The sequence below is a fragment of the Nocardia sp. NRRL S-836 genome (assembly GCF_001279525.1).
Classification (GTDB): Bacteria; Actinomycetota; Actinomycetes; order Mycobacteriales; family Pseudonocardiaceae; genus Lentzea.
The window spans coordinates 57,672-110,075 of sequence record NZ_LGDY01000097.1; the positions used below are offsets into that span (position 1 = coordinate 57,672).

Annotated in this window: 8 protein-coding genes (1 of these 8 cut by a window edge); 1 reads left to right on the forward strand and 7 read right to left on the reverse strand. The window is 71.1% G+C overall.

Annotated elements, in window-relative coordinates; translation table 11 throughout:
• The 3 genes from ADL03_RS18905 to ADL03_RS18915 form a co-directional block, all read right to left on the reverse strand.
• Positions 1 to 14,567, reverse strand: partial view of a protein-glutamine glutaminase family protein gene (locus ADL03_RS18905; protein ID WP_053734810.1) — the 5' portion only. The gene continues 2,596 nt to the left of window position 1, outside the view; 14,567 of the gene's 17,163 nt are visible here — the first part of the coding sequence; its start codon is at positions 14,565 to 14,567; its stop codon lies off the left edge, out of view.
• Positions 14,568 to 14,721: 154 nt separating this feature from the next.
• The gene (locus tag ADL03_RS18910; RefSeq protein WP_053734811.1) at positions 14,722 to 15,204 is read right to left on the reverse strand and encodes a hypothetical protein; all 483 of its coding nucleotides are present in this window, start codon (positions 15,202 to 15,204) and stop codon (positions 14,722 to 14,724) included.
• Between the two features lie 5 nt (positions 15,205 to 15,209).
• Positions 15,210 to 15,623, reverse strand: a complete 414-nt coding sequence (locus ADL03_RS18915) for a YbaB/EbfC family nucleoid-associated protein (protein ID WP_053734812.1) — start codon at positions 15,621 to 15,623, stop codon at positions 15,210 to 15,212.
• A gap of 561 nt (positions 15,624 to 16,184) precedes the next feature.
• Between ADL03_RS18915 and ADL03_RS18920 the strand changes: the two genes are divergently transcribed.
• Positions 16,185 to 16,766: a response regulator transcription factor gene (locus ADL03_RS18920; RefSeq protein ID WP_197288451.1), complete on the forward strand. Its 582-nt coding sequence runs from the start codon at positions 16,185 to 16,187 to the stop codon at positions 16,764 to 16,766.
• A 69-nt stretch (positions 16,767 to 16,835) separates the two neighbouring features.
• On the opposite strand, the gene ADL03_RS18925 is transcribed toward ADL03_RS18920, so the two are convergent.
• The 4 genes from ADL03_RS18925 to ADL03_RS18940 all read right to left on the reverse strand — a co-directional run bounded on the left by ADL03_RS18925 (position 16,836) and on the right by ADL03_RS18940 (position 51,973).
• Entirely contained in the window at positions 16,836 to 17,342 is a 507-nt protein-coding gene (locus ADL03_RS18925; RefSeq protein WP_157528934.1) for a hypothetical protein, read from the reverse strand.
• A 414-nt stretch (positions 17,343 to 17,756) separates the two neighbouring features.
• On the reverse strand, positions 17,757 to 18,359 hold the full coding sequence (locus ADL03_RS18930; RefSeq protein ID WP_053734814.1) for a type VII secretion system-associated protein: 603 nt from the start codon (positions 18,357 to 18,359) through the stop codon (positions 17,757 to 17,759).
• On the reverse strand, positions 18,356 to 19,054 hold the full coding sequence (locus ADL03_RS18935) for a type VII secretion system-associated protein (RefSeq protein WP_053734815.1): 699 nt from the start codon (positions 19,052 to 19,054) through the stop codon (positions 18,356 to 18,358). The genes ADL03_RS18930 and ADL03_RS18935 overlap by 4 nt, the downstream gene beginning before the upstream one ends.
• A gap of 192 nt (positions 19,055 to 19,246) precedes the next feature.
• Entirely contained in the window at positions 19,247 to 51,973 is a 32,727-nt protein-coding gene (locus ADL03_RS18940; protein ID WP_157528938.1) for a hypothetical protein, read from the reverse strand.
• Positions 51,974 to 52,404: the final 431 nt, after the last annotated feature.

Below are 52,404 nucleotides of genomic sequence, written 5' to 3' on the forward strand. Positions count from 1 at the left end.
GCGGCGGTGGGGCGGGGGCGCTGCCCGTCGGCCACCTCGACCACCGTGCGCAGAGCCTCGTCGTTGGCCAGCCGCGACGTGGGTGCGCTCTCGTCCCACTCGGGCAGGACGTCGCCAAGCCCCATGCCGAAGAGCTCGCCGTTCGCCCGGTACAGCGGCTTCCACTCCAGGTCGTCCGGCCGCACGGCGGACACCCGCGTGAACCCCAGGTCGCGCGCCTCGATCTCGCGGACCGGCACCGCCGCCCGGTGCACGGCCGCCTCGACCCGCCGGTACGGCCCGTCCCCGCGCAGCGCCTCGGCGAACCTGCGCGCCGCGTGCAGTGCCGCCCGTGGGTCGGCCGGGTCGAAGGCGACCAGCCGGACGGGCCCCGGCAACTGGCTGGCCCGCGCGTAGCGCTGGAAAGCCGCCGTGTCGCGCACGTGCGCGGCGAGCCGTTCCCCGTCCAGCAACTCACCACCGACGACGAACCTGCCGTCGCGCATGGTGGCGAAGACGTAGAACGGGTTCTTGTGCGCCCACGGTGACGTGAATCCGCGGTGCAGCCGTTCCCACCGCTCCTCCTGCTCCGCGCCTGCGACGAAGCTGACACCGCCGGCGCTCGACGACGACGCGGCGTGCTCGGTGACCACGGGCCGCGCGGACGTCACGTCCACCGGACCACCGCCGGTGGCGCCGAAGTCCATCCCCGGCCCGATTCCCAGCCCGATCCCCAGCCCGCCCACGGAGGTTTCCGAGACCGCGTCCGAGACCAGGCCGGGCTGGCCGACCACTCCGAGCCCAGCCGCCATCGGGGTGGAAGGCCGCCGGTCACCACGGTCTCGGTTCGTCACCGGACCTTCCGCCGCCCAGGCCGGGAACGCGGCGGGGCCGGAGCGGAGGCTTCGGCCTGTCGGCAGGGCGCGGGGCGAGCGTGCCGATGGCGTCCGGCTGGAGGGGAAGAACCACCCCGCCGGGCCCCCCGCGGCCCGCGGCACCGGCACCCGCCGGACACCGGGGTGCGTCATGGAGCTTTCCTCGTCGGAACCGTCGGAGCCGTCCGAGTCGGCCGCCGGTTCGCCCCAGGGCAGCAGCGACTGCGAGACCTTCGCCTCCCAGTCCGACGCCCAGTCGATGAGCTCCGCCGCCGTCAGCACCGACGGATGACTCCTCATCGGGTCGTTCAGCACGAACACCCGGCGTCCGTCCACCACACCCGCCTGCAGGTGGACCGCGTGATCCGGTGTCATGACCACGTGACCGGCCGACGAAGCGAGCCGGCTCCAGAACTCCGCCCGCTGTCCGGGAGCGGCCAGGTTCGCCGCCAACGGCACACCCGAGGTCGTCGCCGGTTCCGCGCCGAAACGGGTGGCGTCCGGTTCCAGTGCGAGCGAGGACTGGAACTTGGCCGCGTACCGGGGCAACTTGACATCGGCGAGCCGGCGATGGCCTCGATCCACCAGTGCCGGTGCGGCCAGCAGCGCGCTGGTCCACCAGTGCCCCTCGACGACCTTCCTCGTCAGGACCGGCACGACCTCGTGGCCCAGGTCGGCCGCGGCGAGCTTCTGCATGGTCCTGCCCCAGCGCGCCGTCAGCGAGCGCCACTCGCGGCGGACATCCAGATCGCCCTGGTCGGCGGCCACCAGGTCCAGGGCCCGGCGCTCGATCGCGTCGAACTCGGATCGCGACGCTGCGACCCGTCCGCGCGCCATCTCCTCCAGAGAACGGCCGAACGGGCGGTCCGCGGCCGACCGGACCTCTGCGGCGGTCCTGCCGGTGAGCCACTCCACGGAGTCCGCGGCGGAACGGCCGAGGTGCAGCAGTGCGGAGATGCCGGGAACGCGGGTGCGCAGGGCCGTGTTCACCGCGGCTGCGACACACGTCGTGATGAAGTGCTGCTCCTCGTGGCCCGCACCCGCGAAGAGCGACTCGGTCAGCGCGGAGGGGTTGTCGCGCAACGCGGCGAACAGCGGAGAAGCGACGACCGCGGTCCTGGCTCCCACGCTGAGGTTCACGAGTCCGAGCGTGGCGAGGCGGACCGGCAACGCCGTTCCCGCCCGCAGGTGGATCCCCCGCAGCGACGACCTCACGGCGGTGAAGGGGTTCGCGCCGCGGGACACCACCTGGGTGAGGTCGTCCAGCACGGCGGTCAACCGGTCCGAGGTGATCGGCCTGATCTCCCTGCGGTCGGTGACGTGGCCGCGGTCGGTGAGCCCGGGCCGGAGCGGAACCTCCCGCGTCGGCACCAGCGACGCGGCGAGCAACGCCTCGGTGACGAACGCGCGGACCTGGTCCAGCACAGCGGGCTCGTCCAGGACGGCCAGCGCGTCGTCCAGCGAGACGAGTCGCTCACGGGTGCCGGGCGGCAGTGCCAGGTGTTCCAGCCTCCCGCCGGCCGCGAGCGCGGAGTACTCGGCGGTCACGGCACGCACCTCGGCCCGCGGCACCCGCAGCGTGGTCAGGCCGTGTGCGGCCCGGTCGTACTCGCCCTCGGTCCGCTGTTGTGCGGTCCGCGGGTCGTCGTAGCCGATCTCGACGGTGGCCTGCCGCATCTCCTCCGCGGGAACGCCGCTGCCGGGCGCTCCGACCTCGGTCACGAGGCGGACCTCGACAGCGGCGGCGGAGGCCCGCGCGTCCTCTCCGCGCAGGACGACGAGTTCGCGCTCCACCGCCGCGACGAACTCGGTCCGCACGAGTTCCGCCCGCGCTCGTGCCGCCGAGGTGGGCACAGGCAGGCCGAAGGGTCCCGACCGGCCGTTGCCACGGCCCGTGATCGTCGCCGTGGGAAGTGCCAGGCCGTGCTCCGCGCGGAGCAGCGCCGCTCGGGCGACCTGGCGTGCGACCGCTCGCACCCCGGCGAGGTCGTCCGCCGACGCGGTGCGCGTCCCCTCGTCGAACCGCACGGACGCCGGAGACGGCGGCTGCGCGCCTCCCAGCACGACGACGGTGAGCTCGCCCTCCGGCCGCTGTTCGTGGAAGGACTCCCCCGGCCTCCTGCTGTACATGCGGAAGTGCCAGCGCGGCGCCCCCGGCGAGCCGCCCAGCTCCGCCGCCATCGCCTGCCACGCGGTCCGGCGGGCAGCGGTCCCGGCGGCGTCGTACCCCGTCGGCTCGATGGCGGCGAGAGCACGGGACAGGGCGAGCTCGCGGTGCAGCCGCTCGGCTTCCACGTCGTCGCGTGCCTGCTCCAGCCGGACGGCGAGGTCAGCGGAGAGCTGGTCGAGACGACCGCCGTGGGCGTCCAGGTTCCGGGAGATCGCGTCGCGGACAGCCGCGTCGAGCTCTCCCCCACGCACGTGGTTCTCCAGGGTGATCTGGCTCTGGCCGTCCGCGCTCTCGGCGACGACCACGGCGAAGTGGTGGCCGAGGTCCCGGCTGTCCGCGTGGCCGTTCGCGACGTGCCCAGGACTGCCGTCGCCGGGCACGGTCACGCTGACGTAAGCCTGTCCGGGCCGCGCCCACGCGTACCGGTTCACGCCCACCCTGCGCGCGAGGTCGTCCATCCGCCCGGCCGGCTCCGGCGCGTGACCGGTGAGCCCCGGTGCCGCGGCATAGCGGCGGCCCGGCAACGGACCTCCGGCAACACCGCCGGTCGGCCGCGGACCGCGGCCGACGAACGACGCCGCCGTCCGTCCGTCCACATCGGACACCTCACCGGACTCCGCGCTCACCGCGAGCCCGTCCGCCAGGTGCAGCAGTCCGGTGATCTCCAGACCGTCGCCGGCGTTGACCGGCGCCGTCGTCGTGGTGCCGTCCGCTCCGGTGAAGAGCACCGTGTCGAAGCCGGCGCCGTGGACCACTCCCGCGAAGTCACGGCTGACGTCGACGGTGTCCGGCGGAACGAGCGGAACGACGCGGTGCAGGACCTGTTCGCGGCCGGGACCGCCCAGCGCGAGCGTCGTGGCCGAGACGTCCAGCGTCACGCCACTGCCGAGTCCGCGCAGCACCTCCCGGGCGCGGTCGAGCACGTCGGTGGTGGCGAAGAACTCGCGAGCGTGGTCGACCTCGGCGAAGCGCCCGGACGACCGCACGCCGTTGATCGCGAGGGTGCGGTCTCCCGCCACCCGCAGGACCGGTGGCTCGGACAGGGGACCGTTCCTCGACGTGACGAGGTGGGAGCCGGACGGTTCCGGTGACGCGCCGTCCAGGCCGGGCCGAACTGCCTGGACGCTGCCGCCCCCGTCCGGCCGGCGGCCGACGACATGGCCGGTCGTGCGCACACCGTCCGGTCCGACGCGGTGGAACGTGCCGGAGTCCAGCACCCTCACCGTGCCGTCGTCGCGGACCTCCACCCGTGTGTCGGCGCCGATCACACCGCCGCGGAAACCGTTGCCGCGCAACAGCTCGGCGATCCGGCCCAGGCCGTCACCCAGCGCGGGGTCCGCGATCCGGCAGCTGAGCAGCACCAGGTCGGACGACCGGCTCAGCCCGGTGCCGTGCAGCAGCTCGACGGCGGCCAGCAGCCTCGTCACGCCGGCCTCGTCGACGCGCACCTCCGGACCGTCCTGGCGCCGCCTCAGCGAGAAACCCGGTCCGCCGCGGTGCAGCACGACCGAGAACGTGCCGGGACGCCCCGCGCCCCGCAGGAAAGCCCGCCGCACGACGGCGTCCGTCTTCTCCCCCGGTCCGGGGAAGAAGACACCCCTCACCGCACCGTCTCCGCCGACCAGCACCGTGTGGTCCACTTCGGACAGACCAGGTGTGCCGGTGGCGGCGGGGTCCGCGGCGGTGTCCAGGACGAGACCGGCCACCGGCCGGAGGTGGGCGGGTCCCGCGTCGAGTGAGGTGCGGGCGGGTGCCGCCGAGCCGTCCCCGCCGAGCGAGGTGCGGGCGGGTGCCGCCGGACCGTCCCCGCCGAGCGAGGCGGTGGGCGAGGCCGGGTCGTCCTCGTCCGGCGCCAGTTCCCGCACCAGCGGCGCGCGCAGGCCGGCCTGCGCGGCATCCGCCGTGTTCCGCTCCACCGGGACCGTCAGGCCGAGTACCTCCGCGCCCTGTTCGTCCACGCGGAACCAGACCTCGCCGGGGAACACCGGCCACGTCTGCCGCGTGCCGTCGCGGGCCTCCACCTCCACCGTCACCGCCAGCTTCGCCCTGACGGGGTGGGCGGCGCGCCGGCCCGTGCCGACGACCTCGGCCGCACCACCGGTCTCGGACTGGCGCTCGCTCTCGGTCTTCGCCTCCACTGCGGCTTCCCCGAGGAAGTGCGCGGCGAGGCCGCTGAGGAGCGATCCGCGCACCGCGGCGCCACGGGTTACGGTCCGCAGTGCGCGTGTGCTCGTCGTGGTCGTGGTCTCCACCTCCCCGCCGGGGATCCGCGCGAACAGCTCGCGGTCGAGGAGATCGGCCTTGAACGTCACCGAGGTGATCTCGCCCCCGATGTCGAGCCGGTGTCCTTCGGGCGTGAGCATCTCGGGGAGATGGGGTGCCAGCTGGTCCACGTCGGAGCCCATCAGCAGCTGCGCGGCCCTGCGGGCGTTCAGGTCGTGGAAGGCGAGCTCGCGCAACCGGGCGAAGAGCTCGGGCGCGGTGAAGGGCCACGCCTGGAGGTTCGCGTCCGCGGGCACACCGGACCGGCCCTCCCGGTCCCACAGCTCCCGCAGCGACCCGGTGGCCGACGACAGGACGTCGAGGTCCGCCAGGAACGTCGGCGAGCTCAGCCGCACGGCGTCCGGCAGCGCGAAGGAGTCGGCGTGGTGCACGCCTTGGACGCGTTCGTTCCGCAACCCCGGCAGGTGCCTGACGTAGTCGCCGTCGCGTTTCCACGGCACGATCGTCACGGTCACGCGCAGCGGGTTGCTGCTGCGCTCGGCGGGGCCTTCCCAGGTGAAGACGGCCGACCGTTCCGCCGTCGCGGCCGGGACGGGTCTGCCCGTGCGGTGTGCCGTGGCCGCGGCCTGGGGTTTCACCAGGTCGTTGACCACACCGGAGAGCGCGGTGCCCGCCTGCTCCGCCACGAGCTGTCCGGCCGTGCCCGGCAACGACAGCTTCGGCACGGTGATGTCCGCGCCCACACCGAGGTTGACACCGGCGGTCACCTCCGACACGGCACCGGCCGCCACCTCACTCCTCGTCACGACCTCGGTGCTGGAGCGGTGACCGGGCCTGCGGTCGAGCGGGGTGCCGTCACCGACCTCGAAGTCCACGACGAGCAGCAGCTGGAGCTTGCCGTTGCCGTGGGCGCGTTCGCCGAAGAGCACGAGCCCGCTGCGCGGACCGTCGCGGCGCTGGGCCGCCACCGCGAACTTCGGCAGCATCTCCTCGAAGAGCAGGCGGTAGGAGCCGATGGTCTCCTCACCGGCGCTCGCGGGCACCTTCGTGGTGATCCACTGCCGGAAGGCCGCGCCGACGTGGTCGGTGAGCGCCGCCAACGTCCGCGGTGACATCGGGTCGTGGTCCACCAGGCCGGGGTGCACGCCCTGGTGCCACCGGTCGTGCTGCGGCGGCGTCACGACCACCGCAGGCGCGGAACCGGACACGGCGGCGCGGTAGGCGGCGCCGTCCTCCGGCTCCAGGTTGGTCTCGACGTCGTGCTCGCTGAGCCCCGGCACGCCCGGCAGCTGGCTCGCCGGTACCCAGGCGGTGAGCGCGTTCGCGGTCCACTTCTCCCGCGTGCGCCTGGTCGCCGGGCCGACGTGCGTCCCGCCCAGCGGACCGGTCCGCTCCGCGTGGACCGACGTGTCCAGCGTGTGCTTCACCTGGAAGCGCACCAGGTAGCCGCGTTCCTCCCAGGTCACCGTCTGCGTCCTGGCCACCGTGCCGGCGTCGGCGTCGCGGTGGCCGCGGGTGTACGCCGCCGACACGTCCTGGTTGGTCTTCACGATCCCGGCGACGGGCACCGACGTGCGTGCGGCCAGCGCCGCCTGCCACGTCCGCTCCCCGGCACGGGGCACGCTGACCTCGGTGTGCGCCTTCCTGGTGAACGTGTGCCCGGGATCCACCTCCACGACGACGGGGTTGTAGTACTCCGCCCCCAGCTTCGCCCACCCGACCAGCGCCTCGCTGCCGGGCATCAGGACGCTGCCGGAGTTGGCGCTCTCGACGTGGAGGACGTCGGCGCCGCGGGCGGTGAGCTCGACGTTGTCCTGACGCCGCCGCCTGCTCGCCCAGTCCTCCAGGGCGTCGCGGGACACCGCGTGGTCGTCCTCGTCCTGCGTCTGACCACCCAGCCGGGCGGGGACCGGGCCCCGCACGACCCACTTGACCGCGGCGACGGCCCTGTCGCGGAAGCCTCCGGCGACGCCGCCGCCGAGCGACAGCATGTCCTTGACGACCATCGCCAGCAGCCGTTCGGGAGGCATCGCCTCGACCTCGACGTCGGGCGGCAGCGCCGAGCTCCGCAGGCCCTTGGGCACGACCTCGCCGACGACGCGCCAGTGCTCGTCGACCGCCGGTGCCGGAGACGGGTCGGGGGTCACACCCGCACCCGGTCGTTCGGGAGCGACCACCTCGAAGCGCACGCCGGCCAGGTCCGGGAACCGCACGGTGCTGTCCCGCTCGCCGCGGGCGTCACCGAGCCACGCGGTCAACCGGCCGCTGAACTCGAAGTTGTGCGAGGTGCCCGCTCCGGACCAGCTGTGCTCGACGCTGATCGTCTGGCGGATGTCGTTCGCGCGCTCCACACCGCGGGTGAGGCCCGCGTCCGCGCCGACCTTGACCGGCCCCGTGTCGACGTCCGCGGTGACGCGGAAGCCGTGCGTGCGCCTGCGCGACGACGGCAGGGTCCCGGTGCGGCCGGACGAGGACCGGTCGCTGAGCTCGCGCCACGGCAGGGGCTTCACGTAGTGGCCGCTGCCGCTCTCGGGAACCAGGGACAGGAAGAGGCTGCGCCCGCCCGGCCGCACGGTGAACCGGTGCGCCTCGCCGCCGTTGACGAGCTCGGAGAGGTTGTTCTGCAGGAACGCCGTGAGGTCCTGTGCGACGAGGGCGATGTTCTCGGCGGAGACGACGTCCTGGGCGGCGAGCGCGTGCACGATCGCCCCGACGACCGGCGCCACCTCGTCGTCCCGCAGCACGTACTGCGCGTGGACGTGGTGCAGTGCCTCGTCGGGGTGCATGCCGGACGGCGGACGCGGATCGCCGCCCGTCACCTCCCGGAGGCTGGACGGCTTCGAGTCCATGGCGCCCGGTGGGGCCGCCAGCAGCCAGACGGCGCCCGGCACGCCTCCCACCCTGAGCTCGCGGCCGACCTCGCCGGTCCAGAAGAGCAGCCTCGTGCTCAGCTCGAACCTCGACAGCTCGCCGACGTCGGCGTGGACGCTCTGCCGGCTGAACCGGCGCTCGTCACCGACCGAGTCCACCGCCTGCCTGAGGAAGGTCACCTCGGCGCCGAGCCCGACACCGAGCACCTCGGCGAGGTTCTGCCCGGTCGACACCTTGACGGTGACACCGTGTTCGCGGGTTTTGCCGTGCGTCGTGCTGTGTTCGTTGCTGACCGTCCGGCGGTGGGTGATCCGGGTGGTGCCGTCCTTGTAGCGCAGCACCGCACCCGGCACCTGCTGCAGGTTCACGACGACCTTCGCGTCGCGCCGGCCCCCGCGGGCGAGCTTGAACACGCCGTGGACGTTCTGCCCGAAGACGAGCATCGCGCGCGTGGTCCTGCCGTCGAACGACCTGAGCCACTCCCGCATCCTGATGACCTCGGGGTGGTCGGTGGCCAGCCCGTAGTGCCGGCGGACCAGTTCGGCGACGTCCCGCGGGTCTTCCCCGCCCATCTCGTCGTCCGGGCCGATGAGCCCCGACTCGAACCCGGCGAGCTTGATCATGGCGTCCAGCCGGCGACGCCGTTCGACCAGGACCGCCGCCTGGTCCTTGGCGGAGACCGCGGCGTTCAGGCGGGGCAGCTGGATCGCCCTGGACAGCGAGGCCTGCTGTGCCGCCCGCTGCCGGCGGTGCACCGAGCGCGGCCAGTCCAGTGTCATCGGGACCTCGACGGTCACCGGTGCGGGCTGTGGGGAGAGGTCGGCGGACCGCACCCCGAGGCTGAACCGGCGCGGCTTCGGGTCCACGCCCACCAGGAACCGCACGCGGTGACCGGACCTCCGCACCGGCCGTTGCGACACGACCTCGCTGGAGAGGTCCTCCTCGTGGTTCGTGAGCTGGGACGTCGACGACTTGGGCGTGAGGCCGTGGACCTCGACGCTGCCCGACACGGGCACCGGGCCCAGCGCGGGAACGGTGAACGCCAGGGCGGCCCCGGACCGCTGCTGTTCCTGGGCCGCCCGCCGGATGTCCTGCCGAGAACCGTAGGTCCGCACGACCGAGGCATAGGTGTCGACCGGGTCGGCCGCGTCGCCGTAGGCGTCCACCCGCACCCAGTAGGAGGTCCCGTCGACCTGCTCGCGCAGCTCTCCCCCCGGCCGCGCCGCCAGCTCCCGCAACCGGTCGTCGGAGAACGCGGTGCCGACCCACTCCGCGCCGGGCGTCCCGGCCAGGTCGGTGACGGCCTGCCGGACGCCCACCCAGTCCGGATCGCCGAAGACCACGGGTCCCACGGGCCGGGAACGGCGCCTGGAGACGACGAGCGGGTGCTCTTCCTCCCTGCGCTCCGTCCCGGGCGATCCCGGCGCTCGCGGGACGACGGTGTGCGGCGGCAGGTCGGCCACGTGGCCGTCGGGGAACACCGTGACGTGGTCGTCCAGCGGCACGTCGCCGATGAACAGGTCCAGCACCTCGGTGAACCGCCGCGGCATGCGCAGGCCGTCCGCGGGCACCGCGTCGGGGCTCCACCGCCCCATCAACGTTCCGCTGACGTCGAGCCCGCCGCCCTGGACCGTGGACTCGTCGACGAGGCCCAGCATGTGGCCGAACTCGTGCGCGCTGTGCTCCCGCGACTGACCGGGGTGCCAGTTCGTCTGGTCGATCAGGCGGCCGGGGTCCATCGACACCACGTGGTGCACCACGGACGTCCCGTCCGCGGGCAGGAGGCGGAACCACAACGGCTCGCCGTCCGGCCTGCGCAGCGGACCCCCGTCGCGCCCGCTGTTGAAGTAGCGGTCCACACCGGCCTGGGCGCTGCGCAGCAACGCCTCCCGCGTCGCCTCGCCGTGACGCCCCTCGGGGTCGAGTGCGACGCGGACGGTGACCTCGGTGACCGGCCCGTCCTCGGTCGCGAACCGGCGCACCTCGAACGCCGACCGCTCGACCGCCTCGTGACCGGGCAACGCACGAACCCGGCCGCGCTGCACCACGCCCGTGCGCTCCACCTCCGGCTGCGCCCCGGCCTCGTGCGTTCCGCCGGGCGTCACCGCGTCCTCGATCGCGTCGACGTGGCCGGGCAGGAGGTGGAGCAGTCGTAGCAACGGCTCGGGTTCCCGGCTGAACAGGCCGTCCACGCCGACGGGTTCCCGTTCCGCGAGGGTGGACAGGGCGCCGCACACGAGGTCGATCGACACGCCGGCACCGGAGGCGGCCGCCAGTTCGACGCGTGCGACGACATCGGCGAGTGCGCGGTCCACACGTCGTTCCGCGGCAACGACGTAGTACTCGCGCATGTCGACGATCGCGGACCGGGACCGCTCGTCAGCGTTCTCCCACGACGTGTCGTGCGGGCGGGTCAGCTCGGAGAAGCCGTACACGCGTGGCTCGGTGAGCACCAGCACCGGCACGTCGACGGGAAACCCGTCGTCCCACCTCTCCGGGAAGTCCCGCTGGTCGTCCGTCAACCGGTGGCGCACCGACTCTGCGGTGCCCTCGAACCGCCGGAACTCCTCGGCCCCCACGGCATGAGCCCAGTCGTCGACGCTCAACGGCCGCTCGGCGTCCACGGACGGGTCGAACACGACCCAATCGAGCCGGGCCGGCGTCAGCACGGCCACCGCGACGGCGACGTGGAAGTCCCACTCGACCTCGTCCGTGCCCAGCCCCGCTCCCGCGATGACGATCTTGCGCGGGTCGGCCCCCCGTTGCTGGAGCGCGACCGCCATCCGGTGGGCCCGGTAGGCACAGCCGTCGTCCGGGTAGTCGAACGGCACCCGCCGCTCACCGAAGAGGTGGTCGTCGAAGGTCAGCTCGCGCATCTGCGCGAACCACGCGTCCGCCTGCTCCCGCGACACGGGATCCGTGATCACCTCACCCAGCAGGTGGTCCACGTAGGCGGACTCGTCCGGCCGCAGCCGGCGCAGCTCGGTGGCGAGGTCCCGGCTGAACTCGTCCCAGTAGGCGTCCTCGACCGCCCTGACCGCCTCGGCGTCCCTGCCCAGACCACCCAGCAACGTCACCGCACCCTCGAAGTCGCGGCGCCGGACGCGGGCACCGACCTCGCTCGCCAGCTCCTGCACCGACGGCAGCTCGGCCGGGTCGCCGTCCGGCGGCACCGCGATGGAGCCGACCGGCCGCTCGTCGCCGGGATCGGCGGGGAACGTGGTGACCCGTCCCATGACCTGCAGCGCGCGCTCGTAGTTGGCGTCCGACAGACGTCCGTCCTCGTGCGCGGCGGACAGCGCCTGTGCCAGCTGGTAGGACCGCGCCTGCGCGTCCGGAACCGACGTGAGCCGGTGCAGTCCGATCAGCAACCGCCTGCCGTCGACGGCGGGCTGCGCCAGCGTGGCGACGACGGACCGGTGCGCGATGTCAGTGGCGCGCTCCGGTGCCATGGGCGTCTGGGCGCGCACGACCTGGCTGACGTCTTCTGGGGCCTGTCCCGGGGCCCGTGGCACCTGTGTGCCTGCGGGGAGCGGTGGGGTGACGCCTTGCGGTGCCGGGCGGCGCACCGGCTGCGTCTCGTGCGTCTCGCGGGTGTCGGCGGTGTCTTGGTCGGTCGGTGGTGCGGCGGCCGCGTCAGTCGGCGGCACGGCGGCCACGTTGACCGATGCCGGTGCCACGGCGGCTGGCGATGCTGCGGCCAGGTCGGTTGGCGCCACGGCGGCCACGTTGATCGGCGGCACGGCTGTTGCAAGGGAGCCGGGCAGCTCGTGACCGGTCATCCTTACCTCGTCGGCCACGGGCGCCGGTTCGGGCGCCGGTTGCGGCACGGGTGGCGGCCCCTGCGGTGACTCGCGGGGCGGGGTGCGTTCCGGAACGTTCGACGACGGCGTCCGCTGCCGTTCCGATCTCCGCCCCGGCGTGCCTGCGGGCGAGGGCTTGGGCGCCTCCAGCAGCTTCGCACCCGGCGGTGGTGCGGCGGTGACGTCGCGGTCGTTGCCGTGCGGGATGGCGTCGACCGGCTGCGGATCCCGCGGTTCGACGTCCGGCTCGCTCTCCGTGTCGCTGTCGACGTCCTTCCCGGACATCACGTCGAACACGGAGTCCACGTCCGAGTCCACCAAGTCGTCGGCCGCAACCAAGTCCGCTTCCCGCGCGACGGACTCCGGCGCCACGACCTCCGTCCCAGGCACTTCCGCACCGCCGGTCCACCGGCCGGAGTCAGCACCTCCCACGACGTCGTGGGCCGACGACACGGGCTGCGGGCCGTTCGTGGCCGGCGGGTGGCCCGCGGAGGGCGCCGGAGTCAGCTGCCCGGACGCCGGAGAGGCGGCGAACCCGTGCTGCGCGCGCAGCTCGGGCACCTGGCCGCCGGTGACCGGCGGTGTGGGGGCGGCCGATGACTGTGCGGGCAGGTCCTGCGACGAGGACGGGACTCCAGGCAGCGGCCCGTGCCCCTGCAACGCCTCGACCGGCGCGGGCCCAGGCTGTCCGGCGTCCGCACGCGGCACACCAGCGCCGGAACTCGACTGCCCAGAATCCACGCGCGGCACACCGGCGTCAGAACCCGGCAGGCCAGCATCCACGCGCGGCACACCGGCGTCAGGACCACGCTCACCGCCCTCCGCGCTCGGGACGTCATCGCCAGAACTCGGCTGCCCGGCATCAGCGCGCGGCACGCCGGCGTCAGGACCCGGCTCACCAGCCTCCGCACGTGGCAGGCCAGCACCAGGACCCGGCAGGCCGCCGTCAAGGTGCGGCGCGCTGGCAACAGAACCTGGGAGGCCCGCGTCGGCACGCGGCTGCGCGGGCGGCGGGACGTCCTGCTCGCCGGTGACCGGTTCCGTCTGCGACTGGTGCTGCCAGGCAGGCGACGTCTGCGGCGAAGCCGGCCCAGCCTGGGGGTCCACAGTGGACGGCCCAACCGCCGGAGGCACCACGGGCGCCGGGTGCGATACCGGCGACGGCACCACCGGGCCGGGCTGGACGTCAGCCCGGGCCCCGGTTCCAGTCCGGTCAGCCGGGTTCTCCCCGCCGCCCGGGACAGGCGCCCTGGATTCCGAGGCCTGGTGCTGTTCAACGGCGAGGTCAACACCGCCGACGCCGGGCACCGGGGAACCAGCCGTTGCCGGTGGGGGAACCTCCCGTCCAGGCTCCTGAACCTCGCCCACCGCCGGAGAGGAACCGGTGGTGGATCCGGCCTGCGGCACGTCGCCGGTTCCCCGCTCGGCGGGAACACCACCGTTGCCAACACCCGGCAAGGCATCCACCACTGCGGGAACACCGCCTCGCACCGGCACCACCCGCCCGGCGAGCGGTACGTCGCCACCACCGTTCCGCGAAGGGACGGCGTCTCCGGCAACCGTCCCACCCCGCCCGCTCCCCCGGCCTGACGGAACCTCGCCGCGGGCCGGACCACCTCCACCCGCCAGCGTCCCCGCCGAACCGGTCTCCGGTGATTTCCCACGCCCCGCAACAGGAGTTCCTCCACCCACCCCCGTTTCCACGGCCGGCGCCGTAGCGGCACCCTCCCCACCAGCGACCGGAACCCGCTCCCCTCCGGGCTCCCCGATCGCGCCCACCACAGGCATCTTCACCGCACCGCCGTTGACCACCCGGTCGATCGCGTCCCCGGCGTCGTGCGCCTTCTTCTCGACGGCACCGCTGAAGGCACCACCCACGGCACCGGCCCACAGGTCGTTCATGCCGCCACCGAGGATGCCCGCGGCGCCCGCCCCCACCACGACGTCGGCGACCGCCTCGGTCGCGCCGTGGAACGCCGCCGTGTCCTCCAGGTGCGGCTTCCACCTGCCCACGCCCAGGTGCATGCCGCCGGCGAGGCCCTCCGCCGCCCCACCGGCCACGAAGCTGATCAGGGAGCTGTTGCCGTCCCAGCTGAGCCGGTTGCCCTCGATGACCTGGGCGATCTGTGCGATCGCGTCCTGCACGACCTCCTCGACGCCGCCCTCCAGGGCCTCGGCGATCAGCCTGATGACCCAGTGCAGCCGTTGCGAGATCTGCTGCACGGCGATGCGCGCCGAGGTGATGAACGCCGGGACGAGCGGCGCGGTGAAAGGGCTCGACAGCGCCCACAGGATCGACGCGGCGAAGAAGGCGATCTCCACCATCATCGCGTAGATCGAGTGTTCGACGTTCAACGCCAGGTCGAGCAGGCTGCTCGACTGCGCTTCGGTGATCAGCGCGATCCGGGGGACCTGTCCGAGCACGTGGGTGACCTGGTCGCGGAACGCGCGCCCGGCCTGGCCACCGACGGCCTGCCCGACCGACCCGACCAGCTGCGCGACGTCGTTCGCCATGTCCAGCAGCGTCCGGCCGCTCTCCAGCCAGTTCTGCGCGAGCGCGCGCACGGCCGCCACATCGACCTTCGGTGCCTGCCCGGCCACCAGGACCCAGAGCCAGTCGAACGACGGGTCGAAGTCGAGACTCACCGGACGCCTCGGTGTGGAGTCGTGCGGGCCCGCGGCAGAGCACGACCGCGGGCCCGCACGACTCCGGTGGCGGGGTTCACGAAGTTCCTCAACAGGTGTGCGCGCTGTTCAACGACCTGCGGCGTTGCTCGCGAGATCGTCGCAGCGGCGGGGTTCAGCGGCGGCCGTGGTGCTCGCTGTCGTCCTCCGGCCACTGGCCGGGGATGTTGCCGGGTTCAGGCGCGCCGTTGAGGTTCAGCGCGTTCTTGGCGACGTGGGTGTTGTTCTCCTCCGTGGCCACGCAGTAGGCCGCGAACTGCTTCACGCTTTGGCCGAGCATGTCGATGCCCTTCGCCAGGGCGCCGATACCGCCCAGGTACTCCGCCCCGCGCTTGTAGTACTTGGGTGCGAACGTGCTCCAGCTGTCGTCGCCCTCAGGGGAGTTCAACGGCGCGTAGGAGGCGAGCTCCTGGTTGCCGGTCATGTAGTGGTAGAACCGGGAGCTCGCCGACTGGAAGAGCGCCGCGGCCTTCATCAGCGCGTCGGTGTCGATCGAGACCCGCCCCGAGCCGAGGCCGAAGTTCATCATGGGGGCCGGGCCGCTCTTGTGCTCGTCGCCGCCGGGAACGTCCTCGCCCGGGCCATCTGGCTTGATCATCGCATTCAGTCCCTGATGTTCATGACGTCACGGGTGGTGGGGCGCAGCTCGGGTTCGGCGGGCAGCAGCGACTGCAGGTCCACGTCACCGGAGAAGAGCTTGCGGGCGTCGACTCCGGGAGGGAGCGTCGGCGCGATCACGTCGGCGGCCTCGTCCGCCACCTGCTGCTGGGCGTCCATGATGGTCTTCAGGACGGCGGCTTCCAGCTCTGCCGGCGTCATGCGCTTGTAGGCGCCGCTCGGGAACTTCACGTCCTTCACCACGCCGCCGTGCCCGACGGTCACCGCCACGACCCGCCGGGGAGCGCTGACCGTGCACGACAACTCGCTGAGCCGCTGCTGCGTCTCGCGCAGCTGGGCGAACTGCTGCTGGTACTGGCTCTTCAGCTGCTCGATCTGTTCGGACTGCGGATAGGACACCGCACGCCTCCCTCGGCCTGCTCGCCGTGACCCGACATCAGCAGTAAACGGTCAAAAGCGCAGTGTCTGACCCGAACGACCCCGTTCCGAACCTGAAAGGAACCGCATGGTGCCCTAACGCACCCGATGTCGCGGAACCGATTGAGACACGTTCCGCGAACGGGCAGAGTTCGACGCGGAAGGCGCCGCACAGGCGAAACGAACAGATTCCCTGGGCGTGACCGGGCAGCCCGCTGCCGGACGGCTCCGTCCACCGCGTGGCCGCCACCGCCGGGACAGCTCGTCTTCTCGCCGGTCGCCGCAAGTGGAATGGGTCCGAACAGCCGCGTTCGGACCTCGCGGCACCGGTGTAGATTCGGACATCCGGCAGACGCATTCGGGCAGGTGCGGTGTACCGGCGGCAGACAGGCAGCTTTGTCGTTTCGCAAACCTGCCCCCCGTTCTGACTGGCCTTCCGCGAGGCTCGCACGGTCTCCTGAGAGCATGACTTCGCAGACCGCCTGGCCGGACGGCCGGCGCCCCCTGGCCGCAGGGCACGCAAGCCGCACGACCATCCGGGTCTTGGTTCACGCGTCGGACCCGCTGATCGCATCGGGCCTGCTCGCGATGCTGCGGCCGACACCCGGCATCGAGATCGTCACGGAACCGCAGCAGGCCGACGTCACCGTGGCCGTGGCGGACGCCTGCCTGCACGAGGTGCTGCAGCCCGGCACGTCCCGTCTGGTCCTCATCGCGGACGAGCTCCGCCAGGCGGAGCTGTGGACGGCCATCGAACACGGGCTGGTCGTGCTGGTGCCGCGTGCGGAGGCCACGACCAGGACGCGGCTGCTGCGCGCCATCGCCGACGCACGCGAGGGCCGGGGTGACCTGCCCGCCGAGCAGCTGGGCAGCGTCCTGCGCGGGCTCAAGCAGCTGCAGGAGACGACGCTCGGGCCGCGCGACCTCACCCTCGCGGGTCTGTCCCTGCGCGAGACCGAGGTGATCAGGCTCCTCGCGGACGGGCTCGACACCGCCGAGATCGCCGAGCGGCTCATCTACTCCGAGCGCACGGTCAAGAACGTCCTGCACAACCTGCTGAGCAGGCTCAACCTGCGCAACCGCGCCCACGCGGTCGCCTACGCCTTGCGCCACGGTCTGATCTGAGACGGTCTCAGCTGAGACCCCGCCCCGCCTGGTCCCGTGCCGCGGACGGTCTCGCACCGTCCGCGGGGGTCACAACGCCGTGGCTCCGACCAGGAGGGGTCCCAGCAACGACTCCAGCCACGTCTGGGCGCTCGTGGGCCCGTACTCGGCGTCGCAGCAGTCGTCGCGCGGGTGGAGAGCGGCGAGCACGTCGCCGATCACGCGGCACCAGGCGTCGACGTCCCGGGCGGTCTCGAGCAGCACCGCGGTTCCGGACGGCGGCAGCGTGCCGAGCACTCGCCGCGCCGCCGCAGCGGTCTCCGGCAGGTACACCGGCGCCCACCACGAGATCTCCCAGTCGGCGGCACCGGCGGGAACGTGCTCGCGCACGATCGCGGCGATGCGCTCGTCGTTCACCGGTTCGTCGGCGAACAGCCGGCCCGATCCGGGGGTGCCGCCGTCCACCCACCGGCACCCGGCCAGCCACCGCTCCGCGAGCAGGACGAGGCCGTCCGAGTAGGACCGCAGCGATTCGACCTCGTCCTCGGACAGCACACCGATCATGCCTTCGTCGCCACATCGGTCCCAACGGTTCACCGCTTCGTCTCCTCGCAGCGCGTGATCTCGGCCTCTCCGCGTCCACCACGTGAGCGGACCAGGTCTTCCGGGGTGCGGAGAGATCAAGTTAACCGGTGGCGAAGGCCCAAACGAGACTGAAGGACGCGATCGGCCTTTCCACCCTTCGAAACCTGCACTGAAGATCGCGCTCCGCCGCAAGCCCGTGGCGGAAGCCGGGTGCGCCGGCGGACGGCACGCCAAGCGGAAAGGCTCGCTCGTGGACGGAGACACCCCGCCGCCCAGCGGAATCGACCCCCGGTCGCTCCGGCGCTGCGCCGCGGAGCGCAGAGGCCCGCCGGACGACCCGCAAGCCGATCCTGCGCAGACCGATCCCACGCGGGCCACGGCTGACCCCGGACCGGAACCGCTGCCCCAGGAGCCCTCCCGTCCATCCTAAGAGGACGGTCGGCCTTCCGCGATCGGCAAGGTCTCGGTGAGCACGCCGACCCCGCTGTCGCGCAGCGTCGCGCACACCTCGGCCGCTTCCCGGTCGTCCAGGAGGGCCGCGGCGCGGACGAACTCGCCGACGAGCCGGACCGACCTGACCCCGCCGGGGTTCACCAGCACGTCCAGGTCGTCGCCCAGGTGCTCGACCAGCTCCCGGAAGGCGACCGGCAGCCACCCGGCCGCGCGGGTGCGCCGGTGCACGGCGGACGTGGCGGCCACGACGCACCGAACCTCGTCCGGCGACCACGCGACCAGCGGGCGGCCATAGGCGTTCAGCGCGATCTCGCAGGTGGACTCGCGCAGGAGCAGCTGGAACTGCCGGGCGTCGAGCCGGCCGTCGAGCAAGAGCACGAGGGCGGCGTCCACCAGGTCGGACGGCGAGTCGGGACGGCTGGGCACGTAGCCGGGGTTGCCGAGGAACCGGATGGGCCTGCCGTCGTCGAGCAGCCAGCCGCCCAGCACGCTCTGGATCGGCGGAACCTCGCCGTCGTTCTCCCGCACCCACACGGGATCGACGAGCAGGAACCAGTTCTCCCGCACCGCGGTCACGGCCGTTCCGCCTCCGGGGCGGGCGGTGCCTCCGTTTCCGTGCTGAACTGCGGTGCGGCCGGAGTCTCGTCCTGCCTCGGTTCCCAGGGGACGAGTAGCGCGCCGGACTCCTTCCGGTACCTGTCGTACGCGGCGGACGCGTCGTCGTCGCTCATCATGAAGGTCTCGCGCATGAAGTCGCCGGTGAGCCGGACGGAGGCGGGACCTCCGGGGTTGAACAGCACGTCCACGCCGTCGGCCAGCGTCATCACGAGCTCGTCGAGGTCGATGCGCCGCCATTGCGGTGAGCTGACCCTCCTGCGGTGCGGCTCCGCGGTCGCCACGACGACGCAGGCGATGTCGTCCGGCGACTGCACGACCAGCGGCTTGCCGTCCCCGTTCATCGCGATGTCGAACAAGCAGTCGCGCAGCATCAGCTGGATGTGCTCCGCCTCCGCACCGCCGTGCAGGACCAGCCTCAGCACGGCGTCCAGCGGGTCCGTCGGCGAGTGCTCGTCGGCGGGCACGTAGTCCGGGTTGGCCCGGAACCGGCCGACGCGGCCGTCGCCCTCCACCGGCCACAGCCCGACGACGGCCTCGACCGGCGGCAGTGCGTCCTCCTCGGACGGAGCCCACGCCGGGTCCATGAGCAGGAACCAGTTCTCGAGCGGCCCGCTGTCCTGGGTGTCCTCGGTGGTGTCGGTCGTGTTGGCCATCCTCGTCCTCACGTTCGCGTCGCCGGTGTGCCGACGCCCTGTTCCCGGAGCATTCGCGCACGGCGGAGGAGCACGAAGTAGTGCGACGACGCGGTTCAGAACCCCAAGTGAAGCAAAGAGTGCCTGAACGCGCCGGATCGAACTCCCCGCGGTCCCGACTCGGCCGTCACCGCGTCGGACCGCGCCACACGCTCAACTTTCTTCCGGTTCTTCCTTGATCTCCGGATCCGCCCTGCGCTTGGCCTTGGGGGCACCGACCTTCAGGATCCATTTCGTGTCCTTGCCGTAGTGCACCCAGAGGATTCCGTAGGGGTTCTTGACGGGATCGGCGAGGTTGTCGAGCCCCACGAAGGTGGCGAAGCCGTGCGTGATGAAGCCTTCGGGGTCGTTCGGATCCGGGATGTCCAGCTCGCCCTGGATCGGCAGGGTGTTGATGTAGTTGTTGTCGACCGTGCCGCGGGCGTTCAGGGCGGTGTTGGCGAAGGCGAGCGAGTTGCCGGCTCCCTCAGCGCTGATGAGCACCTCTTTGGGATCCTTCGGACCCGGGATGTCGGCTCCTTCGGCGCTGATGAGGACCTGTTCTTGTTCGTTGGGCCTCTTCTTGTTCTTCTCGCGACCACCACCCGCGATCCGGTAGGACGGGAAGTGCTCGTGATCTGCCTCGTACCGAGCCTGCTGGAGCTCACGATCCGCGGGGTTCAGGAGCGGGTTGGGCACGGCACCCGCGTAGAAGAGGATGTTTCGTCCCTGGCTGAACAACGGCTGCTCCTCCATCGGGACGCTGCCCGGTGCCTTGGCGAGAACAGTCTGGTTCTGGCCGACCAGAACACCGTCCTTGCGCCTGACGTGGCTCGGCTTCACCCGGCAGACGTAGACCGGGCTGTCCTCGTGCGTGGGCCGCATCGGCGCGATGGTGACCTCGCCGGGGGTCGGGTTGACCGAGCGGAGCACGTGACGGCGCGCGCTCGCGGTCACGTTGCGCTCGTTCCTCTCCCACAGCTCGTCGAACTCGGCACGGCTCATGTTCGGCAGACGGTCGTCCCTGGGGTCGTTGGCGATCGCCCAAAGAGGCGCCTTGCCCACGGTGAAGCGCGCGACGATCTCGTCGGCACGCCGGCGGATCTCGGGGTGGATGTCGCCGTCCGGCCCGGCGAAGAGCTCTGCGACCCGGTAGAGCGGATCGGCAGAGGAGCGGAACATGAACATCCGGTCCATCCCCACGATCGGGAGCAGGCCGTGGGAGACGAGGAACAGCTCCGGGGAGGGCGTCTCCCCGTCGGGGCCGACAACCCGTTCTCGCCGCCCCTGGTCCACCCACCTCATGCCCGTGACGTCAGGCGGGGTGTCGTCGGAGGTGTTGTAGAGGTGCGCGACCTGGTGGGCAGCGATCAGCCCGCCGGAGAGCTCAGCGACCTGTGCGGGCCGGTACGTGGGTGATCGGCGCTCCAGCATGACCAACGCCCACTGGCCCACCAGCTCACGGGTGGCGGGATCGGTCGGGACACCGCTGTCGTCCCTCGTCAGGTCCAGAGCGGGGTACTCAGTGGCTTTGACGTGGATCAGCGCATCGAGCAACGTGCCCAAGCCCTCATCAGGTGGCACAAAATCGATCACCTGCTCACGCACCACGACCGGCATGCCGGTGTTCACCGGTTCAGCGGGTGCGGCGACGGCATCAGGCGGAGTTCCGTACAGGAAGGCGCGGATGCTCTCGACCTCGTGCGCGGCGATCAGACCGCCGGAGAGCTCCGCGACCCGCGCTGACGTGAACCCGGACGGTTGCGCCAGCATGGCCGACACCCACTGGCCCACCAGCTCACGGGTGGCGGGATCAGTCGGGGCACCGCTGTCGTCCCTCGTCAGGTCCAGAGCAGGGTGCTCAGCGGCTTTGACGTAGATCAGCAAATCGAGCAACGTGCCCAAGCCCTCCACCGGCGGCACAAAAGCGATCACCTGCTCGCGCACCACATCCGACATGCCCGTGCCCACCGGCTCAGCGGGTGCGGTGACGACGTCGGACGGGGTCTCGTGCTGGAGGTCGGGGATGTGCCCGGCCGGCTCTTCGGCGACCACCAGACCGCCGGAGAGCTCCGCGACCTGCGCGGGCGTGAACCCGGACGGGTGCTTCAGCATGGTCGACGCCCATTGGCCGACCAGTTCCCTGGTGGTGGGGTCGGTCGGGATGCCGCTGGAGTCCCTCGTCAGGTCAAGGGCGGGGTAAGCGTTGGCTTTGACGTCCTTCAGCGCATCGAGCAACGTGCCCAACCCGTACGCGGGCGGCACGAAAGCGATCACCCGCTCACGCACCACGGCCGGCAGCTCCGCTCCCACCGGCACAGCGGACTCCACAGGGCCGGCCGCGACATCGGACGGGGTGTCGTCAGGGACGTCCTGCATGCGTTCGTCCTGCCGCACAACGATCAGGCCGCCGGACAGCTCCGCGATCTGCGCGGGCGTGAACCCGGGCCGGTGCTCCAGCATGGACGACGCCCACCGGTCCACCAACTCACGGGTGGCGGGATCGGTCAGGACACCGCCGAGATCCTTCTCCAGCCCCAGAGCGGGGAACACCTTGGCTTTGACGTCCTTCAGCGCATCGAGCAACGTGCCCAACCCGTACGCGGGCGGCACGAAACCGATCAGCTGTTCACGCACCGCGGCCGGCAGCTCCACGAGCTCGGTCGCCCGATAGTTGTCGTCACCGTCGAAAACGATGTAGTGGGTGGGGACGTTTTCGCCGAAGGCGTTGTGGGTCGACAGCCGGCCGTCCTCGCGGATCGCCCTGAGGTTGCGGCCCAGCACCTCCATCACCAGTTGCGGAGCCAAGAAGGCGCTCTGCCTGTTCGAACGTCCCGGCGTGCGCAGACCGGTCTCGACCTCATCCGCCGGGAGCCCGAGCTCGTCCCGGCTCCGCCCGCCCCGCTCGGGCAGCTTCATGCGGCGATAGGTGTCCGCCGTGGCGTTGCGCAGACCCGTCACGGACGGTTCCTGGCCGAGACGCCCGAGCCGATCCGACAGCACGGCCGCGGGCACGGACCTGAGCACGGCTTCGTAGAAGGAGTCCGGACCGGTTGTGACGTCGAGGATGCGCAGCCCGAGCCCCGCGGCGGCGACAGACTGCTCGGCGTTCTCGATCCGGGCTTGACCGGGGTCCTGCTGACGCGGGGCTTGCTGACGTGGGGGCTGGGTCTCCGGCGCCGGCCGGTTCTCGTCGTGCGAGCCGCTCTCCACCGCGGGAGGTGGTTCCGCGTTCGATGGGGCGGGGCCGGACGGTTCCGGCGGAGTGTGAACGGCGGAGGTCCCATCGTCGACCACGGTCACACGCGGCAGGTCCGGTGCGTGGACCGAGCCACCCTGGACGACGTCGAGCGGGGCGGTCGCGCGGTAGTGATCGGCACGGACGTGAACGACGTAATAGGTGGGGAGGATGCGACCGAGGGCGAGGGTGGTCGCCAACCGGCCGTTCTTGCGGATCGTCTTGACCTCGACGCCCAGCACTTCGGCGATCAACCGCGGGACCAGGTCGTGACCCGGAACGGGCGAACGCTCCAGGACGAGCAGTCCTTCCTCCACCTCGCCCGCCGGGAGCCAGATGCGGCGGTAGGCGTCCGCCATGGCGTGGCGCAGACCCAGCGCCGTCGCTTCCCTGCCGAGTTGCGTGAGCCGGCGCGACCACACGTCCTCGGGCACGGACCTGAGCACGGCTTCGTAGAAGGAGTCCGGGCCGGGAGCGACCTCGACAACGCCCAACCCGAACCCAGCGGCGGCGACGGACTGCTGGACCCTGTGGATCAGATCCGCCAACCGCGCTTTCCTGGTGGCCACACCCGACACGCGAAGAGCCAGGACGATCACCTTGTCGGTGTCGTCGGGGTACTCGGCGAGGTGCACGCGGATCAACTCCCCGATCCGCTCATCACCGAGGTTCTTGACAGGTACCGACGCTGCGACGACCTCGTAGACCAGGGCACGCACCCGATCGGGGTCGACCTCGGAAACCTGACCGCTGACAGCGTTGACGATTTCCCGGACCGCGCTACCAGGATGGCCGCCGTAGTACTCCTTGACCAGATCCTTGATCTGGTCGTCGGTCCGCACGCCGTGATCCCGGCTTCCCGCGTTCTCCTGAGCGGGTGCCGGGGCGTCCGGCGCCGACCGGATCCCGCTGCCCGTCGCCTCGTCGTTCCGCGGGGCGGCTTCGAGCCGGACGGTGGCTCGGTAGTGGCCGCTACCGTCGCGAACGACGTAGAAGGTCGGGAGGTCGTCATTGACCACGACGTCCTCGGCCATCAGCCGGCCACGTTTGAGAGTCATCGTCTTGACGTTGACGCCCAGCACCGCAGGCATCAACGTCGAGACCCAATGGCTGTTCCGCACGTCCCGAGGCCCCGGGTCGCGCACGCCTTGCTCCACCTCGTCCGCCGGGAGCCCCCGCTCGTTCAGGCTTCGTGACCCCAGGTGGGGCAACGGCGTGTTCCGGTAGGCGTCCGCCGTGGCCTGGCGCAACCGCAGCACCGTCGCTTCCCTGCCGAGTTGTCCGAGCCGGCGCGACCACACGTCCTCGGGCACGGACCTGAGCACCGCTTCGTAGAAGGCGTGCGGGCCGGTGGTGACCTCGACGACGTCCAGCCCGAGCTCAGCGGCGGCGATGGACTGCTGGACCAGGCGGAGCAGGCGGAGCAGCTCCTCGTTGTCGAGGGAGACGCCTTGCTTGCGAACAGCTGCGGCAGTCGAGACCTGGTCGGCACCGGGATGCTGCTCGAGGTGCTTGCGGATCAAACCCAGGACGTGGGTTCGAGTGAACTTGTTGCGATGCCGGACCGGGGTTCCCATGACGTCGCGGAGCAGGGCGGCCACTCGGGCGTGGGAAGCTGCGACACCCTGAGCGAGGACAGCGTCCACGGCGTTCGTGACGCTGACCTTGGGGTGGGCCTCGTGGTAGTCCTTGAGCACGTCCTTGATCTGGCTCGGACTCCACGCACTGCCATCCTGCTCACCGGTGAGCTGGAAGAGCAGGAGTCGCAACTTCCCTTCGGAACCGGTGGCGTGCGGACCGACAGCCTTGAAGATCGCCGCGAAGTCGTCTCCGGGATGCTCGGCGAGATGCCTGCGGATCAGTTCCCGGTCCCGCTCGTCATGCGTGTTCTCCTGAACGGGAGCCCGGGTTCCCGGCACCGGCCGGTTCTCGTCGTGCGAGCTGCCCTGGACACCGGCGGATGATCCCGCAGCGGTCACGAGCGGTCCCGGTCCGCCGACCGGCGCCTGGGCCGAGGGATCCGGGACGGTCGCCTGGTAGCTGACGCCACTGTCGTGAACGATGTAGTGGGTGTCCCGGTTGTCGGAGAAGACGTCGCTGGTCGACAGTTTGCCTTCTCTGCGGATCGTCTTGAGGTTGATGTTCAGCACGTCGACCATCAACCGTGGAGCCAGGTCGTCGATGCGCGCGTCCCAGCGCCCTGGAGTGCGCAGGTCGATCTCGAGCTGATCCACCTCCAGCGCATCCGGGTGCTGCTCGTCCAGCTCGCTCAACCGCAGGCTGCGGTAGGCATCCGCTGCGGCATTACGCAGACCCCGCACGGACGGTTCCCGGCCGGCTTGCCAGAACCGGGTCCACCACACGTCCTCGGGCACGGACGCGAGAACGGCTTCGAAGAAGGCGTCGTTGCCGGGCGCGACGCGGACGATGCGCAGCCCGAGCGCAGCGGCAACGTCAGACCGCCTGACCTCCCAGATCAGATCCGAAAACCGCGATGCCTGAACGGCAACACCGTGCGCACGAGCAGCAAGATTGATCATCTTGTTGGTGTCTTCGAAGTACTCGTCAACGTGCTTGCGGATGAAGTCCTTGATCTGGTCGTCACGGAACTGCCGGCGCCGGACCGAACTCGCCATGACCTCGTAGATCAAAGCGCGCAGGTAGTTGTCGTTGAGCACACCGCCACGTCGGGCAACGGCATCCGCGATGGCCTTGACACCGCTGCCGGGATCACCGTCGCGATACTCCTTGATCCAATCCTTGATCTGGTCGTCACTCGGCGGTTCCGCAGCCACCTGTGCAGCGGATGGGGCCGGCACGGCGGGTGTCACAGGCACGGCGGGTGTCACAGGCGCGGTGCCGCCGGAAGCACGGTGGATGCGCTCGGCCACGTCCGCGGTGACCAGGCCGCCGGAAAGTTCCGCTACCTCCGCGAGCGTGAACGCACGCCGACTCCCCACCATGGCCACCACCCACCGGCCGACCAGTTCCTGGGTGGCGGGGTCGACCGGGACACCGCCGGCGTTCCTCGTCAAGTCGAGAGCGGGGTACTCGTGGGTTTGGACGTACTCCAAGGCATCGAGCAGCGTGTTCCAGCCGCGGTCAGGTGGCACGAAAGCGATCACGCGTTCACGCACGGCAGTCGGCAGGTCCTTGTACTCGGTCGCCTGGTACCTGTCGTCATCGCGATGGACGACGTAATAGGTGGGAAGCTCGTCATCGAAACCGACATGGGTCGACACCCAGCCGCCCTCGCGGATCGTCTTGAGGTTGATGCCCAGCACGTCGGCCACCAACTGCGGAGCCCAGAAGCCGCTGTGCGCGTTCTGATGCTCCGAACTGCGCAGACCCTTCTCGACCTTGTCCGCCTCCAGCTCATCCGGGCCTTGCTCGCCGGGCTCGCGCGACCTCTGGCGCCGGTAGGCGTCGGCCGTGGCCTGACGCAACCCCGCCACAGTTCCTTCCTGGCCGAGCCGGTCGAGCTCAGCGGACCACACGCCCCTGGGCACGGACCTGAGCACGGCTTCGTAGAAGGAGTCCGGGCCGGCCGCGACGTCGACGATCCGCAGCCCGAGCCCGCCGACGGCGATGGACAGCCTGGTGTCGTCGATCAGCCTCGTCAACCACGTGCTTCCGAGGAGGATCCCCTGGTCACGAACAGCCCGAGCAGTCGACTCCGTGTCGTCGAGGGGGTTCTCGGCGAGGTGCTGGTGGATCACACGCTCAGCGGCGCGCTGCTCCTCGACCGTTCCCGGCTCATCCGACCCGTGCCTGACGAAGTGCGTCAGACGCTGCAACCGTTCGTTCCTGACGTCGCCGACCAGCTTGTGCAGGTGGTCGTCGGAACCGGTGACGCCCCATCCGCGAACCGTGGCGACAACCGCAGCGTCGCCGTCGTCGGGATGACGGGCAACGTGCTCGCGGATCAGGTCCACGTCCCGCTCGTCAGCCGACTTCTCCTGAGCGGGTGCCCGGGTTGCCGGTGCCGGCTGGGTCTCGTCGTGCGAGCGGTCCTCGGTACCCGCTGTCGCAAGGGGTTCCGCGCGCGACGGCCCCGGTTCGCCGACCGGTGCGTGGATCAAGGCGTCCTGGGCGGCGTCGACTGGGGCGGTCGCCCGGTAGTGGTTGATGCCGTCGTGAACGACGTAATAGGTGCGGAGGCTGGGGTCGATGTCGACGCCGTTGGTCGACAGCCCGCCGTCGTTCGTGATCGTCTTGAGATTGATCTTCAGCACTCCGGGCACCAACTGCGGAGCGAAGTCACCGCTTTCGCTTGCCCAGTGCCCCGGAGTGCGCAGCCCGGTCTCGATCGCGTCCGCCGGGAGGCCCAGGTCGTCCGGGCTCTGCCCATCCAGCTCCAGCCTCCCCAGGCCGCGGTAGGCGTCCGCCGTGGCCTGGCGCAAACCCAGCACCGTCTGTTCCTTGCCGAGTTGCTTGAGCCGGCGCGACCACACGTCCTCGGGCACGGACCTGAGCACGGCTTCGTAGAAGCAGTCCCCGTCGCGTTCGAGGTCGACGACCCGCAGCCCGAGCCGAGCGGCGGCCGCAGCGGACTGCGCGGAAGGGCCGTGCTCCTCCGATGACGGAGCTCCCAGTCCCCCTTCCACTGCACCCGCCGCGATGCCGTGCTCCCCGGTCGCCCTCGGCGTGGTCCGCTCGTCCCGAACAGCTTTGATCAGCTTCATCATCTTGTTGGTGCCGGCGTAGCCGCGACGCTGACGAACAGCCTTGGCGATCGCCTTGACGTTGTCGCGGGGATGGTCGGCGATGTGCTCACGGATCAAGTCCTTGACCTGCTCCTCCTCCGACCCGTCCTGGATTCCCGTGACCTGGCTGACCAGGAGCCGCAACCTCTCCTCGGTGCCGACGGCGCCCCGCGCGGTGACAGCATCGAGGATCGCCTTGAAGTCGTCTTCGGGATGCTCGGCAACGTGCTCACGGATCAAACCGGTGTTCCGCTCATCAGCGACCTCGCGAACCAGGTTCCCCAACCGCTTGTCGCCGCCACTGGCGCCCCGCGAACGAACAGCCTTGACAGTCGGCCAGACACCCGCACCAGGCGTCTCGGCGAAATACTCGCGGATCAACTCGATGATTTGACCGTCACTCGACTTGTTACGGGCCTCGGCCTGGGTTCCCCTGGCGGCGTGAACCAACGATGACAAATACTCGTCGGCGCCAGTGGCGCCCTGGCTTCGAACAGCCTCGATGATGCCTTTAATGCGCTCGCCAGGATTTTTGTCAAGATGCATCCGGATCAAATCACTGATTTGATCTTCACTCAACTCACCATAGGGCCGGACCTGGGTCCCCTTGACCAGATGAATCAGATCCCGCAACTTCCCGTCGCCGCCGATGGCGCCTCGCAGACGAATGGCGTCCCTGACCGCCACGACGCCAGCATCGGGATTCTCGGCAAGATACTCCCGAATCAAACTTTCGATTTCTTCTTCACTCGAGCCACCAGAAGACTGGGCCTCGGTTCCCCTCGCCTTGTGAACCAGGTGCCGCAGCAGCTCATCGCCGCCGGTGGCGCCCCGCTGACGTACAGCCTCGACAAGCAGCATGATGCCGGCATCAGGATTCTCAGCGAGGTACTCCCGAGCCGCAGCGATGACCTGCTCGTCGCTCAACCCCCTGCGGGAACGGGACAGCGTTCCCTGCGACGGCGGATTCTTGCCGTGCGAGCTGTCCTCGACACCCGGCACGGGCGGTGGTTCCGTGAGCGACGAGGCGAGGCCGGATCGCACCGGCAGCTCCCGATCGGTGAGCGGCCCGACGGCGAGCTCGCTCGGACGTGGCCGGTCCGGGTCGCTGACCTGTGCGTGGGCCGGGTCGTCCTGGGCGGCATCGAGCCCGGCGGTCGCCCGGTGGGGCCCGGTATCCGGGATCAGGTCCTTGAGCCGGTCGTCACTCGGCAGGTCCGCATCCCCCGGTACCGCAGGCGCAGCGGGTGCGGCAGGCGTGGTGTCGCGAGCGGCACGGTGGGTGCGCTCGACCGCCTCCGCGGTGACCAGGCCGCCGGAGAGCCGCGCGATCTCCACGGGCGTCAACGCAGGCCGGTTCTCCCGCATGGCCGACACCCACTCGCCGACCAGCTCCGCGGTGACGGGACTGACCGGGACGCCACTGGGTCCCCTCGTCAAGTTCAGAGCGGGGTACTGGCGGGCTTGGACGTGCTTCAACGCATCGAGCAGCGTGTCCCTGCTGTGAGCGGCCGGCACGAAAGCGACGACCCGCTCGCGCACCTCGTCCGGCAGGGTCGCGCGCTCGGTCGCCTGGTAGTCGTTCCCATCACGGTGGACGACGTGATAGGTGGGAAGTCCGTCGTCGAAGCCGGGCTGGGTCGAGACCCGGCCGTTCTCGCGGATCGTCTTGAGGTTGACGCCCAGCACGTCGACCACCAGCTGCGTAGCCCATTGGATGCTCTGCGCGTTCTGATGGCTCGACGAGCGCAGACCGTTCTCGACCTCGTCCGGCTCCAGCTCGTCCGGGTGGTGCACGCCGAGCTCGCGCGCCTTCAGCTGACGGTAGGCATCCGCCGTGGCGTGGCGCAACGCGGTCACGGACCCTTCCTGACCGAGCTTTGCGGACAACACATCGCCGGGCACGGACTTGAGCACGGCTTCGTAGAAGGAGTCCTTGCCGGGTGCGACGTCGACGACGCGCAGCCCGAGGTCGCTTGCGACGGTGGCGAGCCTGATGTCGTTGATCAGTTTCACCAGTCCCGAGCTCCCGAGGACGACACCCCGGTCACGAAGGGCCTGAAGGATCGACTCGTTGTCGGCGGCAGGATTCTCGACGAGGTGTTCGTGGATCGAACGCGCGATGGCGCCGTGGTCCTTGACCGCCCTCGGCTCGTCCGCCCGTTGCTTGACAGCGCGCATCAGACGCTGCAAGCGTTCTTTCCGCACCTCGCCGATCAGCTCGTGCAGCCGGTGGTCGGAACTCGTAGCGCCCAATGCGCGAACCATCGCAAGGATCGTGCTGTCGTCGTCATCGGGATGACCGGCAATGCGCTCACGAACGAGTTCGAGGTCCCGCTCGTCGTCCGACGGCCCGTGAGCAGGGACGTTCGAGGTGTCGTCGAGCGAGGTGGTTGCCTGGTAGTGGTCCACATCGTCGTGGACCACGTAATACGTGTCGGGGTTGTTGTCGATGACGACGCCGTTGGTCGAGAGCCGACCGTCGTGGGTGATCGTCTTGAGGTTGATCTTCAACACTCCGGGCACCAACTGCGCAGCGACGGCAACGCTCTCGCCGTCCCACTGTCCTGAAGTGCGCAGACCGTACTCGACCGCGTCCGCCGGAAGCCCCATGCGCTCCAGGCTCCGTCCACCCAGCTCCGGCAGCTTCAGGCGGCGGTAGGCGTCCGCCGTGGCTCGGCGCAACCCCGCCACGGACGCGTCCACGCCGAGCTCGACGAGCCGGGCCGACCACACCCGCTCAGGCACGGAAGTGAGCACGGCGGCGTAGAAGCGGTCGCCGTCGGGTGCGATGTCGACGACGCGCAACCCCAGTGCGGCAGCAGTGGCAGCGGGGCTGTTCCCCTCCAGGGACAGGGCCACCAGCTCGTTCGCCACCGCGCCGGCGACTGATGGCCTGCTCCGCTTGTGCTGTGAGGTCACCACACCTTCGACGGAGGAAACCGGACGTTTCGCCGCGGAGCCGGACGCAGCCGGCTCGTGCCGCCTTTCCCCGCTGCGGTCCTGGTTCACCCTCAGCGGTTGCGCGCTCGACGAGGAGGCATCGGGTCGTACCGGGAGGTTCTGATCGCCGGGCGCTCCACCGCGGGGCCCGCGCGGGCTTGCCAGTCCCAGGTCCTTCGCCAGTGTGCGCACCAGGTCGTCCGGGCTCAGGGCCGGAACCGCCGACACCCCCTGGTCCGTGGTGTAGAGGTGGTGGGCGACCACCTCCACGGCGAGCTCGTGCTTGTTCCGCTGCTCCACCTGCTGCGCACTGGGCTCTCCCAGGGACATGGGCGGCACCGAGTGGCGTTCCACGATCTTGCGCGCCTGGTCGTGGAACGCGCTCAACGCGTGGGCGGGCATCTTCTGCCACCACACCGGAGCCGGCTGCCGCGGATCCGTCCACTCCGGCCGCTGCTCAGGCCCGGCCGGAACGGTCCGCGGTGAACCGCTGCGGGCAGCGTCCAGGTCGTCAAGGCCAGCGAAGGACGGGGTGTCCGACTCCGTCCCGATCGGTTCGCCCGAGACCTCGACGACCGCCTCCTCCGGCGGAGCCGCTGAGTCGGCACGCGTGGACACACCGTCGCGGACGGTGGCCGCCGAGTCGACCTCCGGCTTTGGCTCCGGGTCCACAGTGGAGGGAGTGTCGCCGGCCGGGTCGGTGTCCGCGGCGAGCGGCCGGGGTGGCGGAGTGGAGCCGTCCTCGTGCGAGACGGGTGGCGCGTCGTCCGGCGTCGGCGGCACGTCCTCCTCAACCGGCGGTGCGTCGTCCGAAACCGGCGGCACCTCAGCCGGAACCGGTGGGGCGTCGTCCGACAACGGCGACACATCACCTGACACCGATGTTGCGTCCTCCGACAATGGCGACACGTCACCTGGCACCAGCGGCAAGTCCTCCGACAACGGCGACACGTCACCTGGCACCAGCGGCAAGTCCTCCGACAACGGCGACACATCACCCGACACCAGCGGCAAGTTCTCCGACAACGGCGACACATCACCCGACACCAGCGGCAAGTCCTCCGACAACGGCGACACATCACCCGACACCGGCGACAGATCCCCCGACGACAGCGACGACACGTCGTCCGAAACGAACGGCGCCTCCTCCGACACCGGCGGCAACTCCACCGACAACGGCGGCAACTCCACCGGATCCGGCCGCACCTCCTCCGGGCTCGGCGGCACATCACCACGGACGGGCGGTGCGTCGTCCGCAGCGAACACGGCCCGCAGCTCGACCCGGACGTCCCCGGCCTCCGCGACGTGCCTCATCTCCACCTGGACGGGCGGGCGCGGCGCCGATCCTGCACCACGGCGGGCGGAGCGGGTGATCTCCGCCATCACCGCCGACACCGCGGCGGCCGGTGCCGGACCGGTGAGGTCGCCGTGGGCGACGATCTCCAGACCGGTGGCGGAGAGCTCGCCCGCCCGGCCGAGGACCCGGCCGACGCGAACCCGGTCGGCGGGGGTCAGCCTGGGCGCTGCCGGGGACAGGCGGATCTCCGCGGTGGGGTTCGGGCTGGGACGCGGTGCGGGCACCCGTGCACCGGACTCGTCCACGGCAACGGGCGTCTCCGTCGAGCCGTCGACGAGGTCCCGCAGCTCGGCCGGTGTGTCGCGGGGGCCGAGGTCGAGCGGCGGCAACAGGTGCTCGTCGGCGGGTTCGGTGAGCGTGCCGACCTGCGCCTCGTGCGCGTGCAGGGCGTCCCACCAGGCGTCGAGCGCGTCAGCGTGGGCGTTCTCCGCCCGCGCCAACGCTTCCGCTGAACCCTCGACGTCGCGTTGAGCGGCGTCGAGCGCTCCCGCGAGGGCGGACGCCGCGGCCACGAGCGTCGCGTCGGCCGCCGCGAGGGTGCGGGCGGTGTCGGCGAGCTCGGCGGGGATGCGGTCCTGGTAGTCGTCGTCGACGAGCACGACCGCGTCGCGGACCCCGAAGTCCACCACGGCGGCGCGGTCGCGGTGCCCCGTGCGGCCCTTGGTCCTGGCGACGAACCGCACCTCGATGTCGTTGAGCCACAGTCCCGCCAGGCCCGTCGAGCTCGACGCGGGGACGGACTCGCCGTCGTGGTGGTGTTCGGCCTCGGCCTCGCCTTCGGAGCCGATGCCGCCCACCACCCGCAGCGGCACCGCGAACGCGGCGCCGCCGCCGAGGGTCTTCTGCTCGCCGAACTTCTCGTGGCCCGGCGGCTGCGTGCCGCCCGGACCGAGCAGGGGGCCGGCGGCCATGCCGAACTCGGCGGCCGACTCCTCCGCCACGGTCTCGGTGCCGGAGCTGTTGCCCTGCGTCGAGACGGTGGTGCGCGCCGAGACGCCGGTCAGCGTCGGGGTGCCGGTCCTGCGCGCGTGCAGTTCGAGTGACCGGCCGCCGCCGAGCGGGATCTCCAGGGGCGTCCCGGTGGTGGCGTGCAACGGGAGCAACGCCTTGAAGCGCGGCCCGGTGAGGGTGGTGCGCAGGGCGCTGCGGACGTCTGCGGGGACCTCGCGGAGTCCCGTTCCCTCGTGGTGGGCGAGCTCGGCCGCGGCGACCAGGTCACCGACGTCGAACCTGAGGTGCCCGGCCCAGCCGCGGCCCAGGCCGGTGTCGCCGCGCCAGCGCGTGAGCGCGTCCGGTTCCGCTTCCTCCTCCGGCTGCACGACGGGGGCCACGGACGCGGCGGGCCGTGCGGGAACCGTGTCCTCCGGCAGGTGCAGGATCGAGACGTCGTGCGCGGCACCGGCCTCCGCCACCCGCCGGCCGTGCCGTTCGATCGCGACGGTGAACTCGACGGGGGCGTGGAACCTGGCGAACGTGCCGGACGTCTCGGCGCTGCTCTCACGCACGACCTTGTGCGTTTTCTTCGTCGTCTTCTTCTTGCGCCCCAGCAGGACGTCGCCGATGACGCCGCCACCCATCATCGCGTACGGGTTGCTGCGCGAGACGTTCTCGTCCGGCGCCGGGCCGCCGGCCTGGAGTGCGGGCAGCACCACCGGCTCCAGCCGCAGCACCGTCCTGGTGAAGGTCCGGACCCGGGAACCGAGCGTCGTCGTGCCCCTGGTCTGCTTGACGCCGCCGTGTTCGAGGCCGGCGAACACCGGCCGGTCCAGCAGCTCGTTGGTCATGACGACGTCGTAGGTCTCACCGGTGGTCCGGTCCTCCAGGCGCAACGGCTGGGGAACGCCGCCGCGCGCGGAGTCCTCCAGCGTGGTCTGCGCGTCGGAGAGCCACGAGCTGATGGCCGCGTAGTTGTCGTGGCCCGTGCTCAACGGAGAGAGCGGGATGAGGCGGCGGGCGCGCTTGGGGCCGAGCGAGCGTTCGAGGTCGCGGCGCAGCTCGGGCAGCACGGACCGCAGGTCCACCACGCCGTCCACCACGCCCAGGCCCACCGACAGCGGTTCGCCGGGACGCAGGAACGCGGGAGGTGCGACGACCCGGTCCCCTGCCGTCTCCCCGGTCTCGTCGTCCACGGCTGCGGCCGGGTCGTCCGCGAGCGCGTCGGCGACGGCGGAGGGAGCGGCCGGTGCCGTGCCGGCCAGCGTGGTGACCGCGAGCGCCGCGAGCGCGGACGTGGCGGGATCGCTCCTCGTGGCCAGGTCGCGGACGCGGGCGTCCTCTTCGGCCTGCTTCGTGCGGATGGCGTCCAACTGCGCGGTGGTCACCCAGGCCGTGACGGCACGCGGGAGGTCGAACTGCTCGTTGGCCGTCACCGGAGCCGCGGGCCGCAGCACACCCCAGGCGTTGCGCCAGCGGCGCGACCGCACCTCCGCGACGACCGTGGTCCGCACACCGAACCGCACGAGGTGCAGGCGCTCGGGCTGCCGCGCGGTGGAGGTGCCGGTCGCGACGTCCGTGGCGACGTCCTCGGTGCTGGACTTCTCCAGCACCATCGGGTCGCCCTCGATCACCAGCAGCGCACCGGGTTTGACGGTCGCGCCCTCCTTGCCGTCGGTCGTGACGTCCTTGTAGAAGGCGAACGCCGTCAGGTCGGCCGCGGCGGTCACCGCCGCGGTGAACTCCTTGCCGGTACCGACACCCGTCTCGACCGCGGTGGACGTCACCGCCTGCCGCCAGCCCCCGCCCAGCACCTCGACGTCGCGGGGCTGGAAGGAGACCTCGGCCGCCGCGAACCGCTTGACCCGGCGCCGCGCCCACTGCAGTCCGCGGACACCGGTGGTGCGGCTGAAGACGCGCTGGTCGGCCATGACCGCGTCGGGCGACAGCACGGTGTCGACCAGCACGCTGTTGTCCGACTCGGCGAAGGAGAAGGCCGGGTCCCCCGAGGCGCGGGTGAGGGCGTCCTTCACGGCGGCGCGCACGTGCGCCAACCCCTCGAAGCTCAACACCCTGATGCCGTCGAGGTCACGGGAGAGACCGCGGCGCAACGGGTCGGCGGACACCGGGGCGTCCGGTTCCGGTCGCAACGTGATGTGCGGCTGGTCCTGGCTGCCCTCGGTGCGGTCCACGACGACCGGGGCGGGCCGCGTGCTCGAGACGTGGGCCTCGGGAACCCACACGTCGGCTTCGACCCGGAACGTCGTCTCCTCCGACGTGGCGCCCGATTCCGGGTCGACCAGGGTGACCGGCTCCGTCCGCGGCACGTGCAGGCCGGGCCGGCCGATGCTCACACCGCGCACCATCGCGTTGTGGCGCTTGTAGGTCTGGCCGCGCAGCGTCCAGTCGACCGTGGCGGTGAAGCGGTGCTTCGGCTCCGCCACGACGGCACCGGTGTCGTCGAGCGCGCCGCCCTCGCGCCGTTCCTCGCCCCGCTTCGCGGTGAGGCCGGAGAGCCCGGACCTGGTCCAGGCGAAGGCGCTGTAGAGCGACGCCACGACGACGACGGCGCGTTCGGTGATCGTGGCGGTGACGCGGCCCGCCGCGCCGACGCCGGTCGACCTGGTGCGCGACCTGGTGTGCTGGGTCGCCTGCGTGTCGGAGGTGGTGACCACGGCGGGGTCGGCGGCGGTGCGCACCTCCCCGGTGTCGCGCAGGTCCGACATCGACGCCTTGAGCGTGAACGACACGTGGTAGTCGTGGCCCCAGCCGTGCTTGGGCTGCAACGGGATGCGCAGACCGTCCGCGGACAGCGCCCGGTCCGCGAGCAGACCGAGCTCGCGGTCGGTGAGCAGGCTGCGCAGGGCGTCCCTGCGGCCCAGCGCCTCCTGGAGCTTGCGGCCGATCGTCCTGCCCGCGGAGGGGTCGTCGAACTGGGACAGGAACCGGTCGCTGCTGAGGTACCACCGCTTGTGGCCGGGAACCGTGCGGACCGAGTTCTCGATCAGGCCGAGGACCTGGGACGCGACCTGCGACACCTCCAGCGACGCTCCCGCGAGGGCCCGGCCGGACTCCAGCGCCTCGGGCCCGTAGAGGCGGCGCGGCGGCACGACTTCCGTCTCCGGTGCGGCTTCGGCCCTGACCTCACGCCACTCCACCGCGCGCACGTCGCCGGCGAAGGTCATCGCGGGCTTGCCCGGCACCCGCACCTGGAGGTCGAAGACGCGCTCGACCTGCTGCGCGCGCCCGCGCCGGGTGCTCGTGTGCTTGACCTCGCCGGAACGGCTGATGGACTGCTTGTGCGCGCTTTCCACCCCGCCCATGACCACCGGACCGGCGACCAGGCCTGCGACGCCGAGGTCGAACCCGGGACCGGCCATCATCTTCGAGTTGGCGCCGCGACTGGCGGTGCCCGAGTCGGAGACCTCCGCACCGATCGACTCGACGTCGGTGAACGTGACGTCGTCGAGCGTGCGGAGCACCACCGGTTCCTCGCGCTCGACCAGGCGCATCTCGACGGCGCTGGGCGTGTGCAGCCACGCGACGAACGGGTGCTTGCCGGTGAACAGCATCTCGGACCGGACCCAGCCGTGCCCGCGTTCGGCCTGCTCGGCGGTCACCGCCATGTCCTGGTAGCGCTTCTTGAACGTGCTGTCGTCGAGGAACTCCCTCAGGTTGCTGCGTCCGGGACGGCCCGGCTTCACCAGCGACCCCGGCAGCGCGGAGACGACCTTGTCGAACAGCCGGTGCTCGCCGTCCGCGTCCGGCGGCAGCGGCCTGCCCCGGTAGCTGCCCGGCGCGTTCCGTCCGATGTGGACCGACTCGACGAAGGCCGGGCCGTCCGCGAGAACGCCTCCCGGCTCCCCGTCCGGCACGTCGGGCACCGAGAGGTCGGCGACGACGTCACCGAGCTCGACGGGGTCGCCGACGACCCGGCCGCGGGCGTCGCGCAGGGTCAGCTCGATCCACACCGGCACCGACACGTCCCGCGTCGGGAACGCCACGGCCACCTGCCGGCCGCCGCTCGCCGTCGCACTGGCGCCCACCGCGACCGAGTTGCTGGCGTCGGTGGAGGCCCCGACGGTGCCGACCGCGGTGAACCCCGGGGTGGCGGGGATGAGGACCAGTGCCAGCGCGGAGTTGGCCTGGGCCGCGCTCGACGCCCCCGAGAGCGTCGCACTGCCGGTGGGACCGTCGAGCCCGACGGACCGCGACGCCGTTCCGCTCTCCGTCGCGCCGTCCCAGAGGTAGCGCGTCCTGGCGTGCAGCTCGTAGTGCCTGCCGCCGACCTCGACGTCCTCCGACCGCCCGTCGCCGAGGAACCCGCCGACACCGGCCTTCAACGCCGTCACGAAGTGCTCGACGCCCTTGCGCTCGCCTTCGGGCAGCAGCGCGTCGATCGCGGCGTCCACCGCCGCGCCGCCCGCGATCTCACCGCGCTGGGTGACGAGCCCCGAGGACCGGTCGCCGGGGAGGTCGAGGCCTCCGGCGGTTGAGGACTCCTCCGCGGACCGCCTGTCGTCACCGGCCGTGGCACTGTCCACTTCGGACCTGTCCAGTGTGACGAGCGGGATGTCCTCGACCGTCCCGGCCTCAGGGCCAGGCAGGAGGGAGGCCACGTCCTCCCGCGTGTCGCTCAGCTCCGGCTCGACCGCGCGGGAGGACTCCAACGCCTCGCTCGCCTCGTGCGTGGCCGGCCCTTCCTTCGGGACGGACGCCCCGGGGCGCGGCGCCACGTCGTGGTGGGACGGGTTCTCACCCTTCGGCAGTCCGAGCCGGATGGGCTGCGGTTGCCCGCCGGGGGCGCTGTGACCGAGGTCGGGGTTTCCGCTTGGCGTCGGCGGTTGCACGGTCCCCGGCCTGCGGTGGGCAAGCGGCGCGAACGCCTTGTTCATCTCGCTGACCGCCTGCGTGGAGTTTCGATCCGCTTCCACCGCGGCCAACTCCCGGCCACCGAGATCTTCGGACGTGAGGGTCACGAAGACGCCGGTGTCAGGGACCGAGCCGGGCGCCACAACGTTCACGGTCACCCTGACCGCGATGGCGCCGGGGTCCACATCGAGGCCGAGCCTGCGGAGCTGCTCGCTCTCCGCTTTCACCTCCGCGTCGAACACCTCTCTGATGGCCTCTGCCCGCGCTTCGGCGACCGCACGGCCCGCGGCGCCGGGAGCCGCCTCGTTCACAACGATGTCCACCTCGGGGAGAACGGCCTGCTTGAGGCCTCTCCACGCGGCCGTGCGGGTCACCCGACGCGCCGTCTCCCGCACGTCCGAGACGTGCGAGGACGACAGGGACGTCTGGCCAGGAGCGAACTGCACGGTGGTGTCATCGATCTCGTCCGCCACGAGGTCGGAGAGCGGTACCTCGGGAACCGGTGGCCGCTGGTCGGGCACGGCCGCGGTGAAACGCCCGTTCTCGACGACGGCGTTGCTCCCGTGGAGTGCCGTCATCATGACCATGTTCGTGGCGCCGAAGACCTGGGGCCGGAGGTTGTGCTCCGACTCCAGTGTCCGCTGGAACAGCTCCGCGACGGTGGGCTGCCCGGTCCCGCTCGGAGAGTTGAGCCAGCATTGCCCCAGCGCGACCGGTGTGTCCGAATCCGGTGCTGCCGCGGCGAAGAGCGCCGTCCCCGCCACCAACCGGGCGCTGAGTTCGCCGCCGAGGCCCACCGGATCGCCGAAGACGAAAGGACGATCGGCCCGGCGACCGAACCAGAAACTCCGCTTGCTGCCGTGTCCCTCGATGAGCCACGGAGAACGGCTGGAGCCTGCCCACGGGGTGAGGTAGGCCTTCATCACGGGGGTGGCGTTCGGTCCGGTCGTGAGTTCGCGGAAGTAGTACTGCAGTTCCACCTCGTTCCTCCGACGCCCGGCGGAGGACATGATGTAGTCGTCTTGCAGGTTGAGCGGGAAGTACTGGCCGTGCTCGCCCAGCCGGTCGCTCACCAGGGCCCGGGAGATGACGTCGGCGGAGGACGGCGATGGCGGCGGAACGGAGATGAACCCGCGACCTTGCAGGAAGATCGTCCCGTCCGGGTACAGCGTGACAACACCGTCGGGCGTGTGTGTCCACCTTTGATACCCACCGGCCGCGAAGGCGCTGGAGAACGCGTCGAGGTCGCCGACGACACCGTTGAGCGAGATCAACGCAACGCTGCGGTCAAGGCTCCCTCCGGTCTCCATGCTCAGCATGCCGCGCAGACGGTCGTCCGCGCGCATCACCTTGGCAATAGTCTCGAGGCCCAGGTCCACGACGGCCTGGTCACCGCGTATCGCCTGAACTCCACGCTTGCCGGAGCTCACGATCAGGAAGGCCGGAAGCTCGTCCTGCCACGGCCCCTGCACGCCGCCCCGAGCATGGCCGTACTGGTAGTCGAGCCACTCCACGGTGCTCGCCGTGGCGTTGTCGGCCCACCGGCGCGCCCGGTCGAACTCGACCTCGTCACCGGGAGCCCTCAGACCGATCGCCACAACGGAGCCGTAGCGGTTGTACAGCACCTCTGTTCTGAGATCTCCCGCGCGCAAGGGGGACACGAGGACGAACTCGGTGGTGGGGTCGTGGGTGAGCGAGTCCTCCGTGATCTCGACCGCACCGTTGGGGGCGTAGACGTCGTTGAAGAAACCCTCCTCGCGCAACGCTCCGGCGAAGTCGAACCCCAACCAGCCGAAGTTCGCCTCGGCGCCGGCGAAACTCGCGAGCAGCACCACGGGGCGGCTCGGATCGGCATCCAGCGCGGCGCGGAACTCCAGGTCGGACAGCCTCATCCGGGCCAGGTCGTCGCCTCCGAGCTCCAGCACCGTCCCGGTCCACGCGGTCAGCCGGGTGAACGTGCCGTCGGGAGAACCCACCGCGACGACCAGCGGTGATTCGGGTGCCCACGGACCCACCGGACCTTCCGCACGGCCCGTCCGCACGGAGTCGACGAAGCCCTGGAGCGTTGCGGACTCCAGGCTCCCCGCCGGGAACCCGGTCACCGGGTCGCCCCCCACACTCACCACGTCAGCGAAGGACGGTGCTCCGCTCTCGACGATCCGGTCGCCGTGGGAGATCGTCAGCGAGCCCGAGGGGTTGAGATCCAGCCAGCCCTCGAAGTCGTGGCTCTGCAAGGGTCCGGCGAGGTCTCGGAGCTTGTTCAGGAACCTCGCGTTCTCCCCGAACGCTGAGCTGTCATAGGTGAACAGCAGCACCTGAGGTCGCACCGGCCCGCCCACCGCCCTGTGGAACAGCGTCGAACCCGCCAGCAAAGGCGCCGCCACCTCCGGGACCGCGGATATGACGGAACCGTCCACCAGGGGCATGACGTACCCGTCGTCGTTGTGTTCACCCATCAGGGTCATCGGACGGACTCGAGCGCCCGCCGTCGCGGGAGCCCACCTCGCGACGTGGACGTGCTCCACCACGTTCCCTGCGGCGTCCTTGGCCTCCTCGAACACCACGCGTTGGGACTGGTCTGTGGACCAGGCGAACGATCTCACCCTGTCGTCGTCCAGAACAGCGGGAGTGGCGAACCCGATTCCCACCAGGCTGCCGTCGCTCCTCTCGAACGGAGTCCAGTTGACATCCTCCGGCCGGACCTCGGAGACAGGCTCGAAATAACCACCATCGCGCACGAAGGTGGCGCCCCACGGGTCCAGCTCGAGCAGATCGGTGGCCCTGCTCACGAGGTGGCGCGCTCCTGCGGCCCACAACGCTTCCGTGAACTCCTCCGCCGCGAACTCGGATGTCGCGCGACGGTTCGGATCGACGCCGACGAGCCGGATCGGTGTGGAGGGGACGACCCAGCGCCGGTAGGCAGCAGAGCTCACGACACGGGACGCGAGGGTGTCCGGCGTGATCAACAGGCCTTGTACGAGGAACCTGTCCCCCGCGAGTGTCGCGTAGACGTAGAAGGGCTTGCGGGCTCGGGCGTTCTCCGGGTGCCCCGCGTGCAGGTGGCCCCACTCCGGCTGGTCCGGCAAGCCGGAGTCGAAGCTCAAGCCTCCTGCCGTGGCGTCGTTCGGAGCGTGCTCGTCGCTCCCGGCCTGGTCCGGCAGGCCCACGACGACGCTGACCTCGGCGGCCGACAGAACGTCCACCAGCACCCTGTCCGGCGCCGGCTGGGAGGGATCTGCCGCCTGGTCGTCCCACAACATGGACGCGATGACGCTCGTCTGATCGGACGGGCCGGCGATCAGGACGACCGGCGCCGCCAGCCCGAGGTCCTGCTGAAGCTTCACAGACGTGGACAACCTGGACTTCAGCACCGCCAGATTCGCCTGCTCCGCGAAATCGGCGAGCTGGTTGGACACCGGATCGACGTGGAAGCGACTGGGCCGTGCCAGCTCCTCCTCGATGACGTCGCGCAGTGCGGGCATGGCCGATGGGCGCATGGGTGGCTGCACCAGCTCGAACCCGGCCGGGATGGATCCCGCATCGCTCGCGGTGTCCGAGCCGGAGTCGTAGTCCTCCGCACCGGGGATCGGCGTCGCGGGCCGCGACAGGAGAGAAACCGAAGCCACGGTGTCGTTCCCGCGCGTAGGAACGTCCAAGCCGCCCGTCGTGCGGACACCGTCCGCGTCGATGGTGTGGAACGTGCCGGAACCCAGTGCCGTGACCGAACCGTCCTCGGCGACCTCGACGCGGCTGTCCGGACCGGTCACCCCGCCGCGGTAACCCCCGTCGCGCAACAACGACGAAAGGCGCCCCAGCCGGCCGTCCACCTCGCAGCTCAGGAACACCAGCTTCGAGGCCTGCCGCCAGGTCTGCCCGCCCGGCAGCCCGGTCGCGGTCAGCAGCCGCATGACACCGGCCTCGTCGAGCCGCACCACCCCGCCGTTCACACCGCGCCACGGCAACGAGAACCCGCCCTCTCCGTGGTGCACCACCACGGAGAACCGGTCACTGCCACCCGCGCCCCTGCGGAACGCCTCCCGGACGATCGCGCCCTCTCCCTGACCGAGGAAGGCGACACCGGCGACCCGGCCGTTCCCGTCCAGCAGTGGCGATGGGTCCATTTCGGACAGGACAGGACCGGTCAGCAGGGCGAGCGGGACAGGGCGGTCCACCGTCCCGGGTGGACTGTCCAGGGTCACGCGCGAGCCCGCGGCGGAGGTGGACGACTCCGGGGTGGACCGCCCGTCCGCCGTCCGCTGCCCGGTGAAGGGCGATCGCGTCACCGCGACGGTGGCCCGCCCGCTGCCGGAGTTGCTCATCGCGGGGAAGGCCGCGCCGACCGCGGTACCCCGCCGGTCGCGGAACAGCTCCCGGATGCTCTCCTGGTTCCCGGTGCTGACGACGTCCGAATCGGGTCGTGCCTCCAGCGCCACCTCGATCCTGACCTCGTGCGGCCCGACACCGTGGTCGCCCTGCGGCCCCCGGATCGTGATCCGGACGTGGCCGACGTCCACGGGCATCCCGCGGTGGGCCATGTCCTGCGCCTCGTCGGCCAGCGCCGCGCGGAACCGGCGCTCGACCTCGGCCACCCGAGCGGACGAGAGCAGCCCACCGGTCTGCGGGTGCACCGGACCGCGGCTCGTTCCCCCGCCCTGGATCGTCACGGCCGGCATCGCCGTGAACCAGTGCTCCTGCGGAAGCCTCAGCTGCCGCCACGCCGCGGCCCGCACCACGGCACGAGCGGTCGTCTCGATGTCGACAACCGAATCGCTGCGGACGTCCGTTCCGCTCGGGTCGAACTTCGCGGTGACCTCGGGAACGTGGTTGGCCGCCAGTTCCCGCAGTTCGACGGGCGGGCGTGCGCGGCCGCCGGAAGCGACGACCTCGACGATGTCGCCGCCGTCCTTCACCTCGTAGTTGTAGCCGTTGCCGACCATCAGCTCCCGGGTGGCCGCGAACACCCTTGGGACCGGTCGGTGCGGCGCGACCGATCGCCACGCCCGCTGGACCGCGTTGGCCACGCTCTCGCCGCCATGACCAGGTTCAGCCCCTGCATGGCACACCTCGAGCACCAGGGCTGGAGTGGTGTTCGGATGCGCCTGCGCGAACAGGTGGTGGCCGCTGAGAACGGCAACCGCCGCTCGCGCGTCCAGGCGGACCTGATCACCCAGCAGGTAGGGCCGATTTCCCGGCAGTGCCCCGTACATGCTCGACGAGGACCCGTGTGCCCCGGCGTACCAGGTCTCGAGCCCGAAGAAGGGACTGAGCTTCGGCACCGAGGTCTTCGTTCCGGTGCCGGACGAGTCCGGGAGCACGCGGCTGGAGAGGTAGAAGTCGCGGTAGCCGGTGCTCGCTCTGCCCGCGTCGTCCACGTCGCAGATCAGATCGAAGTCCGATGACGGGAACATCACACCGTGAGGACCCTGAATGTCGTTCTTCTTGAGGTACGACACGAAGCCGGAGGCCTCGACGGGTGGCGTGGCCACACTGTCGAACCGGGGCACCTCCACGACGACCGAACCGTCGGGCGAGAACCGCGTCCATCCACCGGACCAGTGGATCCTGCGCGCGTAGCCGCCTCCGGCGAGGCCCGTCGCCAACTCGTCCGGCCCCACCACGGGACCGTCGATCGCGGCGAACACGACCGATGGTTCCACCAAGCCCGTGTCGTCGGCAGCCGTCCTTCCCCTGCCGAGGAGGAACCGCAGCCTCAGGTCGTTCCGCAGCACCCTCATCAGGACCTGCGAGGTGACGTCGAGATCGCCCAGTCCTCGCAAGGAGGCGCGGTAGCCGGATGGACCGGTTCGCACGAGGACGAACACCGGCGTGTTGTTGTCGCGCGACCAGGTCGCGTTGACCTCGGTGCCGTCCAGCCGTTTCGGGAACCGCAGCGAGCGCTCCCGCGCAGCTTTGACCCACTCCTCGATCTCGGCGAAGTAGGCCTCGTCACCCTGGGTGCGCACGAGCAGGACCCTGGGGTTGCCCTCCTGGTCCAGCACCGGCGTCACGTCGAGGTCACCGGCTCGCAGCCCCGACACGTCCGTGTACTCGGTTTTCGGGTCATCGATCGTCGTGAGGTCGCCGCCGCCCTGCAACGCGTACACCGCCGGCGGGAACAAGCCGGACTCGTGCAGCCGTGTGACGAGGTCGAAGGCGAAGGTGCCGAAGTCCTGCTCACCGGACAGGTGCGGTTTGACGATCACCAAGGGACGAGGGGGATCGGCCGTCATCGCCGAGTGGAAGCCCGGATCGGACAACAACGCCGTTCCGCCCCAGGCACCGTCCACGTCGACCTGCTCGACACCGGTGAGAGTCGCGCGGGCGCCACCCGCGGCGTCACCGGGAGCGACCACGAAGAACGGCCGTGCGGCGCCCCACGGGCCGGGAACCACGAAACGCCCGTTTTCCACAGCTTCGGAGAACGCCTGCAACATGGCATGCGACCACGGGCCCGTCTGCTCCGCGCCGGGAAGACCGAACACCGAACCGGAGCGGAACACCGACGTCGCGTCGACCGGCACCGGGCGGTGGTCGAAGAGAACGTTCGTCGCCACGACCGCGACGCCGTCCGTCCTGATCCCGATCTCGCCGACGGCGATGTAGGTCTCGAACGTCTTCCCGGTGGCCTTGGAGAGTTCGGCCACCAGTTCAGCGGTGAGGTCGAGGGCCTGTTGCAGGTCGTTCCGGAGGATCCGGTTCAGCAGCACCAGGGCCGGTTGCTCGGGTCCCGTGACCGCGGTGAGGAACTCCGGCCTGTTCACCAGGAACTCGGCGGTCTCCCGCGGGGTCGACCGCAGCGTCCTGCCGTCTGGACCGACCCTGAGGCCGAAGTGCCCCGGATCCGGGTGCGACGACAGTGCCAGGACCAGGGGACGCACCCGCCCCGGTTCGGTGAGCGCTGCCCACGGAAGCGGCAGTTCACGTCCGGCCGCGTCGGGCTGACCCGGAGGAACCACCTCCGAAACCCGTTCCGCGTGCACTGTCCGGATGGTTCCCGGTAGAGGGGTGAACCAGCGTGGTCTGGAGACGTCGAACCCGATCAGAGCGCCGGACGAGTTCGTGATGGGACCGGATACCACGTTCTCGGAGGTGATCGCGTACTGCCTGTCGAACAACAGGTCGGTCGGCTTCACCAGGGCTCTGAGATCGTCCGGGTCGTCCTCCTCGACTCTGCTCCACACCGGCCGCGGCGGCGCGTCCTCCTGCATCACCTCGGAGAACCGCCGGACGAACCCCTCGGCGACTGGGTCGCCGGTCGCACTGTTCGCCAGATCGCTGCCTCGGTTGACCAGGATGACGTGAATGGGCAGGTCCCGATCGAGCGACCTGTAGGTGTCCGATTCGCGCACCACTCGGCCGGCGGTGTCCGCGTCGAGCTCGTCGTCACCGGCGAGAACATGACCGTTCTCGTACTCCAGCAGGACGAACGCCGACGAGGTCGCGGTCCAGTCGCCCTCCCCGAGCCACCCGTGCACGCGCTGCGGCCACCCGTCCGATTCCGACTCGTCGGACACCAGGGCGATCGCTTCGCGTGCATTTTTCGTCGGCTGGTAGGTGACGACGGCCGACGTGGGTGTCGAGGGGCTCCCGGCGGTGCTGGCCGGACCGGCGGGAGGGGCGCCACCGGGCAATCCCTCGCGCTCGCGCTCGTCCAGCCGGGTCCCGGTGTCGTCCGCCAGCTTGGCCGCCAGGTCCGACGGACTCTCCCGGTCGCCCAGCAGACCGCGGAGCTCCTGGTACCTGCGGTAGGCCACCAGCCGGACGATGGCGTCGTGGTCGAGGTTCTCCTGCGCGGGGACCTCGATGAACAACGGCGACCTGCGCACGTGCCGATCCACGATCCGGCGCGCCTCCTGCAGCAGCGCGTCCACGTCGCTTTCCCGCGCCTTGCCCCAGAACTGGTCGACCTCTCCCACCTCGGCGAGGGTCGAGAGCAGCCGCGTGCGCGGATCGGTGTCGTCTTCGGTACCGGTGGGCGGGAAGTGGACGCCGAACTCCGCACCGAGGTCGACCGTCAGCGGAACCGCGTCACGGGGAGTCGTCTCCTCCCGCGCGGAGTCGATCTCGGTCGTGTCGTGGCGCGGCGTGGTCCGCGGCGGCGGCGGGGGCGTGCGCGGCTCGACCGCGTCGACGACGTCAGGCCGCTCGTCAACGACGTCAGGCCGCTCTTCGTCGGCGTCAGGCCGCTCATCAACGACGTCAGGCCGCTCCTCCTCAGCAGCTTCCCGGCGCTCTTGGTCGGCCGCCTCCCGGCGCTGCTCGGCGGCGATCTCGCGGTCGTGCTCGGCCTTGGCGTCCCACCACTCCTGCTTCGCCTTCTCCTCCGCCCGCACGGCCGCGCGTTCCGCCTCGACGGCGGCGGCGTGGGCGGTGGAGACCGCGCCGGACTGCACGATGACGCGCGTGAGCCGCGTTTCCCGGTCGACCAGCCTGCGCAGGCCTGCCTCGGCAGCCGCCCACTCACCGCGTCGCCGCGTCACCTCCGCACGGCTGTGCTTCCTGGACTCGGCGGGTGCGTTCTTCCAGTCCGTGCGCGCCTGCGTGAACTCGTCACGACGCACGCGCACCAGTTCCCGCTGGGCGTCGATGAGGGGCCGGATCTCCTGCCGGTCCACGACCGCGTCGGAGCGCCGCTTGTCGGCGGCGTCCAACGGCGGGGCGGCGGCCTCCACCCTGGCGGACGCGGCGATCCTGGTCCGCTCGGCCTTCAGCCAGGCCTCGGCCTTTTCCGCCAGCTGCTTCGTGGAGTCCACCAGCGGGGCGGGCAGTTCCCTGCCCGTCAGTCGCGAGGCGTCCGCGTCGTACATCCGCACGGCGAACGCGTCGTGCACGCGGCGGTCCTTGTAGACCACCGCTGTCGCATCGCCGTGGCGCGCCTGCGTGCGGGGCCGGGCGACGACACGGGTGTCCACGCTGGTGACCAGGGCTCGGGTGAGCTCCTCGTCCGTCCTGGTCTCCGAGCTCATCGGCTCGGCGGCCTTGCTCTCGTCCGTCCGGGAGAGCTCGCCCTCCTCCGGCTCGGGGCCGAGCGCGGTGTGCGTGGTCCTGGTCGTGGACCCGGCCTTCGCGTCGAAAGGGCTGCGGAACGGCTTCGGCCCGGGCTCGCTGCCCTTCACCGGGTCGGTCGAGGTCGCCTGGCCGGCCGCGCCGAACGGGGCCGTGTGGAGCAGCTCCGCCTCGGTGCCGCTGGTGAGGCTGACCTCGGTCTCCTCCGACTTCGTGCGCTGGGCGTCGATGCGCACGCCCGCGCTCGTGCTCGCGAACCTCGGCATGCCCGACGGCCGGAAGTGGATCTCCACGTCGTGGTCGAGGCCGTCGCGCAGGGAGAGGACGAACCGGCCGTCCAGGGCGGCGTGGAACGCGGCGCGCACGCTCGTGGGCGTGATCGCGGTCCGGAGCACGCGCTGGACCTTCGGAGTGATGTCGACGCCCGCTCCGCGCAGCACGTCCGCCACGTCGCGGCGCAGGACGCGGATGTCGCCGAAGTAGTGCTCCGCCCAGTGGGTGCCGACGTCCGTCATCGGCGGGACGGGCGTGCCGTCCGGCAGCCTCGTCCGCCACGCCGCCATGTCCTCGTCGCTCAGCGGGCCGGTGACGACACCGTTGTCCGCTTCCGCCGAGCCGAGCCGGCCTCCCCGCACCGGTGGGGGGAACGCCTCCTCCGCGAGCTTGGTGACCTCGGCCTCCTCGGTCACCTCGACCGAGCCGTAGTCACGTCCGTGGCGCTGGATCCGCAGCGAGACGTCCAGGCGTCCACTGTGGACGGCGACAGGGCCTTTGACGGTGGCCGACTGGCTGTACTTGGTCCGGTTCTCCGTGGTCTCGTTCAGCTCCGTGCGGCCGAAGATCCCCTCAAGACCAGGACCGGCGCCCACCTGGCCCTCGGTCCGCCGGGTCTTGGTGAACCCGTCCTGCGCGCTGTTCGGGTCGACCGGGTCAGGGTTGCGCAGGGCGGCCACCGCGCGGGACGACGCCACGGCCGTGAACAGGGTCCGCACCCGGCTCTTGACGCCCTGCGCACCGAGCTCCGCGCTCACCCCGGCGACGAGCTTCGTCACGTTCCGCACGCTGCCCGGCGAGGGTTCCTCGGTGAACGACGCGTCCATCGTGAGCTCGAAGGTCTCGCCGTCGAAGCGGTCCTCCAGCCGGATCGGGGCCACCTGCCCGCCGTTGATCAGGCTGTTGACCATGCGGTTGCTGTCCGACAGGAACGTCTTGACGCTCGTGATGTTGGCGTTCTCGGGGTCGAGGGTGGAGTCCGGCAGCAACCTGCGGGCCTTGTCAGGGCCGATGGCGGGGTGGCGCGCCAGCTCGTCGCGCAGGGCGTCGACGTGCTGGCGGAGGTCGATCGACCGGCTGATGCCACCGAGCCCGATCGACTGGCCCTCGGTCCGGCCGGGGCTCAGCGACGGTGGCACGGCGAGCGTCCCGTCCGGACGGGGAGCGGCCGGAGGCGTGCCGGTCGTGAGCTCCGCGAGCTGGTCCGCCGTCACCCAGGCGAGCACGGACCCCGGCAGGGGGACGACCTCACCGGCCCTGGTGAGCGGTTTCGGGGCGGTCAGCCCGAAGGTGAGGTTGCGCTTGTGGACGGCCTCCGCCACGACGGTCGCGTCGACGTCGAGGCGGACCAGGAACATCTTCCTCGGCAGCTCGCCGATCGTGAACTTCTCCGTGGTCTCGACGTGGCCGGAGGCCGACCTGCCGTCGCTGCCGCTGTACGGCGCTCCGACGAGGACGAGAACGCTGCGGGGCTGTGCGTGCGTGCCGGGCTCGCCGCTGTTCACGTTCTTCTCGGTCAGCACCGGAACTCCGACGACGTAACCGCCGAAGGTGTCGACGGGGCCGCCGAGACCGGTGGCCTTCGACGTCCCCTGGAGCTCGCGCACGACCTCCTGGTACTCCTGCGCGGTCACCTGGTTCGCCGACAGGCGGGGTTCGAAGGTGACCCCCCAGGCGCCGAACAGGTCGTGCGCACGGCGGCCGTACAGCTTCTTGGCCGAGTCGATCACCTTGACGTCGCTGAACAGGCGCAGGTCCTGCGAGAGCTTCTCGGTGGCGAGCTCCTCGCTGATCGTCTGCGCGATGACGCCGGTGCGGATGTGCACCACCGGGTCGTGGTCGGACGCGATGCTCATCATCTCCAGCGCGGACTGCTGGAGCTTCTCCGCGCCGTGGAACGACACGATCTCGATGTCGTCGAAGCGGTGCGACATCGGCGGGCGCAGCTTGTGCGGTGCGGGCGGGTCGGGCAACGTGCGCGTGGGAGGGGGCACGACCGGCGCGTCGGGCTCGGCGTCGAACGGGTTGCCCGGTGCCAGCAACGCTTCGGGGACCAGCGTGCGCATCTCGACCGAGATCTCACCGGGCACGTGGGGCATCACCGCGTGCGCGGGCAGCTGGCGGCCACTGCTGCCGGGGATGATCCGGCGGATGGCCTCGCTGTGGCGGCGCTCCGACTCGACCTCGGTGGTGATCGTCAGCGTGGACCTGAACTGGCGGATCCTCCTGTCGCCGATCTCGCCGTCCTCGGTGAGCGAGTCGCCCTTGCGCCGTTCGACCCTGCGCTTCGCCTTCGAGCCCAGGGTCGTCTCCTTCGACCAGGTCCGTGCTCCGCGCACGCCGAACAGGAGAACGCCGAACGTGGTGGTCGAGGGCATCGAGCCGGGGATCAGGCCCATGAACCGCAGCTGGGGGCCACCGCCGAGCTCGACCGTCTTGGAACCACCGCTCTCGATGCCGTCCGTGGCCTTGCCGACGTAGACCTCCGCGAGCTCGTCGGCGGTGAGCGGATCACCCTCCTGGATGTCGCCGACCCGTGCCGTCACGGTCACCGTCGTGCGGTAGTCGTGGAACCAGCCCTTGCGCCGCAACGGGATCCGCAGCCCGCCGTCGCTCAGCCGCCGGGTGAGGCGGGTGATCTCGTTCTCGTCCAGTGCGTCCTTGAGCACCCTGCCGCGCTGGATCGCCTCGACCGCCTTCGCGGTGAGCCGGCCGTCCTCGACGTCGCTGTCGGTGAACTCCCGGATGAACCTGGACCTGCTGACGTACCACTGCCTTTGCAGCGGAACGTGGTGCAGCAGCGGCACGAGCGCCTGTTCGAGCAGCCGGCCGCTGTCGACCTCCTCCACCACACCGAGGATCGCCTTGCCGCGCTCGAACTCCGGTGGCCCGTGCACGGTCCGGTCGGCACCACCGCGGAACTCGTTGTCCTCCGGGCGCGGTTCGACGAGCCCCACCCGTGCCGCGTTGCGCCGGGAGGTCCAGTGGTGGGCGTTGACGTTGCCGTCCAGCTTCCAGGGCTGCTGTCCCTCCTTGCCGACCTGGCGGACCTCGATGTCGTAGACCATCTCGTAGCGGACGGCGTCGCCCGTGATCTGGAGCGCCTGCTTGGCGGCGTTCGAGCTGGTGACCTTCCCCGACGTGGCCTTCTCGATGCTCGCGGTGTTCGTCACGCCACCCGCTGCCATGACACCGGGTACCGGTTCGGCGCCGCCCCCGATGAAGCTGGACACCGCGAGCTTCCGCTTCACCGCGTACTTGCCGGAGTGCTCGTAGTGCGCGTGTGTCCGCTCGGTGACCTTGATCTTGTCCCTGACCTGGTCGACGCGCACCCACCGTGCGACGGCGCGCATCTCCAGCTGCGTCCTGCGCGGACGCCACTCGAACCCGCGCCCGTGCCCCTTGAAGATCGGCGGGGAGGCGACCCACCCCGCTTCCGGGTTGGCCTCGCCGTCGTAGACCGCCATCTCCGGCAGGTGCTCGGCGATGCTGCTCTCGCTGAAGAACTCGTTGACGGCGTCACGACCGGCCGAGCCGACCGCGGTCGCCTTCGGGAAGCCCCGCTCCAGGCGGGCCAGCACCTGGTCGGCGAAGGTGGGCACGCCCTCGCGGTTGACCACGGCCGACTCGGTGGCGACGCCACTCGGCAGGCCGGTCAGCTCCGGCAGGCGGGTGGTCTCGTCAGCCTGCTTCTCCCGCCACACCGGGTCGTCGGCGACGAGCCGGTCGCGGTCGGCCTGGGTGACCGGGGCGATGTCGGCCCTGATGATGTCCGCGATCCTCGACTCGGGCGCGGTCCGCTCGTGGCGCACCGTCCGGCCCGCGTCGTCCTTCGTCGGCAGGTCGGTCGGCACCGTCAGGGTCACCCAGCCCTCGACCTGGACCTCCTGCTCCCCCTCCGGTGACAGCACGCCGCGGCCGTCCTCGTCGAAGAGCCGGAACGACAGGGTGACCGGGACGTCGACCTTCACCGCCGGGGTGCTCTCGACCTTCGTGGACCTGCCCAGCTCCTTGTTCTGCTCGCTGCTCACCTGCTCGACGGGCGCGATGGGGATCGAGGGCATGACCTGGACCACGACGCCGGGCAGGCCGGTGAACTGCACGGGCGGCGAGATGGTGTTCTGCCGCGCGCCGTCCTCCTCGACGGCCGACGACGTCTTGCTCTTCGCCGAGGCGACCGTCTTGCTCTCGGCTTCACCGAGGACCACCACGCGGTCCCAGTGCAACTCGGACTTGATCTTCAGCCCGTAGAACCGGTCGTCACCCTTGACGACGGGACGTTTGCCGTTGTCCTCCAACGTGCCGGCGAACTCGTGCTCGACCGCCTCGGACAGCTCGTGGGTACCGTCCCACCGCTTCACACCGGGTGCGAGATGCCGCACCCGTGCCTCGACGTCGATGCGCGCCCCGTCGTTGTCGCGCAGCACGTCGATCTGGCGTGCGGCACCGAACGCGCGGCTGTCGCGGAGGTACTGCGGGAGGTTGTCGCGCAGCCGTTGCTCCGCCGACGGCTCGGACTCTGCTTCCGGCGTCGACTCGGGCTTGGGCTTGGGTTCCGGCTTGGGCTTGGGCGTTGGCTCCGGCTTGGGCGTGGGTTCGGGCTTGGGCGTGGGCTTGGGGCTGCCGCCCTCCTCCGTGCCGGGCAGGGCGAACCGCACCCGGCGACCACCCGCGCCTCCGGGTTTGTGCTCGGGCCGCGCCTCATCCGTGCCCCGGTACAGCCGCGGTTCCGCCGCGCCCGCGGGCAGGTCCGCCGTGACCCGTCCGCGGGGGACGTCGGCAAGCAGCTCAACCGGCCCGATCACCCGCGACAACACGGACAGGTACCGCGAGGGCACCTCGACCTTCGTGACGGGCCGTCGTTCCCCGTCCGGCCCGGTCCGCTGGTGGCGTCCCATCAGGGTGCCCTCGACCGTCGGCCGGTTAGCGCCACCGGTCTCGTCCACGAGCCCGAACATGTGCCCGACCTCGTGCGCGGAGGCCAGCGGCCCCTGCCCCGGCCACCAGTGCGTCTGGTCCACGTCGTGCGCGGGATCCAGGTGCACCACGTGGTGCACCACCGGCGAGTTCCCGTCGTGCGGAACAACCCGGAACCGCAGCAGGTCCCCGTTGTCCATGCGCAGGTCCGGACCGTTCAGGTACTGGTCCACCCCCGCCTGGGCGTCCCGCACCGCCTCCTGCCGCACGTCCTCGCCGAAGCGGCCTTCGGGATCGATGTCGACGACGACGGTCAATTCCGTCGTCCACACACCGTCCTGCACCGCCCTGCGCACCTCGAACGCCGACCGCTGCACCTCGTCCTGCCCCGGCAGCCCGCGAACCGCCCCTCGCTGATGCGCGGGCGCCTGCTCCAACGCGTCACGCCGGTACTGCTGCACCGGCACGGCCGGGTTCTGCTGCGCCTCGTCCTCCGACCCGAACACGGACTCCACGTCGGAGTCGTCCGTCCGCGCGTCGTCGAAGACGGACCCGGTGTCGGTCTCGACGTCGGTGTCGCGGTCGGTGTCTGTGTCGGTCTCGACGGCGAACTCGCTGTCGGAGCCGAGGCGGGAGTCGTGGTCGGACACGGACACGGACTCCACCTCGGCCGCGCGCGGCACCGGTGTGTGCGAGTCGGGCGGCGTGTGCGAGTCGGGCGATGTGTGCGAGTCGGGCGATGCGTGGGAGTCCGGCGATGCGTGGGAGCCGATCGGGGCGTGCGAGCCGAGCGACGGGGCCTGTTCCGGTTGAGGGACCTCCGTCCGCGAACTCTGGAACTCCGTTGCCCCGCGGTCCGCTCCGAGCTCGCTCGGTGCCTCGACCACCGGGACCACGTCCGGCCTGGGCGACACGTGCTGGGCCGCAGGCACCTCGACCGGCGAGGACACGGGCGGTCCAACGACGTCGTCCCGACCAGGCCGCCCCGGAGACTGCGGCGCTTGAGACTGCGGCGCTTGAGACTGCGGCGCTTGAGACTGCGGCGCTTGAGACTGCGGCGCTTGAGACTGCGGCGCTTGAGACTGCG

What these genes read in the sequence shown, in the direction of transcription:
- ADL03_RS18910 (WP_053734811.1), bottom strand. Translation starts at nt 15,204, where the DNA reads ATGATCAAGCCAGATGGCCCGGGCGAGGACGTTCCCGGCGGCGACGAG.
- ADL03_RS18935 (WP_053734815.1), bottom strand. Translation starts at nt 19,054, where the DNA reads ATGGCCAACACGACCGACACCACCGAGGACACCCAGGACAGCGGGCCG.